Origin of the sequence: Brevundimonas pishanensis (assembly GCF_022750635.1) — a bacterium.
GTDB lineage: Bacteria > Pseudomonadota > Alphaproteobacteria > Caulobacterales > Caulobacteraceae > Brevundimonas > Brevundimonas pishanensis.
On record NZ_JAJKBG010000003.1, the window covers coordinates 1 to 56754 of the forward strand.

Here is a 56754-nt window from a genome sequence, read left to right on the forward strand (position 1 = left end):
CTCGTCAGGCTCATAACCTGAAGGTCGTAGGTTCAAATCCTACTCCCGCACCCAAAAAAGCCCCGCCAAACAGCGGGGCTTTTTGCTGTCATGCCCTCAGGCTGTGACCCTTAACAGCCCGGCAGGACAGAGGCTGCTCCAGCGTCACAATGTGCTAGCCACCAGACGTCGCGCGCGCCGATCTGGTACGCATACACGTTCCAGCTTCCGTTCAGCTTTACCCATATCGCGTCGATGCTGATGTTGTTCGACAGCTTTGAAGGGCTGTCGCGATAGGCGGGTGTCGTGTGAGGCCTTATAGGCGAGCCGTCAGGGTGTTGCGGCTCCAATTGCGCGAAGGCCCACTGGCCGTCTGACCGCAAGTTCCGAACCACGAAGACGGCGTGCGTTCCTAGATCCTGACGGGTTCTGAGCCGGATTACGTCCATCAGCTCGCGGCGTTCGCGACTTCCCGACGGAGGCGTATAGGCACGGGCACCGGATTTTTCGGACTGGCCTCCGCTCGCATAAACAGGAGTGCTCTGCGAGCGATGACCTTCGGCGGCGATAATGGGCGCGCGGGTGGTGCTGGCCATCGCGAGGGGGGGGCTTGGAAAATCCCCACCCTGCGCAGTAGGCGGACCATCACCGCAGGCCACCACGCCAGTTCCAGCAAACGTGCTAACAGCAAGCGCCATCAGAACGTGCCGAGTTTTCCGCAAGCGGCCGTGACCTGCCATGACAATCTCCGATTGAAGTTGGAGAAAGACTAGCGGCTGTTAAGCATGCCGATAACGCCATGGATATGGGGGCTTAGAGGGTTAACTGTCCCCGCTGGACCGCAGCGAAAACGGCTTCACTGCGCGAGTTCACGGCGAGCTTGCGATAGATGGCTTTGACGTGATCGCCGACGGTCAGGGGCGAGATGCCCAACTCGCGCGCGGCAGACTTATAGGAATGTCCCCGTGAGAACAGGGACAGCAACTCCGCCTCTCGCGGCGTCAGGCGCTCGGCAGCCGGGAGTTGTGATTTGGGAGCCTCGCTCGGAGCGGCGGGGACGCGCAGTTGCTGTAGTAAGAAAGTGGCCGCTGCGGCGCTGATGGGCGCACCGCCCGCTACGGTTACGCGAATGCCGTCCAGTATCGCTTCGGTCGTCGCATCCTTGAGCAGATAGCCATCGGCCCCCGCATTAAATGCAGAGAGCACTGTCTCCTTGTCGCCGAATGCGGTGATGACCAGCGAGAAGATACCGGCGGCCTTGATATCTGGAATGGCGTCCAACCCGCTCCCGTCGGGGAGGCCCAGATCGGTGAGCATCAAATCAGGCTTTTGGGCGATAACGGCAGGAAGCTCCGCCAGACAGGTGGCAATGCCACAAAGCTCCATATCCCCGGACTGCCCGACGATATGTTCGAAATGCTCGCGCACGGGCACGCTGTCTTCGAGAAGGCCGATGCGGAGCGTCTGCGGAGCTGACTGGGGGGAGGCGGCGGACATCAGGCGGCGACACTCTCGGATACAGTTAGGGGAATGCTCAGAACGATAGCGGTACCCTGCGTGGCATTGGTCCAGTCGATGGTCCCGCCGATGGTGGTGGCGCGGGTGCGCATATTACCCAGACCATGCCCGCCCTGCGGAGCGCTGGACGTCAGGTTGGCGGGCAAGCCCTTCCCGTTGTCGGCGATGCGGACAGTCAGATCGCCATTGGCATCCGTGCGGACCTGCACCGCTATGGTGTCGGCTCCCGAATGCTTGATGGCATTGGTTACGCCTTCCTGCATGATGCGGAAGATCTGAAGGACTACAGGAGGCGCCAAGTCGACCTCCGAGGCCAACTCGACGTTCCAGTCAAACATCAGGCCCGCGCCCTCGACACGCGGGCGTACGCGGCTCTCGAACACGTCCAGCATGGTTGTGAGTGTGCTGGCGGTCGCGTCGACGGAATCGATCATCAGACGGATTTCATCCATCGCCGTCTGCAGACCTTCGGCCATTCTGTCCTTGTCGATGGCTCCGCGTCGCACTTCGAGCAGCAGGCCGACCAACTGACCGCCCACGCCATCGTGCATGTCCCGCATCAGGCGGCGACGCTCTTCATTGCGCGCCTGCTGGTCGATCAGTTCGCGTTCGCGGATATAGGCCTGAGCCAGCTCGGCCTCGCGGCGCTTCAGATTGGTTTCCAGCATGTTGTTGAGCGTCAGCGCCGACTGGAACAGATGGAAGTTGCGCTGGAGGAAGGCGATGACGAAGGCCAGAATAAGTATGGCGGCGGAATCGACGAAATAACCGCCCGCCAGCAGCCCGAACTTGGCCCCCACTGCGTCCAGCGCGAGGCAGACTGCGCAGATCGCAAGAAGGCCCGCCTCGATATAACGATCCTCGGCCGTGGTCGCGAAATGCCACACCAGCCGCGCCACCGCGATGCATCCGGCGGCCAGAGCGAACCACGACCATGCCTTATCCATCAGGTCGAAGCCCATGGGCATGGGCACCTTATGCAGCGCGTAAACGGTTGCTGCCGTAAAGACGAGCCAACATGCAATCAGCGCGAACTGCAGCTTGATCAGGGGACGGCGTGTCCAGGAGTCGAGGAAGCAGATCAGGCTCACCGACACCAGTGAGGTGAGGGCGAAGAAGGCGACCATCCGGCCCAGCCCGCTCAGCGGAATGTCGAGGACCAATCCGTAGGCACAATAGGCCGTCCACGACCAGCACAGCACCAGCAGCCAAGAGGCGAAAAGCTTGTCCTGCGAGCGAAAGACGGTGATCAGCGCGAACAGGCCCAGCAGGAAGGTCAGGGCACCGCCCAGCATGCGGTAATCAATCACCTGCCAGAAGCGCATCGCCGTGGCTTCGCGCACCTGCTGATACTCGCCCATCATCGGCTCGACGAGGTCTGTATAGGGAAAGCCGTGGCGTACGGTGATGATGTTGATCTGGTTTTCGCCAGCCTTCAGCAGACCTGCTGGGACATGCAGAAGATAGGGGCGCTGGCCATCAAAGGTCTGGCGGGCGAATTCCATCCGGCCCTTTTTGTGAATGACCGAGCCGTTCAGGCGATAAATGAAGTTGTCGACCTGCTGGTAGGCCACCAGCCCCAGACCTTCGGGCGGAACGTCGGTCAGGTTGAACGTCATGCGAAGTGAGAGATAGGCCGGATCGCAGCAGTCGGTGTAGGGCAGGTTGATCTTGCTGTAGGTCGCCGCATCGGCGGCCGCCTCGGTCGGAGCCTTCAACTCTGCCAACTCGGCGCTGGAGAAGGCGATACGGTCGATGTTACGCGGGGAATTACGCGGCCCGATCGGGGCATAGAACAGGCCCCAAAAAACAGCCTGAATGACGACGATGGCCGCGATAATGCGTAAACCGCGCTGCCAGGTGGGCTTCGGATGCAAGGCGTCATTGGACCCGTCGCCCGCGGCGCGGTCGCTTCGTACTCGTAACATGCCCTATCCCCAGATAACGTTACTCACGAGGACAATATGGCAAAACGGCGCCTTGCCGCAACGCCTGTAAATATGGACACCCCCCATATCCGTGGTGCTGCACCGACGTGTTTGTTTTCAATACAACCTTATCAGGCATCCACCGGGCTGGACCGGGCGAGACGCTTGGACAGCGCATACCGCGCCCTGATGAGGACATTGGATATGAAAAAGACCTTCGTGCTGGCGGCTGCCGCCGTTGTTCTTATGGCCGCTCCGGCGATGGCGCAGACCGCACATCGCACCGCCACCTTTGGTGAAGTCAGCCTCAGCGCAGGCTTCACGCCCGATCCCTATCGCGTCAGCATGACCGCAGGCGGCAGCATCAACGGTGCCCGCCTTCCGGGTTCGTGCATGGGCAATATCTCCGACGCTCCGGATTTCGAAGTGACCTATGACGCCGGCGGCCTTCCGCTGGTCTTCCGCACCTTGTCGAGCGCTGACACGACCTTGATCATCAACGGTCCGGATGGCCGCTGGTATTGCGATGATGACAGCTATGGCGACGGCGATGCCATGGTCCGCTTCTCGCGTCCGCAAAGCGGCACCTATGACATCTGGGTCGGTGTGCTGGGCGACTCGACCGCCTCGGCCACGCTCGAAGTCACCGAGACTCCGTAAGCGGACGGACTGTCCAGAACGGGGCGTCCTGCTGTTGGTGGGACGCCCTTTGTTTTCCATGCAGGGGCTAGAAATCCATGTCTAACGACCAGATCAGCGTCACGACCTCGACGTCGTGGTTTTCACGTCTGGGCAGCGCCATCAAGGGCGTTCTGTTCGGCTTTGTGGTCATTCTGGCTGCCATCGTTCTGCTGTTCTGGAACGAGGGGCGGTCCATTGAATCCGTCCGCACCAATAAAGAGGGCGCAGGCGCTGTTATCAGCGTGGACGCCAATCGCGTGGACGCGGCCAATAACGGCAAGCTGGTGCATATTTCCGCGGCGGCCTCTGCCGAGGGGCATCGCCGTGACGATGTGACCGGCGTTGCAGCCGATGGTCTCGTGCTGTCGCGATCGGTGGAATATTTCCAGTGGGTTGAATCCAGCCAGTCCGACACCCGCACCAAGCTGGGCGGCGGGCAGGAAACGGTCACGACCTATTCCTACACAACCGAGTGGACGAACGCTCCGCAGGACAGCGCTCGCTTCAATCAACCGCAAGGGCACCAAAATCCCCCGGCGACGCTGAAAGACGGTACCTTTGCGGCGGATCAAGCCTCGATCGGAGCCTTTAAGGCCACGGCACCTGTGCTGAGCCAGCTGACGGCACAAACCAACTTCACGCCCAGTGCCGAACAGGTTCAGGCAGCGTCCTCGGCGCTGGGGCGTCCGGTTTCGGCGCAAGAGAATGTTCTGTTCGTGGGCCAGAACGCTGCCACGCCGCAGGTCGGTGACATGCGCATCACCTATCACCATCTGCCGCAGAACACAGTCCTGAGCGTCATCGGCGCCCAGACCGGCAATGAGATCACCCCGTTCATCGCCAAGACCGGCAGCCCCATTCTCATGGTCCGCACGGGTACAGCCTCGGCCACCGAGATGTTCCAGGCCGCCAAGGCAGCCAACCAGACGATGAGCTGGCTCCTGCGCGGCGTGGGCTTGGCCGCGATGATCGCCGGCTTTGGCATGCTGCTGGCTCCGCTGGGTGTGCTGGGCGATGTGGTGCCCTTCATCGGCAGCATTGTTCGCATGGGCACCGGCCTGATGGCGGGCGCTGTCGGACTGGCACTCAGCCTTGTCGTGATCGCCCTTGCGTGGCTGGCTTTCCGTCCTGTCGTCGCCATCATTCTGCTGGCGGTCGCGGGGGCTGCAGTGGCGGGCGTGCTGTGGATGCGCAAGCGCAAACCTGTGCCCGCGCCGGCTGTCTAAGCTCCTCCGGCCGACGCGTTTGCACGAAGGGTATCCGTTTTACCGGATACCCTTTTGCCGGTTACCCTTTGAATGTCGGCAGCAGGCCGCATTGCCTTGCATTACCCCGATGTCCTTGCCACTGATAAGGCGTTGATTTCAGGGGAGCGGGATACAATGGCACAGTTGAATGGCGGCGCGTTTGGCCGCCCGGTTTCGGCGTTTGCCGTCGGTATGGCATTGGCTGCGACCGCGCTGTCGAGCCCTGCAGTGGCGGATCAGGTCGCTGCCGTCGCTACCGCCCCGAACGACGCGGGCGCGCGACTGAAGACGCTCTATGAAGCCGACTGGGACTTCAACCAACGCGACAACGGCAGCGAGCCGGACGGCAAAGGCGGCTATAAGCGCGCAACCCGCCTGCCTTCGGTCGACCTGCCCAGCCAGCAGCGCCGCATCGAGCAGGCACAGCGCGTTCTGGCCGAACTGGACACCATCCCCCTGGAGCAGTTGTCGAACGAGGACCGTATCAACGCGGCGGTTCTGCGGACTAATCTGGAACACACACTGATCGACGGTCGCGCGAGTGAATGGGAAATGCCCTTCAACAGCGACAGCAATTTCTGGACCTATCTGGCGCGCGCAGGCGGGCTTCGCACCGTCGAGGACTTTGACCGCCACATTGCCCGCATGCGCGACATCCCGCGCTATTTTGACGAGCACAAGGTCAATATGCGGGCGGGCCTCGCCCGTGGTTTCAGCGTGCCGCGGGTGACCGCTGAGGGACGTGACAGCTCGATCAGCAGCTTCATCACCGATACGGCAGAGGCCAACGCCTTCTTCGATCCGTTCCGCACTATGCCCGCCACCATTCCGGCGGCCGATCAGGAGCGCATCCGCGCCGACGCCCGTGGTGCCATCATCGAGGAAGTCATTCCGGCCTATCGGCAACTTCTGAGCTTCTACAACGACGAATACATTCCCCGCACGCGCACGACCCTTGCGGCTTACGACATGCCGAACGGGCCGGCCTATTACGCAGAGCAAATCCGCAAATACACGACGACGGATCTAACCGCCGACCAGATCCACCAGATCGGCCTGTCCGAAGTGGCCCGCATCACCGCTGAAATGCACGAGGTGATGAAACAGGCGAACTTCAACGGCACCCTGCAGGAGTTCATCACCTTCCTGCGCACCGATCCCCAGTTCGTGGCCAAGACGCCGGATGAACTGCTGATGACCTCGGCATGGGTGGCCAAGCGTGTGGATGCCAAGCTGTCCGAGAATTTCGGCCTTCTGCCGCGCCGTCCCTACACCATCATTCCTGTGCCGGAAGCCTTGGCACCCTTCTATACGGCGGGCCGCGGCGGTCTGGGCTCATGTCAGATGAATACCTACGACCTGCCCAGTCGCCCGCTGTACAACATCCCCGCCCTGACCCTTCACGAATGTGCGCCGGGCCACAGCATGCAGGCTGCATTGTCCGCCGAGCAGCAGGGTATTCCGGCCTTCCGTCGCAGCACCTATTTCTCGGGCTATGGCGAAGGCTGGGGCCTTTATACCGAGTGGCTGGGTGTCGAGATGGGCATCTATCGCACGCCGTACGAGAACTTTGGCCGCCTGTCCTACGAGATGTGGCGCGCGGCGCGTCTGGTGATCGATACGGGCGTCCACGCCAAGGGCTGGACCCGCCAGCAGGCCATCGACTACCTCGCCAGCCATACCGCCCTGTCACAGCATGAAGTGGCGACCGAGGTGGACCGCTACATCTCGTGGCCGGGTCAGGCGCTGGCCTATAAGCTCGGCGAGATCACAATCCGCCGCCTGCGGGCCGAGGCCGAGGCCGCGCTGGGCCAAAAGTTCGACAAGCGCACCTTCCACGACCGCATTCTGGCGATGGGGGCGGTGCCGCTGACCACGCTGGAAGAACAGATGCGGGCCTATATCGCTGAAGAACAGGCCAAATAAGCCAAAGGCCCGATCCGCCGGATCGGGCCTTTTCTTCATCGGGTGCTGACCCGCGCCGTGACCGACAGACCGGGGCGAAGGCGCTGGGCCAGCGGCTGGTCGGGATCAATGCTGATCTTGACCGGCACGCGCTGGGCCACCTTGGTGAAGTTGCCGGTCGCATTGTCGGGACGGATGACCGCAAACTCAGAGCCGGTGGCGGGGGAAATCAGCTCGACATGCCCTTTAAGCGTCGCGCCGCCCAGAGCATCGACCGCCATTTCGACCGGCTGGCCGACGCGGATATCGCGCATCTGGTTTTCCTTGAAATTGGCGACGATCCAGAGACGGTCGGGGACCAGCGCCATCAACTGGCTGCCGGTCTGGACCTGCTGGCCCTGACGCACGGTGATCTCGCCCAGACGCCCTGCGCGGGGGGCGACAATACGGGTGTTGGCCAGATCGATCTCGGCCAGATGCACCTGCGCCAGCGCATTCTCGACAGCGGCTTCCAGCGTGCCACGGCTGACCACGGCAGAGGTCACGCCCGTCTCGGCGATCCCCTCGGCAGCGCGGGCGGCGGCCAGTTGCGCCTCGACAGCCTGCAAGGCGGTGCGTGTTACATCGACCTGAGCCTGCGCCACCCATCCACCCTCGAACAGGCGGCGAGCGCGGTCGTGATCGGCGCGAGCCTTGGCGACATTGGCCTGTGCGCTGGCGATGGAGGCGCGGGTCTGGGCGACGCTGCCCTTGGCAGAATCCTGCGACTGGGCCGAGTTGGCCAGTTGCGCCTGTGCGGCATGCAGGTTGGCCTTGGCCTGTTCCAGCTTCTGCACATAGATGCGGTCATCGATGGTCAGCAGCAGGTCGCCTTCCTTTACGGACTGGAAGTCCTGCGCCAGCACCTGAGTGACGGCACCCGAGACCTGAGGCGCGATGGTCGTCACCTGACCACGCACATAGGCATTGTCCGTGTGCTGGACGCTCGTGTTGAACGGCGGCAGGGCCCATGCCTTCATGATCAGCGCAATACCAACTAGCGCCAGCGCGGCCATGACCACGCCGAACAGGATACGTTTGCGCGGCGGCGGGGCCGCAGACGCAGGCGCAGCGGGGGCGGGCGCAGCGGGCGGCGGTGGAGCCGGTTGGGGCGGTGCGGCCGGTGGTGTTTGCGGGGTCTGACCGTTTTCGGGGGGCGTATCAGTCATGGGGGTCTCGGTTTCGCGATCAGGACTTGGCAGGCGGCGCGGGCGGAGCCTTTGGCCGTGTGCGGATGTGGTGGACGGTCGTCCAGACGCAGCCGATGGCGGCGATGACGGCGACCGTGAAGAAGGCGTCGTTGTAGGCGAGGATGCTGGCCTGCTGGTTGATCTGCTGTTGCAGCAGGGCATAGCCTTCGGAGGCGCGGATGGCGGGATCGCCGATCACCTGCCCATAGGCCGCCGATAACTGTTTCAGGCGCAGGTCGATGTTCGGATTGCCGGCGATCATGGCCTCGGCCAGATGCACCTGATGAAAGCGCATCCGCGCCGCCTGCAGCGTCAGCACAAAGGACTGGCCCGCTAGGCCGGCGATATTATTGGCCAGCGCGAACAGCACGATAAAGCTGATCAGATTGTGGGTGCCCTTCTGGAACACCTGCACAATGCCCGAGATCATGGCCGGCCCCAGAAACATGCCGGACGCAAAGGCCAGCAGGGTCTGGCTGAAATAGAGCTGCGCCGGATAGGACTGGGCCGTCAGCCGGGAGTCCATAAACGCGCCCACGGCCATAAGGCCTAGCGACAGGGCGATGGGCTTGTTCAGCTTGGCAGGGTTGATGGTCAGGGCGCTGAACACCACGCCTGCTGCGGTCGCAGCCAGAATGACAACGAACAACTGGTGCATCGAATCCAGCCCGATGCCCAGTTGCTGCATGGCACCGGTAATGCCGGCCGACTGCTCGGCCATAACGATGCGAACCAGAAGCACCGACAGGAACAGCCGGATCAGCGCCCCGCCACTGAGGAAGTGCAGATTAATCAGCGGACGGGCGCGATTGTATTCGATGGTCAGGGCCGCGGCCAAAAGTACAATCGAGCCGATCAGCGCCCAGCCCACCCACGCCGTATCGAACCACCAGACACTGCGCCCGATGGCCAGAACCGCGCACAACAGCGCAATCCCCGGCGCGAACAGCGCAAAGGTCAGGAAGTCCAGCTTCTCATAGACCTTGAGCCGCTCGGACGGGGGAGTGCGCAGCGAAAACACGGCCACCAGCGACAGGATAGCCAGCCCCAGCTCCATGGTGTGGAAGCCGTGCCATTCGGAAATATCCAGCAGGCGCGAGGTAAAGACACGCGTGAACGGGATACCCAGACTGGTCAGGCCCATGCCCAGAACCAGCCCCTTCAGGCGGTGCTTTTGCGGGAAAGCCTGCACCAGATAAAGGATTCCCAGCGACGACATGGCCGCCGACACCATGCCCGCCACGCCGCGCAGGATCAGCGTGGTCTGGTAATCGGCATAGAAGAGGTTGATCGCGCTGATGGCGACAAAGGCGATCAGGAAGATTTCCGCGAACAGCCGCAAGCCATACTGCATGCGGAACTTCACCAGCAGCAGGTTCATACAGGCGTTGGTCATCACAAACGCGACCGGCAGCCATGAGGCTTCCATCAGCGAGACGCCGAGACCACCAGCCAGCAGCTGGGTGTTGGCCATGACCATGGCCGAGCCGAGGCTGCCGGTGACCGCCACCAGCACCCCGACCACCAGATAGGCGATGCGATAGGGCAGGGTGTGATCGGGCGTCGCCGGCGAGCCGGGCATGACCGGACGCTCGTGCTCTTTCAGCGTCTTGAGGTACTCGTGCCAGGGCAGGTCCCAGGTGTGGCGGCTCATGGTCGCGGCCTCACTGCATCGAACGTCAACTGGCGCGCGCGGTCCGCCAGAAGGTTTCTCTCCTCCGGCGTTGCATTGTGAAGGCCCGCCACCAGCATGGACAACAGGATGCGAACGTCCGTTGCTGTCAGGTCGTTCCGTACAGTGCCTGCCGACTGCGAGCAGTGCAGCGGCAGCGTGGCGGCCCGCACCATAGCGGCCCTGAGCGGTGCGAGCAGTTCCGGCGAGGGCGCGGCCCTCACCACATCACCCAACGCCGAGTTGCGGATCAAAAGGGCCTGAAGCTGGGTCAGGAAATCGAAAAAGGCATCGGGTCCAGAACAATCCGCAAAGGTATCGACCAACTGTTCGATCTCGTCGATCAGAACCGCCAAAGCGATTTCAGTGCGGCCGGGAAAGTTCCGGTAAAGGGTGGCGCGTCCCACGCCGGCACGGATGGCAATGCGGTCCAGCGGCGCATCGATGCCTTCATCTCTGAAGACCTCGCGTGCGGCGACCAGCAGCTGTGCGCGGCGATTTGCGGCATCTTGACGCAGGGGGCGTTCCATGGCGCTTAAGTGGACACGCGTGTCCACTTAGTCAAGGCGCGACGTTTTTGCCCTGTGCAAATCCTGCCAGCCAGATGGCCCCCCAGCCTGCGGCCAACAAACAAAGGATAATCGCCTGCGGGGCAATCTCGACAAGACTGGCCCCCATGGCGTTCATGCGCACAAAGCCTTGGACCGCCGCTGTCGATGGGAAGAGATAGGCCAGTGCCACGAGCAGCTTGGGCATCATGAAGTGCGGCCACGCCGCCCCCCCAAGGAAGAAGAGCAGCGCCGAACTTCCGACCCAAACCTGCACCACACGCTCGCGGCGGTTGAACAAGGTGCCGAAGCACAGGCCGATAGCCGAACTGGCCGCGGCAAACACAGGTGACAGGGCAATCACGCCCCACAGGTCACCCGCGCGGGGATAGTCCTGTATCCAGAACACGAAGCCGAAATAGAACAGGCTGCTGAGCGTGCCGATGGTAATCAGCGCCAGCCACAGCCCCAGCCGCCCCCCAAAGCCAAGAGGCGGTGCCAGCGTTTCGCGGCGCAAAGCCGCGATCACGCCCGCGCCCATCAACAAGGTCTGTTGCAGGATGACCATGACCACGGCGGGCACGGCATAGTCGCCATAGCCTTGCGTCAGGTTGAACAGGGATTCCTGCCGGATGGACGGTGCCAGCTCGGCGACGCGGGCCAGCTCGGGCGTGCCTTCCAGCTGGCTCTCCAGCGTCGCGGCGGCAGCCGCGGCTGCGGCCTTGCCGACCGAGGCCACGCGCACCAGATAGCCGCCGTTCAGCCACACCGCGATGCCGTCCGGCACGCCCTGAACCACACTGCGTCCCAGATGGTCGGGCAGGATGACAACGCCATCGACCACGCCGTCCTTCATCAGCCGCTCGGCCTCCAGCGATGATCCGGTGACGGTGGCGACATCCGCCCCTTCGCTGGCGCGCAGGTGGCTGACCAGATTGCGTACAAGGCGCGAGTCCGAGGTGCTGACAATGGCGACGGGCAGGCCCTTGGCCACCTGTCCCGAATAGGCGGCCGGATAGTAGAAGGCGTACAGCACCACCGCCAGCAGCAGCAGGCTGCTGACAGGGCGGGCCTTGGGCAGGTTGGCAAAGGTGGCAGCAAAGGCACCCCATACCGATTGGCGCGGCAGGGGAAAGCCCACGGCATGGGGCTGTGCGGGGCGGCGCGAGCGAAACTTCATAGCGGCCCAAGCGCCGATCAGCGCTAGTAAGGCAATCCCCCACAACAGACCCAGATCGGGCAGGGCGGACTGTGCGGGCGAACCCGTCACCCATTGTCCCGTCTGAAGGCGCACGTAATGGGTAAAGGGCAGGATCTGGCTCCAGACCTGCGCGAACTTCGGGCCGTGATCCAGTGGCAGGGTGGCGTTGGAAAAGGCAATCGCCGCGCCCGAATAGACCGCCGTGACCGACAGTGACAGATCAAGGTCGGCCAGCGCCGCGACCAACACAGCCGACAGTGCCACTGTCACCGCAACCATCCCTGCCAAACCTAGCACCAGCACCGGCATCGATCCGGCGACCTCCCAGCCGCGATAGCCCGCCAGCCAGACAATCCACGCCAGTCCCCACAGCGTAAAGATCACCCAGTGCGGCAACAGTCGCGCCATAAGCGCTGCCGACAACTGCCCGCCACTGCTGCGGCCCGTCAGATAGAAACTGCGACGGAACAACAGCCGCCCGACCGCCATCAGCGACGAACAGGCCGCCAGAAGATGCAGCATCCCCATGCCCAGAAGCGCCCCGAGGAACAGCTCGAAACTGAGTTGCGGATTGCCGATGATAGACACCTGCACGGCGGGCGGCGATAGCTGGGTCGCGGGCAGGCCCATCTGCCGTGCGCGTTCTTCCACCAAGGGTGCCGCTGCCATGCCGACCGCCGCGGACTGCTGCATCGCGCCCATCGATCCGATGGTTTGGAAGGCCCCGTTGAAATAGACGGTGACGGTGCGCGGATCGTGCAGCAGTCCGCGCGTCAGGCCGGGTGGAAAATGGGTGACGGCATAGATTTTTCCTTGCCGCATCAATCCCATGGTCTCGTCCAGCGTGGCGGGCTGATAGGCCAGATCGAGCGCGGGGCTGGCGACCATTTCGCGCACGGCGGCGCGGCTAAAAGTCGACTGATCCTGATCGACCACGGCCACGGGGATATCTCTCGCCACCCCGGGTCCCAGCATGGCGGCCAGCGCCACCAGAACAATCAGCGGCAGGGCAAAGGCGACCGCCGCATCCCATCGGCGGGTCAGCAGGCGGCGCACCTCGGCCCGCAGGTGGGTGCCGAAAACCTGCGCCCAGCCTGCCCGACGCGGCGTCACCGCGCCGACCAGTTGAACAGGACGCTCATCCCCGGACGCAGTCGCTCGATGGGGCGTGCGGGCTTGGCCTTCACCTCGAAGCTGCGCACGTCATAACCGCGCGACTGACGGGTCGAACGGGCCGTGGCATAGGCCCCCTGCGGGCTGATGGCCGTGACGTTGAAGGCCACGTTTTCCATACCCAGCGCCGGAATATCGCCGTGGATGATCGAGCCGATCTTCAGGTCGGAATACTGGTCCTCACGCACCGTCAATGTGACCCACGGATTGGCCGTGTCGACGATGGTGAAGACCGGAACACCCGTCAGCACCAATTCGCCGACATTGGCGAACCGCTCGGCGATCTCACCTGCATGCGGGGCGACCAGTCGCGTTTCCGCCTGAAGGCTCTCAGTTTCGGCAATGGCGGCCTGCGCGCCCGCCACCTGAGCATCGGCGACGGCCTTTTCCTGCGGACGAGTTCCGGCGCGGGCCTTCAGATATTGCTGACGCGAGGCCTCGGCGTGAGCTGCAGTGGCGCGGCGGGCGGCGACCGCCTCGTCGCGGCGCTGGGCGCTGATGACGCCCTCGGCATAGAGGTTCTCGGCACGGCGGGCGGTCTGGTCGGCCAGTTGTGCGGCGGATACCGCAGCCTGCCAGATGGAATAGACGGTGTTGACGTCCTCGCCGCGTGCGCCCTCGACGCTGAGCGACTGGATAGCCTCGGCCGATTTCAGCAGGGCTCTCGCCTGCATGTCTTTGGCCTCGACCTCGGGGCTGGACATAACAGCCAGCTCGGTTCCGGCGCTGACCTGCTGGCCTTCTTCGGCGAGGAACTGCTCGACGCGGCTCGGCACCTTGGTGGAGACGACAAAGGTCTCGGCCTCGACCATGCCCTGTATCTGCACCGGCGCGGGCTTGGCCGCGAGGAACAGGCCGACGATGATGAAGCCCACGACGAGCAGAGCCAAAAGCGCAATCAGCAGCGCCTTGACCGGCGGTTTCTTCTTCGGACGCGCCTTGGGGGCCGGAGCAGTTTCGGGCGGCATGATCTCGGTCATTGAGCGTCGATCCGGTCAGGGCGTTGGAGATAGTCGGCAAAGGTGCCGGTCTGGCCGCTGGTCGCCAGCAGGGCCGCCAGACTGAGCTGGTATTCATAGGCGGTCAGCGCGCGCTGAAGCTGGGCGGTCGCCAGCATATTGCGGGCATCGATGACCATGGCGGCGGTGGTCTCGCCCTCACGGAAGCCGATTTCCTGAACCCGAAGGTTCTCGGTCGCGGCGCGCAGGCTGGAGTCCATCGACAGGAACTGGCGGCGGGCCAGTTCGGTTTGGTTATAGGCGCGGGTGACCAGAAGGCGGCTGTCTTCGCGGGCCTGACGCTCGATCACGGCCGCGGCGGAGGCTTGTGCGCGGGCGGCCCCGACCATTTCGCGCCGGTTGATCGACGACAACAGGGTGTAGCGCATGCCGATGCCAAAGGCCCAATCCGGCTCGGTCGCCAGCGCGTCGTCGGGGTTCATATTGTAGGTGCCAAAGGCATAGACCTTGGGCTTGAACTGCGAGGCGGCCAGATCGGCACCCGCCTCGGCCAGATTACGGCCTGCGCTGGCTTGCGCGATGCGGGCGTTGGAGGCGCGCGCCGGATCGGTGAACAGATGAAGCCCGCCCACGCTCTCGCGGTTGACGAACAGGGGCGTGGCCGGATCGACCCTGCCGCTGGCCTCCATCAACCGGTCGAGGGCAGCGATGGCGTTTTGGTATTCCACCTCGGCGCGGTTGACCTGACGCTGCGCCGTGTCGCGGGCGACCTCGACCTGAAGCACTTGCGCGCGGGCCAGCACACCTTCGCGCTCCATGCGCTGTGCGTTCTCAAGATGGAGGTTGAAGCCGTCGCGCGTCTCGATGGCGACCTCCAGCGCCTCCGCAGCCAGCACCTGTCCGAAATAGACACGCACCAGATTGACGCTTTCCAGCTCCGCCGCCTCGGTACGGCGCGCCTCGGCCAGATCGAGATTGGCCGCTGCCGCGCGTTGCAGGGCAGGGACCGCTCCGCCCGTATAGATGGGCTGGATCGCCGTTACCGTGGGGCGGAACGACGTCTCGTCCAGTTGCAGGCGAATGTCCTGCGGCAGGGCGGTGAAGATTTCCGGCAGGACCTGTTGCAGCCTCTGCTCAATCAGACCGGCCAGATCCGGCGCGACCCCGATGGTGTCCACCAGTCCGGGGATGGCTGCGCCCAGATCCTGTTGTGCGCGGTCCAGACCATCGGCCAGCGGGATATCGAATGTCTTGCGATAGCGGATCAGCATGGCATCCAGCGACACGGTCGGGCGCATCAGGCCGTTGGCGACATTGGCATGCGCCTGCGCCGCCTGCTGGTTGTGGTCGGCGGCGCGGGACAGGTTCGACGTCTCGCGCAGTCGCGCCTCGGCCTGTTCGAACGTCAGGGCGCGGGCGGTGGAGGCCTTCGGCGTTACGCTCTCGATGGTTTGCGCCATAGCAACGGGCGCTGTCAGCACCGTTGCTGCCAGCAAGCCCGCACCAAAAGCCTTTAGTCGTCCAGCCATCGCCTGTCCCCGCTTACTGCCCGGATCAACGACCTTCAGGCTATCAACGTTGCATATAGTAATGTCAATAAGGGCGACTAGGCCGAGCGCCGGATCGGGCGGCTGCGGTCGGGAGACAGACGGTGATACGGCACCCGCACGACCCGCTCGCCGGTAAGGTAGGCAGTCGGTGCCTGTTGGAACAAGCCCCCATAGGCCCGGTCATGCACATTCAGCCCGCCCGTATAGGCTCCGAACGATGGCATGATCAGACGCGAGCCGTCACCGATAAAACAGCGCCGCCGCACCGATCCCGCAGGGCCGCGCACGACGGCGCAGGGGTGAAGGTGGCCGCAAACTTCGCCTATAGCCTCGCCAGTCAGCGGTTCGTGTCGCAGGACAAGTTGACCCAACCGCACCTCGTCGGCGCTGCGCCCGCCGAAGGCCGCGCCGCCGTCGGGGTCGTGGTTGCCACTGATCCACACCAGATCGAAATCGCGGGCCAGACCCATGATCGTCTCACGCTCGGCCACAGGAATACGGCTGATCGCGCCCATGTCGTGCAGGCTGTCACCCAGAAAGACGAGGCATCGCGGCTGGACCGCAACCAGTTCGGCCATCAGCCGGTTCAGCGTTTCGCGCGTGTCATAAGGCGGAAGAAGCTGACCCCTGGCCGCATAGGCCGAGCCCTTTTCAAAGTGCAGGTCCGACACCACCAGCGTTTGGTGCTGCGGCAGCCACAGCGTCCCCGCCGCACGCAGCACGCACGGTTCACCGGCCACGCTAATCTGCATCAGCTCATGGCCTCATCAATCAGGGCGGCGTCTTCCAGCATCATATCGGCAGCAGAGGTTCCGGGGGCGCGCTCCTTGCCGATCTCCATCAGCATGGGAACGGCAAAGGGCGAGACTTTCGGCAGATTATAGACCCTGATCCGGCCTTGAATACGCGACAATAGTTCACCCAGACGCGCCACATCCAACAGACCCCGCGCCGCATCCTCGCGCGCACAGCGCAGCAGCAGATGGTCGGGATCATGACGACGAAGCGTGTCGTAAATCAGGTCCGCCGAGAAGGTGACCTGACGCCCCGTCTTCTCATGGCCGGGCATGCGGCGCTCGATCAGGCCTGCAATCTGGGCGCATTCCTTGAACGACTTCTTCATCATGAAGCTTTCGTCCAGCCAGCTTTCCAGATCGTCGCCCAGCATGTCCTGCTCGAACAGGGCGTCGAAATCGAGGTCCGCCATAGACCGCATCGACCAGATACACAGCGAAAAGTCGTTGGCCACAAAGCCAATCGGCCCCACGCCCGCGCGGTCCAGTCGGCGTGTCAGCAGCATGGCCAGCGTCGTGTGAGCCAGTACGCCCTCGAACGGATAGACGATCATGAAATGCCGTTTGCCGCGCTGGAAGGTCTCGATCAGCAGGTCATCCATCTGCGGAATACCGGAATGCTCGTCCTGAGCGTTCAACCATTCCTGCACATCGACCGGAAGGCGTCGCCACGTATCGCGGTCAGCCATCAGGCGGCGCACGCGGTGAGCTAGGTGCGACGAGATCGGAATGCGCGACCCGCCCCAACTGGGCACCATCGGATCATCGTCGCTGGTGGGCGAGACGATGGCGTTGTTGCCCTCGACCCCTTCGAACCGCCAGACCTCGCCGGCAAAGACAAAGCTGTCGCCAATGGTCATTTGCTCGAAGAGCGTCTCTTCGGCCTCGCCAACCTTTCGGCCCGTACCGCGGCGGCCCTTCATGCGCACGGTCAGCGTTTGAGCCGCGACAATCGCCCCGACATTCATGCGATGGCGGGCGATGATCTCTTTCGTCCGCGCCTTCCACAAGCCGTCGCGCCCACGCACGATGCGGCGGTATTTGTCATAGGATTTCAGCGCATAGCCGCCGGTCGAGACGAAATCGACGACCTGCTCCCAGTCCTCCCACGTCAGGTCGCGGTAGGGGGCGGCGGTTCGCACCTCGTCGTAAAGTTCTTCCAGATCGAACGGCTCGGAACAGGCCACGCCCATGACGTGCTGGGCCAGCACATCCTTGGCCCCGTTGCGGATCGGCTCGCCGTCGTGGGCGGCCTCCATCACAGCTTCCACAGCGGCCTGACATTCCAGCATCTCGAAGCGGCTGGCGGGGACCAGCACCGCGCGCGACGGCTCGTCCAGACGGTGGTTCGCCCGCCCGATCCGCTGCACCAGACGCGATGATCCCTTGGGTGCGGCCAATTGGATCACCAGATCGACGCTTCCCCAGTCGATGCCCAGATCCAGCGTCGAGGTACAGACCACGGCCTTCAAACGCCCTTGCGTCATCATCGCCTCGACCTTGCGGCGTTGCTCGGCAGACAGGCTGCCGTGGTGCAGGGCAATTGGGAGATTGTCGTCGTTCAGCCGCCACAGCTCCTGAAACGCATATTCCGCCTGCCAGCGCGTATTGACGAACACCAGCGCGGTCTGGGCGGTTTTGATGGTGTCATAGACCTCCTGCATGGCGTGTTGAGCCGTATGACCCGCCCACGGCACGCGGTTTTCGCTGAGCAGCACATCCAGTTCCGGCGGTGCGCCCGACTGGCCGAAAACAATGTCGTCGCCCTTGTCTGACAACCAGCCCCTAATGGCAGCCGGATCATTCACCGTCGCCGAAAGGCCGACACTGCGCATCTTCGGCGCAAAGGCCCGCAACCGCGCCAGCCCCAGCGACAACAGGTCCCCGCGCTTTGACCCGTGGATGGCGTGGATCTCGTCGATCACCACACAGCGCAGGTCCTTGAAGTATTCCCGCGACCCCTCCCACGCGCAGAACAGGGCCAACTGCTCGGGCGTGGTCAAAAGGATGTCGGGCGGAGCCAGCCTTTGCCGCGCGCGCTTGGCCTGATTGGTGTCGCCCGTGCGGCTCTCGATGGTGATATTCAGCCCCATCTCGCGCACCGGCGTCAGCAGGTTACGCTCCACATCCACCGCCAGCGCCTTCAGCGGCGAGATATAAAGGGTGTGCACCGACGTCAGATCACCGGCCACTTTGCGCCGCTGCGACAGCTCGATCAGGCTGGGCAAGAACCCCGCCAGCGTTTTGCCCCCACCCGTCGGTGCCACCAGCAAGGCATCCTCACCCGCCAACCCCTTTTCCACCATGGCGGTTTGGTGCGGACGCACAGACCAGCCCCGACGGGCGAACCAGTCGGAGAAAGGGCCGGGCAGTACTATTTCAGATAACTGAGACACGATGCTAATTGACAGGGCGTGAGGGTTTGTATGCACTCATGTATAACGCAGGCTAGGACCAAACGTCGCTTCCAATGACGCCTCAGTCTTTGGCATGGGGTTTTTGAGGTTATACGGGCGAGAACTAGGTTGAGGGCATTAAAGATAGCAATGGCATTCATGGCTGTAGTGGCCATAATTGCGATGTTTGTTACTGGTGATCATGTAGTTGTAATTAACGGCACTATTGTCCCCGTTGGTTGGCTTGTTTCTTTTGTATCCATGTTTCTGGTTTTTGTTTTAGACTTGGCTCGAATCTCATTGGGTCGTCGTTCTGAAAGAGATTGATAGTGTTAACTCGGCTGTTAGCCAGTTAGCGGCTACCCCTCGCTGGTGGCCAACATCCCCTCCAGCACCCCCAATTCATCGGCTTCCCCCGCAGGCTTGTCCCACCGTATGCGGTTGATCCTCGGGAAGCGCATGGCGATGCCGGACTTGTGACGCGTTGACCGCTGCAGACCTTCAAACGCCACCTCGACGACCAAGCCGAAGTCGCGCGTGGCCTTGACCGCACGGACGGGGCCGAAGCGGTCGGTGGTGTTGTCGCGCACGAACTTGTCGAGCTGTTTCAGCTCCTCGTCGGTGAAGCCGAAATAGGCCTTGCCGACCGGGGTGAGGGCGTAGTCGCCCGCCTCGTCCTTGGTCCAGACGCCAAAGGTGAAGTCGGAGTAGAAGCTGGAGCGTTTGCCGTGCCCGCGCTGGGCGTACATCAGGACGGCATCGACCAGCATGGGATCGCGTTTCCACTTGAACCACGGCCCCTTGGGTCGCCCCGCCTCATAGACGCTGTCGCGGCGTTTCAGCATGAAGCCCTCGGCCAGCCGCGCATCGCCCTCGGGCGGATTGGCGCGAAGCTCGGCAAGCTGATCCCAGCTTTCGATATCGACCAGAGGCGAGATGTCGATGCGCGGTGAGGCGATGGCGGCGATGAAGGCTTCCAGCCGTTCGCGTCGCTCGGAAAAGTGCAGGGCGCGGGTGTCTTCATCCCCGTCGGCCAGCAGGTCATAGGCCCGGATACCTGCCGGATAGGCCGCCATGCGTTTGGCATCGACGCTCTTACGGTTCAGCCTCAGCTGCAGGTCCGAGAAACTGCCCATCACGCGATCGCGGATGACGATCAATTCGCCGTCCAGAACACCTTCGAAATCCATCGCCTCGATCACATCGGGAAAGGCGTGGCCGATATCCTCGCCCGTGCGGGAATAGAGGCGCTTGATGCCGCCCTCGCTCACCGCCTGAACGCGGATGCCGTCCCATTTCCATTCGGCCACGAAGTCGGCGGGGTTCAGGCGCGGCATCTCCGTCGCCTCGTCGATCGGATGGGCCAGCATGACGGGGCGGAACCGGCCATGTGCCTCGACTTGCGGCCGCTCCCCCTTGCCGTCCAGCCATGCCAGAAGATCGAGATAGGGCGGCTCCTGTCCGTGCCAGACCTCTTGAATCTCGGCCACGTCCACGCCGCCGTAATCCGCAGCCGCCTGCCACGCCAACCGCGCCGATACGCCAACGCGCAAACTGCCCGTCACCAGTTTCAGCAGCGCCCAGCGCCCCTCAGAGTCCAGCGCATCCAGCCAGTTTTCGAGCAAGCCCGGCACCTCACCGCGCTTGGCGGTATTCAGGGCCTCGATCACCTCGGAGACTTCCGGCTCGCGGTTGGCACCATGCCGCGTGGGCCAGATCAGCGCCACCGTCTCGGCAAGGTCACCGACGTAGTCATAGGACAGACGGAACAGCTCCGCATCGACTCGCTCCTCCACCACCTTGCGGATGGTGTTGGACTTGGCCTCCTTGAACGAAAGGCCGCCCGTCAGCGCCGCCAGTGCCCAGCCGCGATCAGGGTCCGGCACCGCCCGCAGATGGTCCGCGATCAGCCGCAGCTTGGCATTCCTCGACGCCGTCAGTGAGAGCCTATCCAGCAGTTCGGCAAAGGCCCTCATGCGGTGGCCTCTTCTACTGGCTCGTCGTCCTCGTCCTCATAGCCGACGAGGTGCAGCGCCCGCGCCGTCATGCCGTTGATCTCGGCCCACCGCGACAGGGCATCGTCGCGCCCGTGGGTAATCCAGACCTCAGTGGGGGAAAGCTCGGTCAGGGTGTCGGTCAGCTCGTCCCAATCGGCGTGGTCCGACAGGATGATGGGCAACTCCACACCCCTCTGCCGCGCCCGCGCCCGCACGCTCATCCAGCCACTGGCAAAGGCCGCGACCGGATCGGGAAAACGACGGCTCCAGCGGTCGGCGATGGCGGACGGCGGGGCGATGATGATCTTTCCGGCGAAGTCGGCCTTAACCCCCGCCACCGTCTTCCACGGGCCGAGATCGACGCCGAAACTCTCGTAAAGGCGGTTCAGCTTTTCCAGTGCGCCGTGGACGTAGATCGTCTCGTCATAGCCCGCCTCGCGCAGCAGCTTCATCACCCGCTGCGCCTTGCCCAGAGCATAGGCTCCGACCAGATGCGCCCGCTCGGGAAACTGCTGGAGCGAGTGCAGCAGCTTGCCGATCTCGTGGCAGTCGGGCGGATGCCGGAAGACGGGCAGGCCAAAGGTCGCTTCTGTGATGAACACATCGCTCGGGACTGGCTCAAAGCCCGCACAGGTCGGGTCGCGGCGGCGCTTGTAATCGCCCGAGGCGGTTATGGTGATGCCGCCGTGCCGGATGGCCGCCTGCGCCGATCCCAGAACATGGCCCGCCGGATGCAGCGATACCTCGACCCCGTCCACGCTCACCCGCTCGCCATACTCAAGGCTCTGGGTCGATCCGGCAAAGTCCGCGCCATAGCGCACTGCCATGATCGCCAGCGTCTCGGGGGTAGCCAGAACATGGCCGTGGCCCCATCGCGCATGGTCGGCATGACCGTGGGTGATGACGGCGCGGTCCACTGGACGCGGCGGATCGATAAAGAACTGCCCTTCGGGGCACCACAGCCCCTGCGGTGTGGGATGCAGCACAGCGGCGAACCGTTTGGCGTCAGGGCTGATCGAGGTCATGCAAAGCCTAACGCCGCGCTTGCCCGCGCGGTTGCCGAAACGAAAAAGGGCGGCCCCGTGAGAGAGCCGCCCTTGATTGTCAGCACCCTATAAGGATGCCGCGCGGTACCGTGTGGCAATGATCGACCCACCACACATCGGTTGCACCGATGCTGTGGTGCAGGACCTGCCAGCGGCCATTCACCTTGCGATAAATGGCCTCGGTGTGCAGGCCATCGAACGGCCAGTCCGGCTCCTCGCGGTACAGAGGGGTGTTTGCAGGGTTGATCCTGCGACCCCCCGGCCACTGAGGCTCGACCTCGGCAAAGGCCCATTGCCCGTTGGAGCGCAGGGTCTTGACCACAAACTCCGCCCGACCGCCCAGTTCGCCCTCCACCTGCCCGCGCAAGGCGTCCATCAGCGCGGTCCGCTCGGGCGAGCCCGAGGGCGGAGTATAGATGCCGTCTTGACCCTCAGACTTGACGGGGGTGGCTGCCATGTCGACCGATGCCGAAGCCGTGGCGGAAACGGCTTCGGGCGAGGGGGATTGACCGGTGTCGATGGCAGCCTCGACCGAAAGGGCGCTAGGCCCCGCCGGTGCGTCCTGCGACGGGCGCGTCCGATCACAGGCCGACAGCGCCAGCACGCAACCCACAATCACAACGCGCCGCATCATCTTAGCCCGCCGCCTGTTCGGCTGCGTAGTGCTTGGCCAGTTGGATGCACTGACCGACGCCCTCGATCTCTTCCGCCGTCGGTTGGCTGTTGGCGTTGAACTTGGGACCGGCGTCCATGATAGCGCGGGCCTGATCGATCCTCAGCGTGTTCAGCGGCTCTGACGTCAACAGCTTGGTGCGGCTGAAATCTTCCACGCTGGCCAGTTCGGCCGCCATTTCAGGGCTCCAGATTTTCGGCCAGGCCTTGGCGGTGCGCAGCGGCTCGACGCAGCTAAGACGCGCCTGACCCAGTTCCATGGGCGAGAGTGCGGCGATGAAAGCGGCCCCATCCGGCGACAGTTGGAAGTCCCCTGCTTCCGCAGCCGCAGACGTAGCCGCGGGGGCTTCGGCGGTAGCTACCGGTGCATCGGTCTCGGTCGTAGCCCGAGCCGGAGCCTCTTCGGCCTTGGAACAGGCGCAGGCGAGCAGCGCCGCGCTCAGGATGGCGAAGGTGCGGGCGGTCTTCATGCCTGTTTGCCCTTGGTCGGGGCTTCGGCGGTAACCAGCGCCAGGCACTCGCGGGTCTGTTCGACGTATTCCGGCGGGGTCAGTTCACCGCTGCTCGGCAGCGGCAGGCCCGAATGCTGGGCGGTGTTGATGGTGCTCGAGTCCGCGCCGGTTTCACGGGCGTCACGGATCAGGGTGAAGAAGTCGAGCTTGGGCGCATCCTTGACCTTGGCGGTCAGTTCCGCATCGAACGCGGCGTCATGCGCGCGCTTGGCGGTGCTGATGGCCTGATCGCATTTCAGCAAACGCAGCGCATAGTCTTGCGGCGACAGCGAAGCCTTGATGCGTTCGGCGACCTGCGCAGGAGTTTCTTCTGCCGGTTGCGCCGGTGCTGCGGCACCGGTTTCGGCGGAGTTGCAGGCGGCCAGAGAAACGGCGGCGGCGATGGCCAAAAGGCCCGTTTTGAGTTGCATGGGGTCAGCCCTCCCAAAATGACAAAAGAGCCGAGCGCGGCCCGTCGTCATCCTCGGATAATCAACGCCCCGAGCCTAGCGCCATAGATATGGGGGAGGCGGCTACAGCAGGCGCTTGCCTGCATCCGGCGACAAGCGGAAGAACACCGGAAGGCACAGGGCCGCCCCTACCGCGAGGGCAAAATAGCCCGACAGACCCACACAGGCTTCGGGCGCGCCGGCGACGGTCGTAACCGCCATGGCCCCGGCAGCCAGAGCGACGCCCAGCGCATGGGAAAGCTGTTGGGCGATGCTGCTCAACACGCTGGCCGATCCGGCGGACTGCGGGGGCAGATCGGCATAGCAGAGCGTGCCAAAGGTAGTGATCTGGAGCGAGCGCACGAAGCTGCCTGCGACCAGCACGGCAGCAATCAATGCCAAAGGCCACCGCCAGTCGGCAAAGGCAGGTACAACGAACAGCACCACCGAAGCCGCGCCCGCCCATAGCAGCGTGCCGCGATAACCGCCTCTGGAAATCAGGCGCGCGGTAAAGGGCTTCACCAGCAGGGCTCCGGCCCCTGATGCGGTAATCAGAAGGCCCGCCTGCCACGCGCCCAGTTCCAGTCCCGACTGGAAATGATAGGCCAGCACAAAGGGGGTTCCGCCCACCAGCAGACGGAACAGCATGCCGCCGCTGAAACAGCGACGGAAGGTAGGGTCTTTGAGGACGCGGAAGTCGATAAGCGGCCTTGGCGAACCCAGATTCTTGCGCACAAAGCCGATGCCCAGGCCAATCGCGGCGAGGATAAATAGTACCGGTACCAGTAGTGGCGGGCCGTCATCGCGCAATGTCCCAAGACCTGCGACCGCACAAGCCATGGCCAGCACACCCATAATCATGGCGACCCAGTCCAACCGGCCACAGTCCTCGCGGCGCGCATCGGGCGCGATAACGGCAACAATGCCCAGACTGGCGATGGCAAAGGGCACGCCGACGAGGAAGATCATGCGCCAGCCGTCATAGGCCGCCAGCAAACCGCCCACTGCCGGTCCAAGTGTCTGGCCTGCCATAGCGGGAGCCGTCAGGGCGGTGATAATCCCCAGCAGAGCTTGCGGCGGTGCCGTTCGTACAGCCAGCATCCGCGCCACCGGCATCAAGGTGGCCGCTGCCGCCCCCTGCAAAAACCGCGAGACCGTCAGCCAGATCAGATCGGGTGCCATGGCACTGGCGAGCCCCGCCAGAACGAACACTCCGATAGCGATCAGTAGCACTTTACGAGCACCGAACCGGTCGGCAGCCCAGCCAATGACCGGCAGGCTAGCCCCGCAGCCGATGAAATAGGCCGCAAGCAGGATGTGGGGAGCCAGTTCCGGTGCCTGAAACGTCTCGGCAATGCGTGGCAGGGCCGGAACGATTGCGGTCGAATCCAGCCCTTGCATGAACAGGGCACCGCCAAGGGCGAACTGAAGCCGTCGCTGCTGGGGAGAGACCAAAGGGGTTGCCGGATCACCGCGAAAAACAGATACAAGCTGTAAGTCGGTTCGATGGGCGCTGTCGTCGTTGCCGGAAATCTATCTGACAGGCGATAGCTTACGTAAGCTGCACTTGTCGGGCATTCGCGTCCTACGCGACCAGTATCCTAGCGTGTTGCACAGTATCAATCTCGACCCGCTCGGCGTGTCTGCGTGGCAGATTGCCGACACTCGGACGAGCGAAACGAGGAGTAGCGGGATTGGCACCGCGACTATCCATGGCGACGATCGACGGGGTTCCTGTCACGGATACGGCTGCCCCCGGCACATCGGGACTGCTCCTGAAACGCAGACTGCGGCGCAAGCCTGCGTTGCTGGCTCCGGGTGCCTTTGACGCGCTTTCGGCATTGATGATCGAGCAGGCCGGTTTCGAGGCCATGTTCATTTCCGGCAGCGGTATCAGCTATACGCAGCTTGCCCGCCCCGACATCGGCCTGATCTCGCTGGACCAGTTGTGCCAGGTCACGCGCCGCGTTCGCGACCGACTGGAAACGCCGCTGATCGTGGATGCCGACAACGGTTTCGGCGACGCCATCAATGTCGAACACACCGTGCGCGCCTTGGAAAGGGCAGGGGCCTCGGCGGTGCTGATCGACGATCAGGCGTTTCCCAAACGCGCAGGGGCGCTGACGGGTAAGACCTTTGTCACGCCAGCCACCATGGCCGAAAAAGTCCGCGCTGCCGTCAACGCACGACGCGAGGCCAATACTTTGGTGATCGCGCGAACCGACGCCCTTCCGCACGAAGGGATCGAAGCTTCTCTGGCGCGTGCGCATCTGTATGTCGAGGCCGGTGCCGACGCCCTGTTTATCGACCAGCCGCAATCGCTTGAGGACTATCAACGGATTGCCGCCGAGTTTCCCGACACACCTCTGGTCGCCAATATGATCGAGGGGGGATCGTCTCCGGCCCTGAGTGCCAGCGAACTGACGGAACTGGGGTTTGGTCTGGTGATCGCCTCGGGATCATTGGTGCGCGGGTTTGCGGCCATGGCCGAGCGGTTGCTGGCCGTGCTGAAGCGTGATGGCTCGACGGCGGCACTGTCGGACCAGTTGCTGACCTTCGGTGCGCTGAACGAGCGGCTGGGGCTGTCGCAGATTGCCGATCAGGGGCGACGGTTCGATCCGGCGTTCCGGTTGGAGACGCTGATGAGCACTCACGACGACAAGGAGGGCGGCCAATGATCGCGCCCGCCCATATCCAGAGCTTGGAGACTCGGCTCCAGTCCAGAGTGTCCGCGCCTAACACCATGATCTCCGCGGCGGGCGTGTTCGATCACTTCGGGGCTCGCATGGCTCTTGAGGCGGGATACGACGCGCTGCTGGTTGGCGGCGCGGCTCTGGCGCTGTCGCGCTATGGCCGCCCTGTGGCGCAGTTGCTGTCGCCCGAGGCGATAACCGAAGCCCTTTATGTGGTGCGCGATGCGGGTGACATGCCACTCATCGCCGATGCTGCGGACGGGTTCGGCAATGCCCTGCACGTCGCCGCAACGGTTCGGGCCTTCGAGTTCGCCGGAGCATCGGTGGTGCAGATATCGGACCGGCCGCTGCGCCGCCGCGACCGCTCCGAAGGTCCGCGTTTTGCGGTGGCCGAAATGATCGGCAAGCTGAAGGCGGCGCTCGATGCGCGCCGTTACTGCCTGATCGCTGCGGTTGTAGAAATCGAGCCGGATGACAGCCGCGCATCGGTGGTCGACCGAACGGCTGCCTACATCGAGGCTGGTGCCGATCTGATCATCATGAGGTCCGAGGACAAGCCGTTGAACTTGTCTGCAATGGGAGACAGCTCGTTTTTGCCGGCCCCTATCGGATTTGAGTGGGGACAAAGGTTGAAGCCGTCGCCAGAGGCCGATCTTCTGGCCAAATGGTACAACCTGTCTCTGTATCCCTTCTTATTTCCTCAGCTTTTGCACGGCGCGCGCGATGACCTTCGCGCCTCGCGCACGATGTATTGATCGCAAAACAACCTCTGTCCGCTGAACTACACTATCCATCTGTCGGATAGGTGTCATATTTGCGCCTTGGTTGATCGAACAAAGACCGGTCAACCTCGTTCTGCGAAGTTTTGTTCGTGTAGTTTTGTCGGAGGTAGTGTGATGGAAAAGGGCGTTCCGATCCGCTCGGTAAGCCGCAGTCTGGCTGTGCTGCGAGCCATCAACCGTCAGGGTTCGATGTCTATGGCCGAGATCGCGCGTATCGCGGCGGTTCCCTATCCGACAGCCTGCCGACTTGTTCAGACCTTGATGCACGAGGAACTGATCGAGCGCGAACCGGCCCGTAAACGCTACCGCCCGACCGCCTTCGTTCGCGCCCTCTCGGCTGGCTTCCAGGAGCACAGCGAACTGGTGGCTCTGGCGCGGCCGCAGCTGGAACAGCTGACGGCTGTCACGCGCTGGCCTGTACTGTTGTCCACCCGTTTCGGCGCAGAGATGATGGTGCGCGACTGCACCGATGCCATGACCTCGCAGGTTCTGGATCGCCATTACCCCGGCCATACCTTCTCCTTGCTGGAGACCGCCGGTGGCCGCGCCTATCTGGCCTTCGCCGAAGAGCGCGAACGGGCCGAGATCTTCGAAGCCATCGAAATGGCGGGCGAGGCACCGATCGACCCGCACACCTACCTGCTGATCCAATCGGACGTGATGCTGGAGGAAATCCGCGAACAGGGCGTGGCCCAGCGCGGACGCAACCGCTTCAGCCTGACGCCCGGCAAGACCTCATCCATCGGCGCACCGGTCTTTGCCAACGGTCGCGTGGTGGGGGCTATCGACCTCGTCTACTTCTCGGTCGCCTATAAGTCCGAAGACGCCCTGCGCCGTTATGGCGATGAGGTGAAACGCTGCGCTGCCGAGATTAGCCGCAGCCTGTCGATCACCGCAGCAGGCGACTTCACGCCGGCCCGTCTTTCCAGCGTCGGCTGAGTTCCCTCCAAGTCCCAGCCACCAAAAACCCCGCATCGCTTCGGCGATGCGGGGTTTTCTATGCTCAAGGAGCGGTAGCGGTGGCCGTTAGGCCACCTTCACCGCGCGGGTCACCCACGGATAGCCGTTCGGGCCCAGCGCATAGGCTTCGGCTTCGAAGCCCAGCTTGTTCAGTTCGCCTTCCCACGAGGCGAGGCAGGTTTCGCGGAAGTAGGGCTCTTCGCGGTGGTCGTTGTCCCATTCCAGCAGGACAGCGGTAAAGATATCTACGCCGCGGAAGGGTGCCGGATCGGAGATAACGAACTCGCCGCCCATCTTCAGCACGCGATGCACTTCCTTGAACATCTCGATGTTCACCGGCACCGGTGCCTCGTGGTGAACCGCATAGCTGAACACAGCATCGACGCTCTCGTCTTCCAGACCCGTGGCGCGGGCGTCTGCCTGCTTCAGGTGGAACTGCATGCCGATGCGCTCGGCCATGCGGTGGGCTTCCTTCAGGCCGCGACCATTCAGATCGCAACCGATCAGTTCGGCTTCGGGGAAGACCTTGCGGAGCGCCATCAGGGTGCCAATACCACCGCAGCCGATCTCGAGGATGCGCTTGTGGTCGCGACGACGGAACTGCTCGACCACGTCGATGCGCTGGCGGGCGATGTTCGAGCCGGGAGGTACGGCGGCGAAACCGCCGTATTTGAACACGCGGCCGATGCCGGCACCCTTGCCGCCCAGATCGAAGTCGTCGATGCCGTGCGGAGCAAGGTGGTAGTGGACGCCGTCGTAATAGTCCGGAATCTCGATGTCCGGGTTCAGCTCCAGCGTACCGCCAGCGCCATTCACCGGCAGGGCCGCGTCACGCAGGTAATCCTCGCGCTTCTCTTCGACCGAGATGAGGTTACGGGCCATCATTTCTTCGGCCACATAGCGCTGAACAAAGCGCTCCATGCGGTAGATATTGCTGCTGAAGGCCAGTTCCTTGGCCTCGTCCACGCGGGCGGCGATTTCCTCGGGCGTGCCCGGGGTCTCGTGGGCGGCCTTCAGGGCCTGGCCCTTGGGCGAGGCTTCAAACTCTTCGCGGGCTGTGTCGCGCAGGTCGACAGCGGCGTATTTCAGCATGGCGCCCAGAATGTCCAGGCTGGCGCGGCTGCGCTGGGTCATACCCACGGCGGTCTGGAACATGGCGGCGGGTTTTACGGTATCGGCTTCAGGCATAGTCGCGCTCCATCGATGCTAGCTCGACGGTACTATGAAATCGCGTAAGGGCGAATGTCCGGAACGCCGTTCTCGATAGTCGCCATGCGGATAAAGGACCGATGCGCCTTTTCCCGCTGCGAAGGAGTGGTGACTTGTGCAGGTCCAACGGAAAGACCTGTCCCAATGTCGAATGACACCACGCGCCAGCCGCTGACGCTGCTGGCACTTTTTATGACCGTCGCTATCGGGGCCATTGGCTTCGGCATGGCGATCCCTCTGCTGCCGTCCTATGCGCGCGCGTTCCAGATCGATGCATGGCAGGTCGGGCTGATCTTCGCCGTGTTTTCGATTGGTCAGGCAATTGGCGAGGCTGTCTGGGGGCGTCTTTCCGACAAGCTGGGGCGTAAGCCCGTTCTGTTGATGACGCTGGGTCTGGGCGTGGTCGGCTATATCGGCATGGCCTATGCCCCCACCTATGAGCTTTGCCTGATTGCGCGCCTGATGTGCGGCGTGGCGGCGGGCAGCACCGGTGTCGTGCAGGCCCTGATCATCGACATGACACCGCGCGAAAAGCTGACGGGTCGTCTGGCCATCATTAGCGCCTGCGCCAGCATTGGCTTCGTTGTGGGGCCAGCCGTGGGCGGTCTTCTGGCCTCGCCAGAGGACGGTCTGGCAGGCTTCCGTCTGTGCTTCCTGCTGTCGGCGGCCTTCAGCCTCGCCAGCTTCCTTATCATCGCAATGGCTGTGCCGTTTGTACGCAAGGCCGTGGCCGACAAGCAGTCGGCGGTGGACGCGCCCTTCCGTCTTAGCCGCGCGGCGCTGTGCCTGATCCTGGTGGGCGTGGGCGTCATGGCAGCCTTCGCGGGTGTAGAGTCCGTGTTTGGTTTATGGACCGAGCGCCTGTTTGCATGGTCGCCGCGTGAACTGGGTCTGGCCTTCGCTCTGGCCGGTTGCGCAGGTGCAGGGGTGCAGATGCTGGTCACCGCCCGCGCAGTGCGCCGGTTTGGGGACCGCAAGGTTCTGGTCTTTGGCCTGTCGATGACGGCACTGGCCCTTTTGGGTCAGGCGGCTCCGCTTAGCGGTGGCATGATGACGGGGCTGATCGCGCTGGCTTCGCTGGGCTTGGCCCTGTCCATGCCCACGGCAGCGTCCCTGCTTTCCAAGGAGGCGGCCCCCGGTCAAGCGGGCCGTCTGATGGGAGCCAATATGGCCGCTGCCGCCGCCTCGCGCATCCTTGGTCCGATCATTGCCGGTGCGATGTATGCGTTCGTCGCGCCGCAGGTTCCGTTCCTGATGGGCGCGGCCATGGTGGGCATTTCGGTCTTCCTTGCGCTCGGCATCGACCGCATCCGCACCGCGGACGAGGCTCCTGCACAAACCTGACTATCCGCCTGTCGGAAAGACCAATTGGCCGCGTCCAATAGGGCGCGGCCATTTCTGTTCGTGCACCCCGCAAATCTATCCATCACGCGAGAAATGCCGATTGAACGGATGCGGACAGCCTGACGCGGCCCCCCAATGCCCCTCGCAAGGAAGAGGGGTTTTCCATCATGTCTAACAAGACTACGCGTTCGAAATTCTTATTGGCGGCCACAGCGCTCGGCACGGTCATGCTGTCCAGCGGACAGGTTCACGCCCAGTCCGCCGAGGGCCAATCCGTCACTTCGGTTGACGACATCGTGGTTACGGCACGTCTGCGCAAGGAAACCCTTCAAGAAGTTCCCGCAGCCATCAGTGCCTTCAGCGCCGAGAACATGGCCAAGGCCGGTATCCAAAATCTGGAAACTCTGGCTGCCGCGACGCCGGGTCTGTCGTTCCAGTCCATCGGCGGCACCTATCAGGCACCGGTCATCCGTGGTCTGGCCCAGATCGACCAGACCGCACCGATCGGCAACGTCGGCGTGTTCGTGGACGGCATCTACCTGAACAACCGTTCGGGGATGGAGTTCGGCTATCTGGATCTGGCCCGCGTCGAAGTCGTCAAGGGCCCGCAGAGCGCCCTTTATGGCCGTAACACCTTCTCGGGTGCCATCAACTACGTCTCCAAGGAGCCGACCCTCGGCTACTACTCCGGCTCGGCACAGGCCGAGATCGGCGACTATGGCCGCAAATCGCTGCAAGGCAGCCTGTCGATCCCGATCGGCGAAGTCGCAGCCCTGCGCGTTTGGGGTGGTGAAGGCGAGTTCGACGGCACCATCGACAACCGCCGCGACGGTGGTCACCTCGGCGGCTACGACCTGCGCCGTAACCTCGGTGCCTCGCTGCTGTTCCAGCCGAACGACCGATTCTCGGCGCGCTTCTTCCACATGCGCACCGACACCTTTGAGGATCAGGCGCCGTACGCCTTCGTCGAGACGACCGAGAACAACTGCGGCTCGCAGACCACCGGCCCTCGCGGTGACCGCATGACGCTTTATTGCGGCGCATTGCCTTATCCGACCAGCGTGGACCTCGACACCGAGGCGGCGACTGGCCTCACCGGCTACAGCACCCTGAGCTATGCGACCGCCAGCTATGACATGGATTTCGCGACGGTCACCGCCACCCTTGGCCACACCTATGCGAAGTTCGGCCAGAACAACGACGGCACCGGCAAGGCCGACGCCATCTCGACCCCGCTTGCTCCGGGCAGCCACCTGTCACAACAGAGCTATGCCCAGACCGTGGGCGATGCCTCGGATGAACTGTCGTTCGACCTGAAGCTGACCTCGTCCGCCGACCAGCGCCTGCGCTGGATCGTGGGCTTGTATGCCTTCGATGGTAGCATCAGCGACGGCCTGTACAGCTACTATGCACACCTCAATGACCCGTCGCAGCTGACGCTCAACTTCGCCCGGGGCGGCAAGATGGATCTGAGCGGCAAGGCGATCTACGCTTCGGTCGATTACGATTTCAGCGACCGTCTGACCCTGTCGGTCGAGGGTCGCTACAGCAGCGACACGCAAACCTATGAAGGCGCGGCAGCAACCGGCGGTGCCAAGGGCGAGCAAGACTACAACTACTTCACGCCTAAGGCCTCGCTGAAGTTCCAGTACTCGCCTTCGACCATGTTCTATGCCTCGGCGGCGCACGGCTACAAGATCGGTGGCTTCAACTCGCAGGCCGGTGGCAAGCCGGAGTTCACCTTCGATCCGGAAACCAACTGGTCGTACGAAGCGGGCATGAAGAGCACCATGTTCGACCGCAAGCTGCAGTTTGCGACCTCGGTCTTCTACATCGACTGGTCGGACATTCAGGTGCAGGGCGCAATCCCGGGCGCATCGCTGGCGGTGACCCAGAACAACGAGGGCGCGACCTCCTACGGTATCGAGTGGGATTCGACCTACTACTTCACCCCGAACCTGTCGCTGCGCACCAGCTTCGCCCTGATGGACCCGACCTATAAGGACGGTACCGAGGACGCCGAAGTCGCTGCACCGTGCGGTCGCATGATCGGCACCGCGATCACTGTACCGGGTTGCTCCATCGACGTTGGCGGCAAGCAACTGTCGCGTACCACCAAGGCGCAATACTCCATCGGTGGCGAGTGGACCCTCCCGCAACTGATCGGCGACTTCGACGGCTACGTCCGCGCCGACTACTCGTGGCAGGAGGCCAAGCCTTCGACCAGCCTGAACTGGGACACGCAGGGTGATCTGGCCCTGACCAACCTGCAGATCGGTCTGCAGAGCAGCAACATCACCATCGCGGCATGGGTGCGTAACCTGTTCGACGAGGAATACCTCGCACGCGCCACCTTCACGCCTTCGACGCTCGACGGAGCACCGGTCACCGGTGTCGTTCAAACCCGCGTCTATCCGGGCGAAAAGCGGACCATGGGTCTGCGCGTCAGCTACGCCTTCTGATCGATAGGGAAATAGAGAACCATGAACACCATGACCCGTCTGACGATGGCTGCAGTTGCAGCCATCACCCTGACCGCCGGAGCACCCGCTATGGCCCAGACCGCCGAGGAAATCGAAGCCGCCAAGAACGAGATCTGGGCGATGGAATTGTCCATCTACTCGGGCCGCGAACAAGGCAACATGGACAACTACCGCAACAATGTTGCGGAGGGTTACATGGCTTGGCCTCCGGTCACCGCGACCCCGATGCGCTCCAACAATCTGGGCCGTCCGGGTGATCGCACCAACAACCGCGAACTGATTGCCCTGACTTTCCAGGACTTCTCGATGAACGGTGATGCGGCGGTCATCTATTACAAGTCGCACCGCACGCGCCGCGCTGACGGCACGCCGTCGGACGACCGCTTCGACGTCACCCACACGTGGCTGAAGCGCGACGGTCGCTGGGTCGTCTTCGCGGGTATGGCCCGCGCGACTCCGGAAAACTGATCGGCTTCGGCCAAAAGGGCGGGGCGCTTCGGCGTCCCGCTTATTTTCGATTCTAGCGAGGACAGCGTTTGACCGCTCTTGCAATAAATCCCCAGCGTAAAGTGGCTGCGGGTCCGGTGACGGACAAACAGATCGCTGCCTATTCGGTGGCGGCCTTTGCGATCATGTTCCTGTCGCAGCCGGTCACGGCCTTCGTGCCGCAGCTGTACGCAAAAGAGTTCGGCTTTAGCCTTGGCGCACTGGGTATGGTGCTGCTGGTCGGCCGTTTCATCGAGGCCTTCAACGACCAGTTGTTCGGCTTCCTGTCGGACCGCCTTCGCTCCAAACGCTTTGGTCGCAAGCCGTGGATCGCCGCGGGCGCGACCTTGATGGTCCTGGCCGCCTTCTTCCTGTTGAAGCCCCCTCCGGGCATCGGCCTGCTGTATTTCTTCGTCTGGCGCGTCGTTTACGACATGTCGGCGACCATGCAGAACATCAACTACAGCGCATGGGGTGCCGAGCTTTCGGACGATTATCACACCCGTTCGCGGGTCACGGCCTTCCGCGGCTTTTCCTCGCAACTGGGCAGCGTGCTGAATGACCTGCTGCCGATCCTTGTTGCATGGGTCGGTCTGACGGCTTCGTCGAATTATTCGATGGAGATGATGGGCTACTTCTTCATTGTCGCCCTGATCACCATCCCGCTGATGACGGCGATCTCGCTGATCGGCGCGCCCAAGGGCGTGGCTCCGGTGTCGACCGAGCGCCCGAATGTTCTGGGCCTGTATAAGGCGGTGAAGACCAACCGTCCGTTCTGGGTCTATCTGGGTTGCTTCATCATGACCGGCTTCGGGCTGGGTGCGCTGCAGCTGATGTTCACCTTCTACGATGGATATCTGAAGGTGGGTCAGTGGTACCCGTATATGATGACGGCCTTCTCCATCGTAACGGTGGTGGCCATTCCGTTCTGGACGTGGCTGTCGAAAAAGATCGGCAAACACCGCGCCTATAGCTCGTCGATGATCATCGCCTCGCTGGCCATGAACCTGTTCTGGTTCGTGAACCCCAGCACGCTTCCGGTGGAAACCGTGGCCCTGTTCGCGACGGGGGTTGTCGTTGTCATGGGTATCGGCGTGGCGGCCAGTATGGTCCTGCCAGCAGCCATCCTTGCCGACGTCATCGACTATGGCACCTGGAAGACGGGCGTCGTGCGTACCGGCAGCTATTTCGCCTTCTATCTGCTGACCACCAAGATCGCCTCGGCCATCGGTGCAGCAGCAGGCTTCATGGCGCTGGAAGCGTTCGGCTATGACGCCAAGGCCGGTGCTGTAAACGACAGCTTTGCCACCTTCGGCATCATGGTCGTGGTGGTTCTGATTCCAACCATTCTGAAGATCACTGGCTCGCTGATGCTGTGGAACTTCCCGCTGGACGAGCGCCGCCACGGCATCCTCGCCAAGCGCCTGCGCCAGCGTGTCGACCGCTCCCTGCGTGATGAACAAGGACCGATCGTTGGCTGATACGCTGAACACATCGGCGCATTCGAAACAGGCTGTCCGGGCTCGCTGCCCGGGCAGCCTCGTTTTTGACCGCCGTAAACTTCTTGTGGCTGCACTGGGGGCAGGGATGGCTGGCACCGCCAAGGCAGACGCCCGTCTGATTACAATCGAGGGCATAGGCACGGCACGGCTGCATACGGCACCGGCGGCGCGTGCCGTTCTGGCCATGGTGCCGGGGTTCGGCTGTGCCGCGCGCCGCTATGATTGGCTGTCTGGGCTGAATGCCCGTGGGGTGACAGTCGTCATTCCCGAACTGGCCGATATCGACGGACTGAAAGGAATGCAGTCCCTGTTCGGGCACCTGCGTTCCTACGGCCTGCCGATCTATCTGGCCGGACATTCCGCGGGCGGATCACTGTCGCTGGATGCGCTGGAAACCGACCCCGCGCGTAACAACAGGCTCACCCGTCCCGAAGGCTATAGGCCGCCGCAGGACATCGAAGGCGTAATCGTCATGGGGGCTTCGCTGCAACCGCAGCTGCTGACCATGGTGCTGCCTTACCGACAGGAGGACACACCCCTGAGCCGCCCCGAACGGACCCGGGTCATGTTCATCAGCGGCACCCACGACACCATCGCCACGCCGGATCGGGTGGATAAGACCATCGCCCGTTACACCGTCCCGTCCGAGCACGTCGTGCTGCAAGGTGCCAACCACTATGGCTTTGTCGAGGGCCACGAACCTACCGACAACGCCGCGTCCGGCCTTGAGGGAGCCATTGACGGACACCTGCAAAGACGGGCCACGCTCAACCACCTGACCCGCTTTCTCGGCGCATAAAAAAAGACCCCTGAGAAGGGGTCTTTTCAGTTTCATGCGGGGGACGTCGGTAACGATCAGTCGTCGGCCAAACCGGCGCGTTTCAGGATTTGATCGACGTGGTGTTCGCGGGCCGCAATCGGGGCTCCAACGACTGCCGAGACCATGCGGTCGCGTACTTTTTCTAGTTCGGCTTCCTGCTCGGGCGTGAAGGCGAAGTCGTCGATAGCGTTAGCTTCGATCACACCCTTCTTGTCCAACATGGTCTCCAGCACCGCCATACGGTCGCGCAGGATCCACACCTCCGAGAGCAGCGCCGTGACCATGCGGCCTAGATCATCGACGTTGTCTTGGTTCAGATAGATGTTGGCCATGAGGTCCTCCGGTTGGTGCCCTGTCGGGCGCATGGGTTCGTCGTGAATGTGAGGCTATGCCAAGCGGCGCGGCTGCATAGGTCGCCCGCGTGGCTTATCCGTTCTGCGATTAGTCAAAGTGTGGTGGCGTCGATCTTCGCCAGAAGATCGCTGTCCAGCGTCCACCCGGCCGAGGCCGCATTGGCCCGCACCTGATCTCCGCGCGAGGCACCGGCGATGATGCTGGATGTCTCGGGTCGCGACGCCAGCCACCCGAACGCCATCTCGACCAAGGTACGCCCGCGCTCTTCGGCGAGGGCCTTCAGCGCCTCGGCCTTTTGCACATTGGTGTCGTTCAGCACCTTGGACGGCAGGCCGCCCATCGTCAGGCGCGTGCCCGGTGCAGGCGGCGCGTCCTTGGTGACCTTGCCGGTCAACAGGCCACTCGCCAGCGGGAAGTAGGGCAGAAGGCCCACGCCCGCGCGTTGCATGGCGGGCAGGGTGGTCGTTTCGATCCCGCGCGCCAGCAGATTGTATTCGTTCTGCGAAGAGATGAAGCGCGAGATCTTATTGGTCTCGGCGATCCACATGGCGTCCACCAGCTGCCATCCGGCATAGTTGGACGCACCGATATAGCGGATCTTGCCCTGACGGATCAGGTCGTCCAGCGCGCGCAAAGTCTCGTCCAGCGGCGTCAGCGGGTCCGGCGCGTGGATTTGGTACAGGTCGATGTAATCGGTCTTGAGGCGCTTGAGACTGGCCTCGACCGCCTGCACCAGATAGCGGCGCGAGGCCCCCATGGCGCGGAAGCTGCCGTCGGTCGCGAAGCCGCCCTTGGTGGCGAGGATGATCTGGTCGCGGTGGCCCTGCGACAGCTCGCCCATGATGGCTTCGGACACCCCGCCCGGACCGCCGTACATATCGGCCAGATCGAAGAAGTTGATGCCGCAATCGCGGGCCGCGCCATAGACATCGCGCGCCTTCTCCAGATCGTTGAAACCGTTACAGCCCAGCCCGACCAGCGATACTCTCAGGCCCGAGCGGCCCAGTGATCTGTGTTCCATTTCCACCTCCACCATTTGGCGACACGCTAATGGATGAGCGGGCGGTGTTGGCGACCGGCTGTGGTTCCTCCACCTGTCGAACAGTTGGCGGGACGGGATGTGGCGGGTGGCTCTCCATAGGGCGAACACTTCGCCAAAGCGGCAAGCGCGGCGGCCCGCGCCAGACGTAGGCTGTTGCAAAGATTACAGAGGCTTGGCTGCCCGCCGCCTCTTTGAACAGTGGCCGGAGCCTGCGATTCCATGACCATCCTGCGTGACGTACCCGAATTTGACTTTGTGATCCCCGTTCTGGTGGTCGGCGCAGGGGCCTGTGGGCTGACGGCGGCCATGGCTGCGGCAGATGGTGGAGCCGAGGTGCTGGTGCTTGAGCGCGATCCCACGCCGCTGGGCTCGACCAGCATGTCCACCGGCATGATCCCCGCGCCCGGCTCGCCCGAACAAGCCGAGCGCGGCATCGACGACAACCCCGAACTGTTTGTCCAGGACATGATCAAGAAGACCGAAGGCCGCGTCGATGTGGACCTCGCGCGCCTTCTGGCCAATGAAGGCGTCGAGACGATCCAGTGGCTGCGCGACAAGCACGGCGTGCCGTTCATCCTGATCGACGACTACATCTATCCGGGCCACAGCCGGATGCGCATGTTCGCCACGCCTAAACGCTCGGGCGCGGAACTTCAGGCCGCGCTGGAAGCCGGCGCGTCGAATGCAGGTGTCAGCATCCTGACCGAAGCCACTGTCCGTCACCTGTATGTCGGAGAGGGCGAGAATGTTGTCGGCGTGCGTATCGAACGCCCCGACGGTTCGTTCGAGGATATCGGCTGCGAGACGCTGATCCTTGCGTGCTGTGGTTTCGGTGCCAACGCGGACATGGTGCGCCGCTACATCCCCGAACTGGCCGACATCGTCTATCACGGACACTCGGGCAATCAGGGCGAAGCCATCCTGTGGGGCGAGGAGCTGGGTGCCGCGATGGCCGACATGGACGGCTATCAGGGGCACGGCGGTTTGGCCGCAGGCTATGGCGTGCCGATCCTGTGGCCACTGATCATGGAAGGTGGCTATCAGGTCAATGCCGAGGGCAAGCGTTTCTCGGACGAAAGCCAGGGCTATTCGGAGCAGGCCGCTAAGGTGAATGCCCAGCCGGGCGGTTATGCATGGTCGATCCTCGACGAGCGTCTCCACACCTTGATGATGAAGTTCGAGGACTATCGCGATGCGCTGGAAGCGGGCGCGGTCCAGACAGCGAACTCTATCGAGGAACTGGCCGCTATCACCTCTACGCCCGTCGACACCCTGCGCGAGACGGTTGAAGCCGTCGCAGCGGCCACGCGCGGCGAGATCGAGGACGCGTTCGGCCGCGACTTTACCGGCAAGCCGCCGTTGGTCGCGCCCTATCGCACGGCCAAGGTCGTGGGGGCGCTGTTCCACACCCAAGGCGGTCTGGATATCGATGCCGAAGCCCGCGTGAAGAAGAAGGACGGCAGCGTCTTCCCGAACCTGTTCGCAGGCGGTGGTGCAGCGCGGGGCGTCTCGGGCTCGGGTCCGGCGGGATATCTGGCAGGTCATGGTCTTCTGACCGCGACCACGCTGGGCAAGCTGGCCGGACGGGCCGCCGCCAAACAGGTTGCGGGCTAGATCACAGAATGACAGGACAGGCCCCGATTGGGGCTTGTCTTATTTCAAAGACCAATTGATATATAAATAGATCATTTAGTGAGTTGCGGAGGGGCAAGTGCACGCAGATCCCAACCTTTACGACTACTGGCCCTATCATGAGCGGCCCAAGGTCGTGTGGCCCGACGGCAAGAAGCTTGCCTTTTGGATTGCGCCGAACATCGAATATTACGAGTTCGACCCGCCCAAGAACGACAAGCGTGCGGGCTGGCCCAAGCCGTCGCCGGACGTGGTCGGCTATTCGCAGCGCGACTGGGGCAACCGCGTCGGCCACTGGCGTCTGATGGAAATGCTGGATCGCCACAACATGCGCGGCTCCATCTCGCTGTCGACCGCCCTGATCGACCACCACCCCGAGATCATCGAAGCCTGCGTCGAGCGGAACTGGGAGTTCTTCTCGCACGGCATCTATAACACCCGTTACTCCTACGACATGGACGAGGCGCAGGAACGCGCCATGATCCAGGACTCCATCGACACCATCCAGAAGGCGACGGGCCAGCGTATCCGTGGCTATCTGGCACCTGCCCTGACACACACCGAGCGCACGCTGGATCTGATCGCGGACATGGACTTCTGGTACACCTGCGACCTGTTCCAGGACGACCAACCCCAGCCGGTAAAGACCAAGTCCGGCAAGCTGATGTCGATGCCGTATTCGCTCGAAGTGAACGACGTCATCACCTATGGCGCGCAGTCGATGGACCCGTGGCGCTATGCCGACATCCTGAAGCGCCACTTCGACCAGCTGCTGGAAGAGGGCGAGGAAAGCGGCACGGTTATGTGCATTCCGCTGCACGCCTATCTGGTCAGCCAAAGCCACCGTGTTCGCCCGTTCGAAGAGGCGCTGAAACACATCACCAGCCATTCGGACGATGTGTGGATCACAACCGCCGCCGAGATCGCGGGCTATTACCGCGAGACCTATTGGGACCAGACCAAGGCCGATATCGAGCGTCGCGGTCTTGCCACCGGCGGCACGGGCTTTAGCGGGGAGGGTGCGTAAGATGAGCCTGCCTGAATCCTATCTGACCTATCCGCATCGATCCTACGGCATGGACCAGTCGCTTTACGGCTGGCGCCAGCAGGCCGAGCGCCCAAAGGTTAACTGGCCAGCCGGTCAGGCCGTGGCGGCCATGGTCGTTGTGCCGATCGAGCACCACACCCTGACCCCGTCGGGTAAGCCGTTCAAACACCCCGGCGCGATGGTCACGCCCTATCCGGACCTGCGCCACTATACGACGCGCGACTATGGCAACCGCGTGGGTGTGTTCCGCATCCTTAAAAGCCTGAAGGCGGCGGGCGTTAAGGCGACCTTCCCCGTCAACGCCAATCAGCTGGAACGTCTGAGGCCGCTGATCGACGCCATCCTCTCCGATGGTCACGAGATCGCCGCCTATGGCCTGTCAACCGACCACATCCACTTCGGTGCGTTGGACCGCGAGACCGAAGAAGCATGGGTGTCCGAGGTCCGCGCACGCTTTGATGCGGCGGGTCTCAAACCGCGTGTGTGGATGAGCCCTGCGCGTCAGCAGTCGTTCAACACGCTGGAAATTATCCGCGCCAACGGCTTCGACATCTGCCTCGACTGGGAACAGGACGATGTGCCGGTCGAGATGACGACGCCCTCAGGCGTGGTTCAGGCCGTGCCGCTGTCGAACGAGATCGATGACCGCAACCTTCTGATCGACAAGCGCCAGTCCGAAGACCTTTGGGCCAATCAGGTGCTGGAAGCCGTCGACTATCTGAAGTCCGAAAAAGACCGCTTCGGTGGTCGCGCCATCGGCTTCACGCTGACGCCCTATGTCTCGGGCCTGCCGTTCCGCGCCCACGCAGTGCGCCGCATCCTGAACGCCATCGGCGGTGACGCCGAGGTGTGGTCGGCTACGGCTTCGGAGATCGCCGACGCCGCGAAATAGGGCTCTCCCTGATCGCCTTGATCCTCCCAACCGAGGCGAAAGAAAAACCCTGATCGGATCGCTCCGGTCGGGGTTTTTTGATGGGGTAGGGGCTGTTTAGCCCTGACGGGCTGTCAGCCAGTCCACCACTTCCTGCGCATCGACCACATCGGCGTATTTCAGCAGCAGGTCGGTCAGGTTGGCGTAATGATAGCTTTCGTGCTTGTCGGCCACGCACTGCTCGGGAACGATGGTGCGGAAACCGTAGGACAGGGCATCCACGGCCGTCGCGCGTACGCAGCCCGAGGTCGAGCCGCCCGTCACGATCACCGTGTCTACACCATGCCATTGCAGGTAGGAGCGCAGCGGGGTCTCGAAGAACATGCTAGGCATGCGCTTGGTGTACACAAGGTCGATGTCTTCCTTGATATCGCAGCGCGGATCAAAGGCGTGGCGCTCCGAGCCGTATTTGATGTTCTGCAGGCTGTCGGGCGTATTGGTGCGGGTGCCCCAGACGCCAGCGTCACCGCCGTCGGCCTTATAGGCCACGTGCGACCACGCCACCGGCATGTTGGCGCTGCGGGCCAGTTCCGAGATGCGGTTCACCCATTTGATCTGGTCCGGATCGGTCACATAGGCCGAGACGGGGAACAGGTCGGGGCGGGTATAGGCCTGCTGGAAGTCGATGTTCAGCACCGCCAGCTTATTGCCAAAGCCGAAACGGGCGCGGGTCGGGTTGGCCTTGATGCCTTCATAGATTTCGCGCGCGGTGCGGTTTTCCCGAACCATGGTCGGTTCGAAATGCAGGTCTGCAGACATCAAAGCCCTCCTCTAACAATCCGGCCACGTCTCCCCTCAGAGACGGGCTCAAGATCAAAATGATCTATTCATATATCATTTGTCTTGTGGCAGGATTGCAAGGACGAACTGCGGTCGCTGGCAAAGTTTTCTGCCGATAGACCGTCAGCTTCAGTCGTCGGCAAGGGGCCGACGTTCGCGGGTGGTAACGTGGTACTGGAAACGGTCGGAGCGATAGTGCGAATGGATCAGCTGGACGACCCGTCCGCTGGCGTCGCGCATCACACGCGCCACCTTCAGCAGGGGCGATCCGACATCCACATCCAAAGCCGCAGCGACAGCCGGTTCGGCGGCCACAGCCATTATCCACTGGTCGGCATCGACGGGTTTGAAACCTGCCCGTTCCAGCAACACCAGCATGGACGTGCTGGCAAGGTCCTTGCGGGTCCAGTGGGCGGCGATGTCGGCGGGGATGTGGTTCACGAGGTAGGAGAAGGGTTCGCCCTGCAGCTTGCGGCGACGGATGGAACGCTGAACAGGCGATCCGGCCTCGATTTCCAACTGGTCGGCGATGGCTCCCTCCGCAGCAAGCGTGTCGGCCTCCAGCAGTTCGATCTGCGTCTCCAGCCCCATCAGGGTCAGGCTCTCGACCAGATTATCGAACGCGCCTTTGACCACGGGCGAGGGGACGGCGCTGGTGACCACGGTGCCGCGCCCGCGCTGGCGGTCCAGCAGGCCGTCATCGGCCAGTTCGCTCAGCGCCCGCTTTACCGTGATGCGCGAGACGTTGAAGATTCTCGCCAGATGCAGCTCCCCCGGCAGCATGGCTCCGGGCGGGATGTCACCGCTGCGGATCTGTGCGCGGATGGCCAGATACATCTGGTGGTAGAGCGGCGTCGGCAACGCCGGATCGAGATGCAACGGCACGGGAAAAGGCCACGTCGCGTCTTCGCTCAAAACTCTTCTCCCCGACCAAATCAAGGTGCCGCTCGGCACCCATCCTTATTGCTTCAAGGACGTCGTGTATGACAACGCCTAATCCGAGCCCTTCGACCCTGTTCGACAAGCTGTGGGCCCAGCATCTGGTGCACAGCAATGACGCGGGCGTCGGCCTGATCGCCATCGACCGCGTGTTTCTGCATGAACGCACGGGCGGCATTGCGCTCAAGAGCCTGCGGGCCGCTGGCCGTCAGGTGGCCGATCCGGCACGCGTGTTCGGCACGATGGACCACATCGTCGACACCCATGTGGGACGTAACGATGACACCCGCATGCCCGGTGGCCGCGAGTTCATCGTGCAGACCCGCGAGGCTGCCAAGGCCGAGGGCGTGACCATCTTCGACATCGGCGACAAGCGTCAGGGCATCGTCCACGTCGTCTCGCCCGAACAGGGCATTGTCTTGCCGGGCCTGACGGTGGTCTGCCCCGACAGCCACACCTGCACCCAAGGCGCGATGGGTGCGCTGGCGTGGGGCATCGGCTCGACCGAGGCCGAGCATGCTCTGGCCACCCGCACCCTGCGTATCAACCGCCCCAAGACCATGCGGATCATCGTGAATGGCGTGCTGGGTACGGGCGTTACCGCCAAGGACTTGGCCCTGACGCTTCTGGCCCGTCACGGCTCGCGGGGCGGTCAGGGCCATATCGTCGAGTTCGCAGGCACGGCCATCGAGGCGCTGGAAATCGAAGCGCGTCTGACGCTGTGCAATATGGGCGCGGAACTGGGCTGTTTCAGCACCATCATCGCGCCTGATGAAAAGACCTTCGCCTATCTGGAAGGGCGTCCCTATGCCCCGAAGGGAGAGGTCTGGGACCAAGCCGTCGCCTTCTGGCGCACGCTAAAAACCGACGACGGCGCGACCTTTGACAAGGAGATCGTGCTGGACGCTTCGGAAGTCGGTCCGATGATCACCTGGGGCACCAGCCCGCAACAGGCCATCAGCATTGACGGCATCGTTCCGTATGCGGATGAAGCCAGCGCGGAAATCCACCAACGCGCCATCACCTATATGGACGTCACCGCCGGACAGCCGGTCGAAGGCCTGAAGATCGGTTCGGCCTTCATTGGCTCGTGTACCAACAGCCGTCTGTCGGACCTGCGCCGCGCCGCCGCCATCCTCAAGGGCCGCAAGGTCGCCGACGGCGTGCGCGCCATCTGCGTTCCGGGATCGGGTCTGGTGAAGGAAGCCGCCGAGGCTGAAGGGCTGGACAAGGTCTTTATCGAAGCGGGCTTTGAATGGCGCGAGCCGGGCTGCTCCATGTGCTTCTTCGCCGGTGGTGAAAGCTTTGGCGCGAAAGAGCGCGTCGTCTCCTCGACCAACCGCAATTTTGAAAGCCGTCAGGGGCCGGAAACCCGCACCCATATCGCCAGCCCCGAAGTGGTCGCCGCGTCCGCCATTGCGGGCTGCCTCGCCGATCCGCGCAAGCTGGCCGCATAAGGATAAAGATCATGGAAGCTTTCGTTCGCATGACCGCCGTGGCCGCCCCTCTGGTGCGGGCCAATATCGACACCGACATCATCATCCCCTCGCGCGAGATGAAGTCCGTCTCCAAGACGGGCCTGAAAGACGGCCTGTTCGCGGGCTGGCGCTACACCGCCGTGGGCGGGCGCGATCCCAAGCCCGACTTCGTGCTGAACCAGCCGGAATATGCGGGCGTCGGCATCCTGCTGGCGGGTGAGAATGTCGGCTGCGGCTCCAGCCGTGAACACGCCGTCTGGGCGCTGCACGAATACGGCTTCCGCGCCGTCATCGCCCCCAGCTTCAACCCGATCTTCTACAACAACTGCGTCCGCAACGGCCTGTGTCCTGTCATCCTGCCCGCCGATGTGGTCGCCGCCATCGCCGCACAGGTCGAAGCCGACCCCGCCAACGCCAAGGTCACCGTCGATCTGGAAGCCCAAAAAGTCACCGCACCCGACGGCAGCGAATACGGCTTCACCCTCAACAACGAAGAAGACCGCATTGCCCTGCTCAACGGCTACGACGCCGTGGACCTGACCCTGCTCCACAAGGACGCCATCGACGCCTTCATCGCAAGCGATCAGGGGCAGAGGCCGTGGGTTTATTTGTAGGATATAAAAAAGGGGGCCGAACTGGCCCCCTTTGACGTTTTAGAACCCGCGCCAGCCCTTGGGTGGGCCGGCCTCGGACAGGAAGCCGTAGAACTCTTCGTCGGGCAGCATGGCGGCGACTTCTTTGCGCAGTTCGATCATCTTTTCGATGTCGACCCCTGTGTCATAGCCCATGGCTTCCAGCATGAAGACGAGGTCTTCGGTGACGATGTTGCCGCTGGCCCCCGGTGCGAAGGGGCAGCCGCCGACGCCGCCCAGCGACGAGTCAAGCGTGGTGATCCCCAGTTCCAGACCAGCCATGGCATTGGCGAGGCCGAGACCGCGCGTGTTGTGCAGGTGCAGGCCCGTCAGGTTCTCGTCGCCCACGGCGGCGCGGACAGCCTTGATCAGCTGCTTCACCTGAACCGGATGGGCATAGCCGGAGGTGTCAGACAGGCCCACCTCGTCACAGCCCGCCTTCATCAGACGCTCGGCCAGTTCGACCACCTTGCCTTCCGGCACCTCGCCCTCGATGGTGCAGCCGAAGGCGGTCGATAGTGCGCCCTCGAAATGCGGGCGGTTGCCTTCGGGTTGGGCCTTGATCAGTTCTGCAATGGTGGTGGCCGCCTCGATCATCTGTTCGTGGGTGCGGCGCACATTCTTCAGGCTGTGCGTCTCGCTGCACGACAGGGGCAGGGAGATTTTGTGCGCGCCCGCGGCGATGGCGGCCTCGGCCCCCTTCACATTAGGCACCAGAACCGCGACCGTCAGTCCCTCGATCTGGCGGGCGTATTCCACGATCTCTGCGGTGTCGGCCAGTTGCGGCAGGATGTGCGCGGGCACAAACGAGCCGACCTCGATTTCACGGAAGCCAGCGGCGACCTGAAGATCGATCCAGCGCTTTTTCTGCTCGGTCGGCAGGATGGATTTGATGCTTTGCAGACCGTCGCGCGGGCCGACTTCGCTGACTAGAATTGGGGTCCCCACCACATACTCCCTCAAATGATCTATTATTATATCATTAGATCGTTTATCGCTGTCGGTCTAGGACAGTTATGGCCCATCGGGCCGATGCTTTGGAGGGGTAAGCGTCATGACAGAAGCCGTTCGCCAAGGTCCGCTCGCAGGACTGAAGGTCATCGAGTTCACCCACATGGTCATGGGTCCGGCCGCGGGCGTGATCCTCGCCGATCTGGGTGCCGACGTCATCAAGGTCGAGCCTGCCAACGGCGATGCCACGCGCGACCTGAAGGGGTCGGGCGCGGGCTATTTCGTCATGTACAACCGCAACAAACGCTCCATCCGTCTGGACATGAAGTCCGAGGACGGGCTGGCCACGGCCAAGGCCCTGTGCGCGGGCGCGGACGTCATTATCGAGAACTTCCGTGCGGGGGCTCTGGATCGTTTGGGCCTGTCGTATGAGGAACTGTCCAAGATCAATCCGGGCCTGATCTACTGCTCCGAAAAGGGCTTCCTGCCGGGGCCGTATGAACAGCGTACCGCGCTGGACGAAGTGGCCCAGATGATGGGCGGGCTTGCCTATATGACCGGTCCGGCGGGGCGTCCGCTTCGCGCCGGTGCCTCGGTCATCGACGTGACGGGCGGCATGTTCGGCGTCATCGGTATTCTGGCCGCACTGGAAGAGCGCCGCCGCACGGGCCGTGGCCAACTGGTCAAGAGCGCCCTTTATGAAACGACCGCCTTCCTCGTCGGCCAGCACATGGCGCAGAAGGCCGTCACCGGAACCGCCGCACGTCCGATGCCGGAGCGTATCTCGGCATGGTCCATCTATGACGTCTTCCAGACCAAGGACGGCGAGGGCGTGTTCATCGGCGTGGTGACCGACAAGCTGTGGCTGGTGTTCTGCGACCTGTTCGGCCTCAGCGATCTGAAGGCCAACGAGGCCTATGCTCTGAACAATGCCCGCGTGGCGGCGCGTGACCAGATCCTGCCGGTCGTGCGCGAGGTGGTGGGCCAATACACCCGCGAAGAACTGATCGACATGCTGTCGCCCAGCGGCCTGCCGTTTGCCCCCATCGCCCGCCCCGAAGACCTGTTCGACGATCCGCACCTGAACACGGGTGGTCTGATCGACGTGACCATGCCGAACGACGAGGTGGTGCGCTTGCCGTCCCTGCCCATCGAGATGGACGGTCGCCGCTTCAACGAACCTGCCGCCGCGCCCAAGTCCGGCGAGCATCAGGAACAGGTTCTGGCCGAACTGGCCAAGGGCTGAGTTCCAGTCGCGGCAACGCTTGAAGTTTTCAGGTGTACGGGCGTTTATCGACCTCTGTTCTTGAACGAGGTTGTCGATGAAACGTTTCACCTATCTTCTGATGGGCAGCGCAATGGTGCTGGCCGCCTGTGAAAGGGCGGCCGCACCTTCGGCCCCTGCGTCGGAGGCAGCGCCCGTGGCGGCAACGCCGATGGCCAAGCCAGAAACTCCCGCTGCCGTCCAAGCCGTTGATGTGAATGATGTACAGACCCGCGCGGCCGCCTTCCGCGCGGCATGGGGTGCCGCTCCGCCTGTCGTTTACCGGCCCAAGGGAACCGAGGCCGCCGAGGTCCAGACCTACAACAAGGCCAAGCTCGTTCCCGTCGCGCCCGCCCTCTATGCGTTGATCACCGAGGGGCAGGGTGGCGAGGGGCACGTCAACGCAGGCTCGCTGGCCATCCACTATCTGAAGCCCACCGCCAACGGGTTTGAACGCGTCGGCGCATGGCCCGCGTTCCTGATTACGGGGACTTTCGGAAACCCGCCGCAATGGTCGATCCGGCAGGACCTGACACCGTCGCCAACTCTGGTAGCCGAGGCAGGCGGGACTTGGCAGGGCTATAGCTGTTCATGGGCCCACGTCATCGAACTGACGCCCGAGCGGCCCGTGACCCGCATCGATCAGGTCTCGACCGGATACAGCGACGGCGGTGCCCGCTTGGACGGCGAAGAGGTCACAGGATTCGAGGGGCAAATCCTTGCTGGCGAAAAGGGCCGCACCATCCGCGTCCGCTACACCGGCGACCGCAAAGCCGTTGTGACCTACGCCAAGGTGGGAGCCAGCTATGATCCGGTCGACCCACCCGAACTGCCGGGCTGCTGAGAAGGGCTGTCAGGCCGTTGTCAGCTTGATGATGCCTCTTAAACCTCTGCGTGCCTAAAGCAGGTCACCATGTGATCGTTGACCATGCCGACGGCCTGCATAAATGCGTACACGATCACTGGCCCGACGAATTTGAAGCCGCGCTTCTTCAGCGCCTTCGACATGGCCACGCTCTCGGCGCTCTGGGTGGGGTAGGGCTCGCCCTCGACTAGGGCGTTCTCGATCGGTTTGCCCCCGACGAAGGCCCACAGGTATTCGGCAAAGTCCTCACCATTGTCGTGCATCTGCACGAACAGTCGGGCGCTCTCGATGGTGGCGATGATCTTGGCGCGCGAACGGATGATGCGGGCGTCGTTCATCAAACGCTCGATGTCGGCATCATCAAAGGCCGCCACCTTGTCCGGATCGAAATTGGCGAAGGCATCGCGGATACCCTCGCGCTTTCTCAGGATGGTGATCCACGCCAGCCCCGCCTGCATCCCGTCCAGCACCAGCTTCTCCCACAGGGCGCGGCTGTCGTGTTCGGGCACGCCCCATTCGGTGTCGTGATAGGCGACGTACAGCGGGTCGGTGCCGCACCATTTACAGCGGGAGAGGGTCGCGTCGGTCATTGAACAATGTTGCCTAAATGTTCACGTTTGGCAAGCTTGGGCTTAAAGATTGACGAGGCGCGTCAAAAGGCGTTCGCTCTGCCAATGAGAGTCTCGCGAAAGTCCTGACATGGTGCGCCTTGATCGCCCGTCGCAGGTTTTGGCTGTGTGCTTTGCCGTGGTCGCAGGGTTCGTCGACGCGGTCGGCTTCCTGATCACCGGCGGGTTCTTTGTCTCCTTCATGACCGGCAATACGACGCGACTGGCCATCGGCCTGTCGGAGATCAGCCATGACGCGCTTGTGGCCGGTGGCCTGCTGCTGGCCTTTGTGCTGGGTGTCGTGACGGGAGCCAGCGTCGGGCGGCTGGCAGGGCGTTACAAGCGACCGGCTATTATGGGTTGGGTGCTGTTGGCGCTGCTTGCGGCGCTGGTAGCCTATGTGAAGGTGGGCGTTGTGTGGTCGGTCGTGCCGCTGGCGCTGGCCATGGGGGCTCAGAACACAGTCTTTGCCGACGACGGCGAGGTGATGGTCGGCACCACCTATATGACCGGCAATCTGGTCAAGATGGGCGAGCGGATCACCGTCGCCCTGTTTGGCGGAGACCGTTGGAGCTGGGTGCCATTCTTCCTGCTTTGGGCGGGGTTGGCAGGCGGAGCAGTGCTTGGTGCGCTCAGCTATCAGAACTTTGGCGTCTGGGCGCTGGCCCTCGCGGCGACGGCCATGCTGTCACTGGCGCTCTACAGCCTGTTCAGGCTCCGCGCCTAGGCTTCGAACGCCGGAACCCAGTCGGGGCGGATGACGGAAATGGCACGGCCATCCACACTCAGAGTTCCCTCCATCCGGTCCAGTCGCATCATCGCCATGCCGCGTCCGTTGGCGGCGCTGGTCACTTCGCCCGCCCGCAGTTCGCCGTTCAGCACCTCGGCCCCCGCTGCAGGGGCCTCGCCCTCATAGCTAAAGGGCAGGATGCGGTTCTTGATGGTGCCCCTGCGCTTCATGCGCGAGGTGGTTTCCTGACCAACAAAACATCCCTTGTGGAAGTCGATGCCATTCATCAGGTCAAAGTTCGCTTCGATGGGATAGGTCTTGTCCTTGGGCGCATCGAAGGCGGCCTCGACCACGCCCAGAGTGGCGCGGTGTGCGTGCCAGTCGTCCTCGCTGGCGGTGGTCTCGCCCGAGAAGCCTATCGCGCGGTGGCCCAGCCCTTCCAGACGCGGATCGGCGATGAAGCCTTCGGGTGCTTCTTCCCACGCCGCGAACACTCCAGCGTCGGACGCCGTGATCTCCACATCGGCGCGCAACTTGTACATCGCCAGCCGCTGCACCAGACCGTCCCGCGCGTCTGCCGGAACATCCAGCCACAAGCCGTCTTCCTTGCCCCAGATGAACAGGTCCAACATCAGCCGCCCCTGCGGCGTCAGCAGTGCCCCGAACCGCAAGGCTCCGGCCTCCAGCGTCTCCACATTCTGCGTCAGCAGATTGTTGAGGAAGTGGCGGGCGTCGGGGCCGGTCACGGTGATGACGGCGCGGCTGTTCAAACGGGCAATAGGCATGGCCATCAGATAGGCCGACGCGCCCGCGAAAAGAAGGGGTCAGGCGACGGCGTAACGCGCCGTGACGCCATCGGGCTGGAAGTCCGACGCCGCCAGACTGTCCAGCGCCGCGAACAGATGGCCGACAAAGGCCTCCATATCGCCATCCTCGATGGACGGGCGCAGATAATTGGTCACCACCGCACGCACGGGATAGGTGCCCTCCGGCCCCGGCACCGACAGGGCGATCTGGATACCCTCGGCGATCCAGTGGGCGACGGTAGCAAAGAAGTCCTCGGTCGCCAGAAACTCGGATGGCCGCATGACGTAAAGGGTGATGATCCCTTCCTGCACACCATCGGGGCGCACGATCACGCCGCTGCGGTCCGGACGCCAGTCATCCGAAAGCTCCACCGCCCGCCATAGACAGAACCACACGCGGCAGGTCTGCGGACGAATGGCATGCACCGAACAGCCCGAACCATCGACGCAATAGTGGCACAGCTGCCCCGTCGGCTTGGCCAGTTCAGGCAGGTCCAGCGGGATGTAACGGCAGCATTCAACGCAGCCACCGCAATCGCGGTCAGGAAGTAGGGGCAGGGACATTGGGGCTGTTTAGGGACAACACAGCCATAGGCATAGTTCCTACTTTGGGTTGCCGAAAGAACGGTGTTGATGCCATCCATTGCGCAGGCATTTCTGCGGGAGGGCGGCCGTGACTGCGATTTCAATTTACGATCATAATGGTGCGCAGCTAAACGCCCGCATCGATGTCGAGGACGATCATATCGTCCTGCATAGTCACAGCGGCAATAAGGTAACCGGCAGTAATCCTGATTATCGACTAGCCTTACCGCTGATAATCGAGCGGCTGCGGAATAACTCAATCGATTTCGTATCTTATCTTGATAGCGAAGCGGCGAGACGTGCCCGTCCGGATATGCTTGATCGAGTACTTCTCACGAGCGTGGAACTCGATCCCGACAATGACAAAGCTGCGATGCAGATCATTCGGAAAAGCAATGAAGGCAGTAAAAGCCATGGCGCATGGCGCAGGCTCTTGTTTCAGGCTGAGGGATTTCCCGAACACGCCTTGATAGATGCTGTGACAGGTTGCGGTAAAATATTACCACCTATCAGTACGGGTGATTACGCAAAAGTCCAAAGAGCGCATATCAAAGCTGCGATTGAGGAAATACGGCAAGGGAGAGAGCGCGCTAATCGGTTTGCGGAAGGCCGTGATTATTGCTTGATCGTTGGTGATGGCGGCGAGCCGCTGCCGCCGAAAAAGGTTTTCGGCCTGGCACTAGCTAATGCTCTTAATCGCCCCATAAGTCCGGAGCATTTTTCTTCCGGTGATAGGATATTCAAAATCCTACGTGATCGCGGTTTTGAAGTCGTCGAACGCGTAAAGACGTCGCATCTGGAGGAAGAGCCGGCACAATTTGAGCGAGATGATATCGAGCCGTTACTGCCATCTGATGAAGAGTTGGTAGCTTTGGAGGGCAGTAAGAAGCTTCGTCTGCACTTCAAAACTGAGCGATCTGGCGCGTTGCCGAAGCGCTACAAGCAGAAGTTTAAAGACCAAAATGGGAAGTTGATCTGCTTCCGCTGCGCTAAGGATTACATTGCTGAATACGGGGCTGAGATGGCCGATGCGTGCTTCGATGTGCACCACATCGAGATGGTTTCAGAGCGAGAGGAGTCCTCCATCACGGGTATGGATGATCTCCAACTGCTATGTTCGAACTGCCATCGAGTCACTCATCGTGAGATGAGAGCGGGGCCCACCCCTACGAAGACATTACCGCGATAATGCCGGAGAAAGCCAGCACGGGGCGGCCTTCCTGTTCCATCGTGCCCTGGACAAAGATCATGCGCTTGCCGGCCTTGGTCACCTTGCCGCGGGCGGTGAGGCGTTTGTGGGGAACGGCAGGAGACAGAAACTCGCTGTTGAGCGAGACGGTGACACCGTCCTGATCGCCCATAACATCTGCCGAGATCACGAACAGCGAATAGTCCGCGAACGTCAGCAGCGAGCCGCCATGCACGATGCCGCCGTGGCGGCAGTTGCGCTCGATCGGCATGAAGCCCGCCTGCAGGTCGCCGTCCTCGTGGCGGCGGATATAGAAGGGTCCGGCGTGCTGTTCGAACGGCACGTGCATTGTCCAGCGTCCCCAACCGGCCCACTCCCCCTCGGTGACGATGGTGACGTGGTTTTGGAAGGCATCGGCAGACATTGGGGTACTCGTACTCAAAACAGGGTCGAAAGCCCTGGCCCCATAGCCGGAATGCCTTGCCATGTGGACTTAAAAACGCTGCATCGCGGTATTAAAACGCTGCTCGACGACGGCCACCAAGGCACAACCGTCGCCTGTTATGACGATAACGTACAATTCACCGCCTAAACGCTGAAACGCCGAGAGAATCCCGTTAGGCTGAGAATATGAGCGGGCGTTTTCCCATCCTTTATATTGCCGAAGCCGATCCTGAAGAGGCCATCCTCTCGTCGGGCGCGCTGGCACATCTGGTAGAGATGATCCCGCACGCCGACTTTACCGTGGTTGGTTCGGCCGCGTCGGCACCGCTGTTTGCGGACCTGCCGCGCCTGCGTCGTCTGATCGTTCTGGACAAGGACGGCCGCTGGGACTGGATATCTCTGTGGAACCAGGTGCGCGACACCAACTGGGGTCTGGTGGTGGACCTGCGCGGTTCGTCCCTGTCGGGCAAGCTGCGACGCCAGCGCCGCGCCGTAAAGGAAGGCAGCATCCCCGGCGTCCACGCTGTGGAAGAGGCCGCCCGTCTGCTGCAACTGGATGAAATCCCCGCGCCGAAACTGTTCATCAGCGAGGCCACCCAAGCCATCGCCGACAGCTTCATCCCGCGCGGTGATGAACCCATTCTGGCGATCGGTCCGGGCGTGGACTGGATCGGCAAACGCTGGCCCGCCGAACGCTATGCCAAGGTGGCGGCACCGCTGCTGTCCGAGGGTGGACCTCTGGCCGGTGGCAAGCTGATGATCGTCGGCGAGGAAGCCGACCGTGACGCCGCTCACACCATCCGCTTTGCCGTGCGCCGCGACCGCGTGATCGAGCTTCAGGGCAAGCTGACCCGCCTGCAAACGGCGGCGGCACTGACCCACGCCAATCTGTTCATCGGGGGAGACAGCGTCTGGACCCAGTTGGCCGTTGCCGCAGGTGTTCCTGCTGTGGGCGTGTTCGGCCCGTCCGACGACAAGAAGCGCCGCCCATGGACCGGCATCGCCGTTCGCGGCCCGCGCACCCTGGAAGAATACAAAGAACTAGACCCCCGCCTGAACCAGCACATCCAGCACATGATGGACCTCCCCGCCGACCGCGTCCTGAAAAAGACGCTCAAGATGCTGGCGGAAATGGCGGAGTAGGGGTGTCGGCTGGGCCTCAAGGTATTACAGCGGCGCGCAGGTGAACTGTTCGCGCGGCGTGCCCGATACGGTCGAAAGTCGCTCGGCAGGCAGTTTGATGACGAGGCCGGAGTATTCCAGCCGATAGTCATAAATCGCGCCCAGCAGACCCGCCATCGGACATCCCCGAACCTCTGCCCCTAGCGCGTCGAAGCCGACGGCCAGTCCCTCGCCCATGCTTCCGGTCCAGCGGCCGACGAGGACTTTGACAGGGCCTGCGTGGTGTTTATCCGCGCGGGGTAGAACCTGTTCGATCCATTGACGCGGGATGGAGGTGCGGCGTTCCTCGGCCACGTATCGGTGCATCTGGTAAGGGCGGGCCTCGGTGACGAACCATCCCATAAGGGCACGGGCGATAACCGTATTGCCGCCGCTAGGCGTGTCGCGCAGGTCAAGGATGACGGCTTCGCCTTGCCTCGCGTGGGCCATCGCTTCGTCAAAGGCCGTGATCGTCGCTTGATCGCCAAGGGAGTCGTTGATGCGGATGGTCAGCCCGTCAGGACTGCGTGATACGGAAAGCGCATCGCGGGAGGGGCGGTTTCCGGTATAGAGCGACGCCAGCGTTACCGTGCGCGGATGGTCGTGACCAGTGGCAAGGGTCAGGGTTCTGGCGCTGTCCCGACGGCCCGCCGCCAGTACGCGCGCCGTATAGCCAAGGCCGTCCGGCGGAACGTCCACCCCCAAATCGTTCCAGAAATCCTTGACCGCGAGGGCTGTGGACCGGCCACCGATTTCGAGTACGGCGTCACCGACCACGATACCTGCCTTTGAGGCGGGGCTGTCACGCACGGCGGTGACGATGTAGCGGTCGCCATCATGTTCGATCCATAGATCCGAATAGCTGGGCACCAGCGCCCAGCTGTTGCTGAAGGAACTGCCGGTGATGGTGTGATGGTCCGCCAGCGCGGCCAGTCGCCGCTCCGAATACCGCAGAAGGGAGGCGCTGTCCGTGACCGCCAAGGCTTCGGCCTCCAGCTTTTCGCTAGTTGGCGTTGTTCCTTGCGGGAAGCGGTCGGAATAGGCGTAGTTCTCCACGATCAGACGCTCGATCGATACGGCGTCCGTGCGGAATTGTTCCGGTGTCTGCGCGCGGGCACCGAAGGCTGAGAGCATCACGGAGGTGGCGAGGAGGGACGGCATGATGAATCGGTTCATGCGAAATTGTCCCGCCTTCGCCTCCGGCGCACAACTGAAACTTTATTCATCTGGCCGAGGTTAAGCGGGGCGCTTCGCCTTCCCCTGACTGCCCCCAAGGCGTAGAAGACCGTCCGACTGTAATCCTTCCCGTCGGAGCGCCTCCCATGACCCAGACTTATGACCTGATCGTTCGCGGGGGTGAGGTGGCGAACCATGCGGGGCGCGGCAAGGCGGACGTCGGTGTGATCGACGGCAAGATCGCCTTTATCGGTGACCTAACCGGCGCCTCGGCGGGTGAGGTGTTCGATGCCACGGGGCTGACGGTTCTGCCGGGTGTGATCGACACCCAGGTCCACTTCCGCGAGCCGGGTCTGGAATGGAAGGAAGACCTCGAAACCGGCAGCCGCGCGGCGGCTCTGGGCGGTGTGGTGGCCGTGTTCGAAATGCCGAACACCAACCCCAACACCATCAGCCAGCCGACGCTGGAAGACAAACTGGCCCGCGCCAACAATCGCATGTGGACCGACCACGCCTTTTACGTCGGCGGCACGCACGAGAATGCGGACTATCTGGGCGAGCTGGAGCGCCTGCCGGGCGTGTGCGGCATCAAGGTGTTCATGGGCGCATCGACCGGCGACCTGCTGATCGCCGATGACGAGGGCGTGCGTAAAGTCCTGACCAACACCAAGCGCCGCGCGACCTTCCACTCCGAGGACGAATACCGTCTGGTCGAGCGCCGCGAGCTGGCCCGCACCGGCGACTGGACCAGCCACCCCGAAGTGCGCGACGCCGAGAGCGCTATTCGCTCGACCCGCCGTCTGGTGAGCCTTGCCAAGGAAACGGGCGCTCGCATCCACGTGCTGCACGTGACCACCAAGGACGAGATGGAATACCTGCGCTTCCACAAGGATGTCGCCACGGTCGAAATCACCCCGCAGCACCTGACGCTGGTTGGCCCCGAGGCCTATGAGCGCCTTGGTGCCTATGCGCAGATGAACCCGCCGATCCGCTCGCAGGAGCACGTCGATGCCCTGTGGCTGTGGGGTATCCAACAGGGTGTGGCCGACGTTCTGGGTTCGGACCACGCGCCGCACACCAAGGAAGAAAAGTCCAAGCCCTATCCGGCCTCGCCGTCGGGTATGCCGGGCGTGCAGACGCTGGTGCCGCTGATGCTGGACCACGTGAACAAGGGCCGCCTGTCGTTGGAACGCTTCATCGACCTGACCAGTGGCGGGGCGCAGCGCGTGTTTGGCACCGCCAACAAGGGCCGCATGGCTGTCAGCTATGACGCCGACCTGACCATCGTGGACATGAAGGCCAAGAAGACCATCACCCACGACCAGCAGGCCACCCGTTGCGGCTGGACCCCGTTTGACGGCCACGCAGTTTCGGCATGGCCGGTCGCCACCATCGTGCGCGGGCGCGTGGTGATGAAGGATGGCGAACTGATCGGCACCGCCCACGGCCAGCCGGTCCGCTTCCAGGAAACCCTGTGAGCGCAAAGCCCCGTCTAGGTCTGATCGGCTATGGCGCGTTCGGGAAACTGACCGCGCAGCATCTGGCCGCGCATTTCGATGTGCGGGCGTTTGATCCGGCTATGGATGGGGATGATGCCTATGCTGCCAAGGTAGACTTGGCCGAGGCGGCGGGCTGTCCGGTGGTGATCCTCGCCGTTCCGGTTGGTGTGCTGGAACAGACGCTTCAGGAGATCGCGCGTCTGTTGGCTGACGGCGCTCTGGTGATCGACGTCGGCTCGGTAAAGGTCAAACCTGCTGAAGCGATGCAGCGTCTGCTGCCCGATCACGTCCGCATCGTCGGCACACACCCGCTGTTCGGCCCGCAATCGGCCAAGAATGGTCTGGAAGGTCTGCGCATCGCTGTGTGCGAGGTGAAGGGAGGCAAAGACGCCCGCCGCACCGCCGCATGGTGCCGCAAGGTGCTGAAGCTCAAGGTCTTTAACGTCAGCCCCGAAGATCACGACCGCGAGGCCGCGACCGTTCAGGGCCTGACCCACCTGATCGCCCGCGTTCTCTTGAACATGGAGCCGCTACCCACCCGCATGACCACCGCAAGCTTCGAGCGTGTCATGCAGGGCGTCGACATGGTCCGTCACGACAGCCCCGCCGTCTATCAGGCCATCGAGCGCGACAACCCCTTCGCCGCCGAGGTCCGCGAGCGCTTCTTCAGCCTATTCGACAAGGCCCGAGGCGAACTGGACGGCTAACCCCTAGCGCGGCGTCAGGATGAAGTCGGCGACGTCTTCGACAACCTGCGGTGCGATCTTGGCGTTTACGTTGGTGTAGGTCGCGATATTGGCCGCGCGGTCAGCGGGCGCTTCGGTCAGGGTGTGGTTGATACCTTCCCAAATATTCAGTTCGGATCGCGGTTGGGCGCTGTGCAGCGCTTGCGCGTCCACGACCGTGGTGTGCAGATCGGTGGTGCC

General features: G+C 63.0%; 52 protein-coding genes (1 of these 52 only partly in view). 23 read left to right on the top strand and 29 right to left on the bottom strand.

Going from position 1 to position 56754, the window contains the following annotated elements:
* Positions 1–110: 110 nt before the first annotated feature.
* From LOX95_RS06305 to LOX95_RS06315, 3 genes are all read right to left on the bottom strand, one after another.
* A complete protein-coding gene (locus LOX95_RS06305) occupies positions 111–575 on the bottom strand; it encodes a hypothetical protein (protein ID WP_242913623.1) in 465 nt (154 codons plus the stop codon).
* Positions 576–792: 217 nt separating this feature from the next.
* Positions 793–1476 (bottom strand): response regulator, encoded by a 684-nt coding sequence (locus LOX95_RS06310; protein WP_242913624.1) that lies wholly within the window; start codon positions 1474–1476, stop codon positions 793–795.
* Entirely contained in the window at positions 1476–3425 is a 1950-nt protein-coding gene (locus tag LOX95_RS06315) for a sensor histidine kinase (RefSeq protein WP_242913625.1), read from the bottom strand. The genes LOX95_RS06310 and LOX95_RS06315 overlap by 1 nt, the downstream gene beginning before the upstream one ends.
* Positions 3426–3629: 204 nt before the next feature.
* Between LOX95_RS06315 and LOX95_RS06320 the strand changes: the two genes are divergently transcribed.
* From LOX95_RS06320 to LOX95_RS06330, 3 genes are all read left to right on the top strand, one after another.
* Positions 3630–4085 (top strand): peptidase S1, encoded by a 456-nt coding sequence (locus LOX95_RS06320; RefSeq protein WP_242913626.1) that lies wholly within the window; start codon positions 3630–3632, stop codon positions 4083–4085.
* A 77-nt stretch (positions 4086–4162) separates the two neighbouring features.
* Positions 4163–5332: a TMEM43 family protein gene (locus LOX95_RS06325; RefSeq protein WP_242913627.1), complete on the top strand. Its 1170-nt coding sequence runs from the start codon at positions 4163–4165 to the stop codon at positions 5330–5332.
* 156 nt (positions 5333–5488) lie between these two features.
* On the top strand, positions 5489–7279 hold the full coding sequence (locus LOX95_RS06330; protein WP_242913628.1) for a DUF885 domain-containing protein: 1791 nt from the start codon (positions 5489–5491) through the stop codon (positions 7277–7279).
* Between the two features lie 35 nt (positions 7280–7314).
* Here LOX95_RS06330 and LOX95_RS06335 read toward each other — a convergent pair whose 3' ends face one another.
* From LOX95_RS06335 to LOX95_RS06400, 14 genes are all read right to left on the bottom strand, one after another.
* The gene (locus LOX95_RS06335; RefSeq protein WP_242913629.1) at positions 7315–8466 is read right to left on the bottom strand and encodes an HlyD family secretion protein; all 1152 of its coding nucleotides are present in this window, start codon (positions 8464–8466) and stop codon (positions 7315–7317) included.
* A gap of 19 nt (positions 8467–8485) precedes the next feature.
* The gene (locus LOX95_RS06340) at positions 8486–10141 is read right to left on the bottom strand and encodes an MFS transporter (protein ID WP_242913630.1); all 1656 of its coding nucleotides are present in this window, start codon (positions 10139–10141) and stop codon (positions 8486–8488) included.
* On the bottom strand, positions 10138–10689 hold the full coding sequence (locus LOX95_RS06345) for a TetR/AcrR family transcriptional regulator (RefSeq protein ID WP_242913631.1): 552 nt from the start codon (positions 10687–10689) through the stop codon (positions 10138–10140). Before LOX95_RS06345 ends, LOX95_RS06340 begins: the two co-directional genes overlap by 4 nt.
* 31 nt (positions 10690–10720) lie before the next feature.
* Positions 10721–13021 (bottom strand): ABC transporter permease, encoded by a 2301-nt coding sequence (locus LOX95_RS06350; protein ID WP_242913632.1) that lies wholly within the window; start codon positions 13019–13021, stop codon positions 10721–10723.
* On the bottom strand, positions 13018–14061 hold the full coding sequence (locus tag LOX95_RS06355) for an HlyD family secretion protein (protein WP_242913633.1): 1044 nt from the start codon (positions 14059–14061) through the stop codon (positions 13018–13020). Before LOX95_RS06355 ends, LOX95_RS06350 begins: the two co-directional genes overlap by 4 nt.
* Positions 14058–15569 carry a TolC family protein gene (locus LOX95_RS06360; RefSeq protein WP_242913634.1) on the bottom strand — a complete coding sequence of 504 codons (1512 nt, stop codon included), beginning with the start codon at positions 15567–15569 and terminating at the stop codon, positions 14058–14060. Before LOX95_RS06360 ends, LOX95_RS06355 begins: the two co-directional genes overlap by 4 nt.
* Before the next feature lie 77 nt (positions 15570–15646).
* Positions 15647–16342 (bottom strand): ligase-associated DNA damage response endonuclease PdeM, encoded by a 696-nt coding sequence (gene pdeM / locus LOX95_RS06365; protein WP_242913635.1) that lies wholly within the window; start codon positions 16340–16342, stop codon positions 15647–15649.
* Complete coding sequence (locus LOX95_RS06370) at positions 16342–18780, bottom strand: ligase-associated DNA damage response DEXH box helicase (protein WP_242913636.1); 2439 nt, start codon at positions 18778–18780, stop codon at positions 16342–16344. Before LOX95_RS06370 ends, pdeM begins: the two co-directional genes overlap by 1 nt.
* A 359-nt stretch (positions 18781–19139) precedes the next feature.
* A complete protein-coding gene (locus LOX95_RS06375; RefSeq protein WP_242913637.1) occupies positions 19140–20756 on the bottom strand; it encodes a cisplatin damage response ATP-dependent DNA ligase in 1617 nt (538 codons plus the stop codon).
* The gene (locus tag LOX95_RS06380) at positions 20753–21802 is read right to left on the bottom strand and encodes a ligase-associated DNA damage response exonuclease (RefSeq protein ID WP_242913638.1); all 1050 of its coding nucleotides are present in this window, start codon (positions 21800–21802) and stop codon (positions 20753–20755) included. The genes LOX95_RS06375 and LOX95_RS06380 overlap by 4 nt, the downstream gene beginning before the upstream one ends.
* Positions 21803–21881: 79 nt before the next feature.
* Positions 21882–22457: a hypothetical protein gene (locus LOX95_RS06385; protein WP_242913639.1), complete on the bottom strand. Its 576-nt coding sequence runs from the start codon at positions 22455–22457 to the stop codon at positions 21882–21884.
* A 1-nt stretch (position 22458) separates the two neighbouring features.
* The gene (locus LOX95_RS06390) at positions 22459–22965 is read right to left on the bottom strand and encodes a hypothetical protein (RefSeq protein ID WP_242913640.1); all 507 of its coding nucleotides are present in this window, start codon (positions 22963–22965) and stop codon (positions 22459–22461) included.
* Positions 22962–23417 (bottom strand): hypothetical protein, encoded by a 456-nt coding sequence (locus LOX95_RS06395; protein ID WP_242913641.1) that lies wholly within the window; start codon positions 23415–23417, stop codon positions 22962–22964. Before LOX95_RS06395 ends, LOX95_RS06390 begins: the two co-directional genes overlap by 4 nt.
* Positions 23418–23519: 102 nt before the next feature.
* Positions 23520–24890, bottom strand: a complete 1371-nt coding sequence (locus LOX95_RS06400) for an MFS transporter (protein ID WP_242913642.1) — start codon at positions 24888–24890, stop codon at positions 23520–23522.
* A gap of 239 nt (positions 24891–25129) precedes the next feature.
* Here LOX95_RS06400 and LOX95_RS06405 point away from each other — a divergent pair, with 239 nt between their 5' ends.
* The 3 genes from LOX95_RS06405 to LOX95_RS06415 all read left to right on the top strand — a co-directional run bounded on the left by LOX95_RS06405 (position 25130) and on the right by LOX95_RS06415 (position 27849).
* Entirely contained in the window at positions 25130–26113 is a 984-nt protein-coding gene (locus LOX95_RS06405; RefSeq protein ID WP_242913643.1) for an isocitrate lyase/PEP mutase family protein, read from the top strand.
* The gene (locus LOX95_RS06410; protein WP_242913644.1) at positions 26110–26883 is read left to right on the top strand and encodes an isocitrate lyase/phosphoenolpyruvate mutase family protein; all 774 of its coding nucleotides are present in this window, start codon (positions 26110–26112) and stop codon (positions 26881–26883) included. Before LOX95_RS06405 ends, LOX95_RS06410 begins: the two co-directional genes overlap by 4 nt.
* Before the next feature lie 141 nt (positions 26884–27024).
* A complete protein-coding gene (locus LOX95_RS06415) occupies positions 27025–27849 on the top strand; it encodes an IclR family transcriptional regulator (RefSeq protein WP_242913645.1) in 825 nt (274 codons plus the stop codon).
* A gap of 87 nt (positions 27850–27936) precedes the next feature.
* Here LOX95_RS06415 and LOX95_RS06420 read toward each other — a convergent pair whose 3' ends face one another.
* Entirely contained in the window at positions 27937–29058 is a 1122-nt protein-coding gene (locus LOX95_RS06420) for a class I SAM-dependent methyltransferase (RefSeq protein WP_242913646.1), read from the bottom strand.
* 165 nt (positions 29059–29223) lie between these two features.
* Here LOX95_RS06420 and LOX95_RS06425 point away from each other — a divergent pair, with 165 nt between their 5' ends.
* The 5 genes from LOX95_RS06425 (at position 29224) to LOX95_RS06445 (ending at position 35693) form a co-directional block, all read left to right on the top strand.
* Positions 29224–30423: an MFS transporter gene (locus tag LOX95_RS06425; RefSeq protein WP_242913647.1), complete on the top strand. Its 1200-nt coding sequence runs from the start codon at positions 29224–29226 to the stop codon at positions 30421–30423.
* Between the two features lie 167 nt (positions 30424–30590).
* Entirely contained in the window at positions 30591–32885 is a 2295-nt protein-coding gene (locus LOX95_RS06430; RefSeq protein WP_242913648.1) for a TonB-dependent receptor, read from the top strand.
* Between the two features lie 21 nt (positions 32886–32906).
* Positions 32907–33374 (top strand): nuclear transport factor 2 family protein, encoded by a 468-nt coding sequence (locus LOX95_RS06435; RefSeq protein ID WP_242913649.1) that lies wholly within the window; start codon positions 32907–32909, stop codon positions 33372–33374.
* Positions 33375–33442: 68 nt separating this feature from the next.
* Positions 33443–34873 carry an MFS transporter gene (locus tag LOX95_RS06440; protein WP_242913650.1) on the top strand — a complete coding sequence of 477 codons (1431 nt, stop codon included), beginning with the start codon at positions 33443–33445 and terminating at the stop codon, positions 34871–34873.
* Positions 34874–34979: 106 nt separating this feature from the next.
* Complete coding sequence (locus LOX95_RS06445; protein ID WP_242913651.1) at positions 34980–35693, top strand: alpha/beta hydrolase; 714 nt, start codon at positions 34980–34982, stop codon at positions 35691–35693.
* A 56-nt stretch (positions 35694–35749) separates the two neighbouring features.
* Here LOX95_RS06445 and LOX95_RS06450 read toward each other — a convergent pair whose 3' ends face one another.
* Together LOX95_RS06450 and LOX95_RS06455 are read right to left on the bottom strand one after the other, a co-directional pair.
* Positions 35750–36046, bottom strand: a complete 297-nt coding sequence (locus LOX95_RS06450) for a hypothetical protein (RefSeq protein WP_242913652.1) — start codon at positions 36044–36046, stop codon at positions 35750–35752.
* 113 nt (positions 36047–36159) lie between these two features.
* Positions 36160–37089 (bottom strand): aldo/keto reductase, encoded by a 930-nt coding sequence (locus LOX95_RS06455; RefSeq protein WP_242913653.1) that lies wholly within the window; start codon positions 37087–37089, stop codon positions 36160–36162.
* A 240-nt stretch (positions 37090–37329) separates the two neighbouring features.
* Here LOX95_RS06455 and LOX95_RS06460 point away from each other — a divergent pair, with 240 nt between their 5' ends.
* The 3 genes from LOX95_RS06460 to LOX95_RS06470 all read left to right on the top strand — a co-directional run bounded on the left by LOX95_RS06460 (position 37330) and on the right by LOX95_RS06470 (position 40682).
* Entirely contained in the window at positions 37330–38724 is a 1395-nt protein-coding gene (locus LOX95_RS06460) for an FAD-dependent oxidoreductase (protein ID WP_242913654.1), read from the top strand.
* Between the two features lie 97 nt (positions 38725–38821).
* Entirely contained in the window at positions 38822–39769 is a 948-nt protein-coding gene (locus LOX95_RS06465; RefSeq protein WP_242913655.1) for a polysaccharide deacetylase family protein, read from the top strand.
* A gap of 1 nt (position 39770) precedes the next feature.
* On the top strand, positions 39771–40682 hold the full coding sequence (locus LOX95_RS06470) for a polysaccharide deacetylase family protein (protein ID WP_242913656.1): 912 nt from the start codon (positions 39771–39773) through the stop codon (positions 40680–40682).
* A gap of 96 nt (positions 40683–40778) precedes the next feature.
* On the opposite strand, the gene LOX95_RS06475 is transcribed toward LOX95_RS06470, so the two are convergent.
* Positions 40779–41480 carry an isochorismatase family protein gene (locus LOX95_RS06475; protein ID WP_242913657.1) on the bottom strand — a complete coding sequence of 234 codons (702 nt, stop codon included), beginning with the start codon at positions 41478–41480 and terminating at the stop codon, positions 40779–40781.
* A 150-nt stretch (positions 41481–41630) separates the two neighbouring features.
* Positions 41631–42416, bottom strand: coding sequence for a GntR family transcriptional regulator (locus tag LOX95_RS06480; protein ID WP_242913658.1), 786 nt, complete (start codon positions 42414–42416; stop codon positions 41631–41633).
* 68 nt (positions 42417–42484) lie between these two features.
* On the opposite strand from LOX95_RS06480, the gene leuC reads away from it, so the two are divergent.
* Both leuC and leuD read left to right on the top strand, forming a co-directional pair.
* A complete protein-coding gene (leuC, locus tag LOX95_RS06485) occupies positions 42485–43897 on the top strand; it encodes a 3-isopropylmalate dehydratase large subunit (protein WP_242913659.1) in 1413 nt (470 codons plus the stop codon).
* An 11-nt stretch (positions 43898–43908) separates the two neighbouring features.
* Positions 43909–44532 carry a 3-isopropylmalate dehydratase small subunit gene (gene leuD, locus LOX95_RS06490; protein ID WP_242913660.1) on the top strand — a complete coding sequence of 208 codons (624 nt, stop codon included), beginning with the start codon at positions 43909–43911 and terminating at the stop codon, positions 44530–44532.
* Between the two features lie 39 nt (positions 44533–44571).
* Here the strand turns inward: leuD and LOX95_RS06495 are convergent, their stop codons facing one another.
* Positions 44572–45498, bottom strand: coding sequence for a hydroxymethylglutaryl-CoA lyase (locus LOX95_RS06495; protein WP_242913661.1), 927 nt, complete (start codon positions 45496–45498; stop codon positions 44572–44574).
* Positions 45499–45604: 106 nt separating this feature from the next.
* Between LOX95_RS06495 and LOX95_RS06500 the strand changes: the two genes are divergently transcribed.
* Together LOX95_RS06500 and LOX95_RS06505 are read left to right on the top strand one after the other, a co-directional pair.
* Positions 45605–46747 carry a CaiB/BaiF CoA transferase family protein gene (locus LOX95_RS06500; RefSeq protein ID WP_242913662.1) on the top strand — a complete coding sequence of 381 codons (1143 nt, stop codon included), beginning with the start codon at positions 45605–45607 and terminating at the stop codon, positions 46745–46747.
* A gap of 76 nt (positions 46748–46823) precedes the next feature.
* On the top strand, positions 46824–47609 hold the full coding sequence (locus tag LOX95_RS06505) for a hypothetical protein (protein ID WP_242913663.1): 786 nt from the start codon (positions 46824–46826) through the stop codon (positions 47607–47609).
* Between the two features lie 38 nt (positions 47610–47647).
* Here the strand turns inward: LOX95_RS06505 and LOX95_RS06510 are convergent, their stop codons facing one another.
* Complete coding sequence (locus LOX95_RS06510; RefSeq protein ID WP_242913664.1) at positions 47648–48220, bottom strand: DNA-3-methyladenine glycosylase I; 573 nt, start codon at positions 48218–48220, stop codon at positions 47648–47650.
* Positions 48221–48329: 109 nt separating this feature from the next.
* On the opposite strand from LOX95_RS06510, the gene LOX95_RS06515 reads away from it, so the two are divergent.
* Positions 48330–48965: a YoaK family protein gene (locus LOX95_RS06515; protein ID WP_242913665.1), complete on the top strand. Its 636-nt coding sequence runs from the start codon at positions 48330–48332 to the stop codon at positions 48963–48965.
* Here LOX95_RS06515 and ygfZ read toward each other — a convergent pair.
* Positions 48962–49753 carry a CAF17-like 4Fe-4S cluster assembly/insertion protein YgfZ gene (gene ygfZ, locus LOX95_RS06520; RefSeq protein ID WP_242913666.1) on the bottom strand — a complete coding sequence of 264 codons (792 nt, stop codon included), beginning with the start codon at positions 49751–49753 and terminating at the stop codon, positions 48962–48964. The two genes, LOX95_RS06515 and ygfZ, sit on opposite strands and share 4 nt — an antisense overlap.
* 39 nt (positions 49754–49792) lie before the next feature.
* Complete coding sequence (locus tag LOX95_RS06525; protein WP_242913667.1) at positions 49793–50338, bottom strand: hypothetical protein; 546 nt, start codon at positions 50336–50338, stop codon at positions 49793–49795.
* Between the two features lie 109 nt (positions 50339–50447).
* On the opposite strand from LOX95_RS06525, the gene LOX95_RS06530 reads away from it, so the two are divergent.
* Positions 50448–51548, top strand: a complete 1101-nt coding sequence (locus LOX95_RS06530) for a ScoMcrA-related endonuclease (RefSeq protein WP_242913668.1) — start codon at positions 50448–50450, stop codon at positions 51546–51548.
* Here the strand turns inward: LOX95_RS06530 and LOX95_RS06535 are convergent.
* On the bottom strand, positions 51526–51972 hold the full coding sequence (locus tag LOX95_RS06535; RefSeq protein ID WP_242913669.1) for a PaaI family thioesterase: 447 nt from the start codon (positions 51970–51972) through the stop codon (positions 51526–51528). The genes LOX95_RS06530 and LOX95_RS06535 overlap by 23 nt on opposite strands.
* Positions 51973–52178: 206 nt before the next feature.
* Between LOX95_RS06535 and LOX95_RS06540 the strand changes: the two genes are divergently transcribed.
* Positions 52179–53135, top strand: a complete 957-nt coding sequence (locus LOX95_RS06540; RefSeq protein WP_242913670.1) for a glycosyltransferase family 9 protein — start codon at positions 52179–52181, stop codon at positions 53133–53135.
* Between the two features lie 24 nt (positions 53136–53159).
* Here LOX95_RS06540 and LOX95_RS06545 read toward each other — a convergent pair whose 3' ends face one another.
* A complete protein-coding gene (locus tag LOX95_RS06545; protein ID WP_242913671.1) occupies positions 53160–54329 on the bottom strand; it encodes a S41 family peptidase in 1170 nt (389 codons plus the stop codon).
* Between the two features lie 146 nt (positions 54330–54475).
* Here LOX95_RS06545 and LOX95_RS06550 point away from each other — a divergent pair, with 146 nt between their 5' ends.
* Both LOX95_RS06550 and LOX95_RS06555 read left to right on the top strand, forming a co-directional pair.
* The gene (locus tag LOX95_RS06550) at positions 54476–55807 is read left to right on the top strand and encodes a dihydroorotase (RefSeq protein ID WP_242913672.1); all 1332 of its coding nucleotides are present in this window, start codon (positions 54476–54478) and stop codon (positions 55805–55807) included.
* Positions 55804–56535: a prephenate dehydrogenase/arogenate dehydrogenase family protein gene (locus LOX95_RS06555; protein ID WP_242913673.1), complete on the top strand. Its 732-nt coding sequence runs from the start codon at positions 55804–55806 to the stop codon at positions 56533–56535. The genes LOX95_RS06550 and LOX95_RS06555 overlap by 4 nt, the downstream gene beginning before the upstream one ends.
* A gap of 3 nt (positions 56536–56538) precedes the next feature.
* Here the strand turns inward: LOX95_RS06555 and LOX95_RS06560 are convergent, their stop codons facing one another.
* On the bottom strand, positions 56539–56754 hold the final stretch of the coding sequence (locus tag LOX95_RS06560; protein WP_242913674.1) for an alpha/beta hydrolase. The gene runs 717 nt beyond the window's last position; the window shows 216 of its 933 coding nt (coding positions 718–933); its start codon lies off the right edge, out of view; its stop codon occupies positions 56539–56541.

Bases quoted from the DNA above. Each gene is read 5' to 3' on its own strand.
- LOX95_RS06535 (WP_242913669.1), bottom strand. From the start codon at position 51,972: ATGTCTGCCGATGCCTTCCAAAACCACGTCACCATCGTCACCGAGGGG.
- LOX95_RS06470 (WP_242913656.1), top strand. From the start codon at position 39,771: ATGAGCCTGCCTGAATCCTATCTGACCTATCCGCATCGATCCTACGGC.
- LOX95_RS06460 (WP_242913654.1), top strand. From the start codon at position 37,330: ATGACCATCCTGCGTGACGTACCCGAATTTGACTTTGTGATCCCCGTT.
- LOX95_RS06320 (WP_242913626.1), top strand. From the start codon at position 3,630: ATGAAAAAGACCTTCGTGCTGGCGGCTGCCGCCGTTGTTCTTATGGCC.
- LOX95_RS06450 (WP_242913652.1), bottom strand. From the start codon at position 36,046: ATGGCCAACATCTATCTGAACCAAGACAACGTCGATGATCTAGGCCGC.
- LOX95_RS06375 (WP_242913637.1), bottom strand. From the start codon at position 20,756: ATGAGGGCCTTTGCCGAACTGCTGGATAGGCTCTCACTGACGGCGTCG.
- LOX95_RS06305 (WP_242913623.1), bottom strand. From the start codon at position 575: ATGGCCAGCACCACCCGCGCGCCCATTATCGCCGCCGAAGGTCATCGC.
- LOX95_RS06330 (WP_242913628.1), top strand. From the start codon at position 5,489: ATGGCACAGTTGAATGGCGGCGCGTTTGGCCGCCCGGTTTCGGCGTTT.
- LOX95_RS06335 (WP_242913629.1), bottom strand. From the start codon at position 8,466: ATGACTGATACGCCCCCCGAAAACGGTCAGACCCCGCAAACACCACCG.
- LOX95_RS06540 (WP_242913670.1), top strand. From the start codon at position 52,179: ATGAGCGGGCGTTTTCCCATCCTTTATATTGCCGAAGCCGATCCTGAA.
- LOX95_RS06325 (WP_242913627.1), top strand. From the start codon at position 4,163: ATGTCTAACGACCAGATCAGCGTCACGACCTCGACGTCGTGGTTTTCA.
- LOX95_RS06425 (WP_242913647.1), top strand. From the start codon at position 29,224: ATGTCGAATGACACCACGCGCCAGCCGCTGACGCTGCTGGCACTTTTT.
- LOX95_RS06445 (WP_242913651.1), top strand. From the start codon at position 34,980: ATGGCTGGCACCGCCAAGGCAGACGCCCGTCTGATTACAATCGAGGGC.
- leuD (WP_242913660.1), top strand. From the start codon at position 43,909: ATGGAAGCTTTCGTTCGCATGACCGCCGTGGCCGCCCCTCTGGTGCGG.
- LOX95_RS06435 (WP_242913649.1), top strand. From the start codon at position 32,907: ATGAACACCATGACCCGTCTGACGATGGCTGCAGTTGCAGCCATCACC.
- LOX95_RS06415 (WP_242913645.1), top strand. From the start codon at position 27,025: ATGGAAAAGGGCGTTCCGATCCGCTCGGTAAGCCGCAGTCTGGCTGTG.
- LOX95_RS06475 (WP_242913657.1), bottom strand. From the start codon at position 41,480: ATGTCTGCAGACCTGCATTTCGAACCGACCATGGTTCGGGAAAACCGC.
- LOX95_RS06395 (WP_242913641.1), bottom strand. From the start codon at position 23,417: ATGCAACTCAAAACGGGCCTTTTGGCCATCGCCGCCGCCGTTTCTCTG.
- LOX95_RS06355 (WP_242913633.1), bottom strand. From the start codon at position 14,061: ATGACCGAGATCATGCCGCCCGAAACTGCTCCGGCCCCCAAGGCGCGT.
- LOX95_RS06390 (WP_242913640.1), bottom strand. From the start codon at position 22,965: ATGAAGACCGCCCGCACCTTCGCCATCCTGAGCGCGGCGCTGCTCGCC.
- LOX95_RS06420 (WP_242913646.1), bottom strand. From the start codon at position 29,058: ATGCCTGAAGCCGATACCGTAAAACCCGCCGCCATGTTCCAGACCGCC.
- LOX95_RS06360 (WP_242913634.1), bottom strand. From the start codon at position 15,569: ATGGCTGGACGACTAAAGGCTTTTGGTGCGGGCTTGCTGGCAGCAACG.
- LOX95_RS06430 (WP_242913648.1), top strand. From the start codon at position 30,591: ATGTCTAACAAGACTACGCGTTCGAAATTCTTATTGGCGGCCACAGCG.
- ygfZ (WP_242913666.1), bottom strand. From the start codon at position 49,753: ATGCCTATTGCCCGTTTGAACAGCCGCGCCGTCATCACCGTGACCGGC.
- LOX95_RS06545 (WP_242913671.1), bottom strand. From the start codon at position 54,329: ATGAACCGATTCATCATGCCGTCCCTCCTCGCCACCTCCGTGATGCTC.
- LOX95_RS06315 (WP_242913625.1), bottom strand. From the start codon at position 3,425: ATGTTACGAGTACGAAGCGACCGCGCCGCGGGCGACGGGTCCAATGAC.
- leuC (WP_242913659.1), top strand. From the start codon at position 42,485: ATGACAACGCCTAATCCGAGCCCTTCGACCCTGTTCGACAAGCTGTGG.
- LOX95_RS06525 (WP_242913667.1), bottom strand. From the start codon at position 50,338: ATGTCCCTGCCCCTACTTCCTGACCGCGATTGCGGTGGCTGCGTTGAA.
- LOX95_RS06310 (WP_242913624.1), bottom strand. From the start codon at position 1,476: ATGTCCGCCGCCTCCCCCCAGTCAGCTCCGCAGACGCTCCGCATCGGC.
- LOX95_RS06550 (WP_242913672.1), top strand. From the start codon at position 54,476: ATGACCCAGACTTATGACCTGATCGTTCGCGGGGGTGAGGTGGCGAAC.
- LOX95_RS06380 (WP_242913638.1), bottom strand. From the start codon at position 21,802: ATGACCTCGATCAGCCCTGACGCCAAACGGTTCGCCGCTGTGCTGCAT.
- LOX95_RS06340 (WP_242913630.1), bottom strand. From the start codon at position 10,141: ATGAGCCGCCACACCTGGGACCTGCCCTGGCACGAGTACCTCAAGACG.
- LOX95_RS06410 (WP_242913644.1), top strand. From the start codon at position 26,110: ATGATCGCGCCCGCCCATATCCAGAGCTTGGAGACTCGGCTCCAGTCC.
- LOX95_RS06385 (WP_242913639.1), bottom strand. From the start codon at position 22,457: ATGATGCGGCGCGTTGTGATTGTGGGTTGCGTGCTGGCGCTGTCGGCC.
- LOX95_RS06455 (WP_242913653.1), bottom strand. From the start codon at position 37,089: ATGGAACACAGATCACTGGGCCGCTCGGGCCTGAGAGTATCGCTGGTC.
- LOX95_RS06505 (WP_242913663.1), top strand. From the start codon at position 46,824: ATGAAACGTTTCACCTATCTTCTGATGGGCAGCGCAATGGTGCTGGCC.
- pdeM (WP_242913635.1), bottom strand. From the start codon at position 16,342: ATGCAGATTAGCGTGGCCGGTGAACCGTGCGTGCTGCGTGCGGCGGGG.
- LOX95_RS06510 (WP_242913664.1), bottom strand. From the start codon at position 48,220: ATGACCGACGCGACCCTCTCCCGCTGTAAATGGTGCGGCACCGACCCG.
- LOX95_RS06345 (WP_242913631.1), bottom strand. From the start codon at position 10,689: ATGGAACGCCCCCTGCGTCAAGATGCCGCAAATCGCCGCGCACAGCTG.
- LOX95_RS06500 (WP_242913662.1), top strand. From the start codon at position 45,605: ATGACAGAAGCCGTTCGCCAAGGTCCGCTCGCAGGACTGAAGGTCATC.
- LOX95_RS06515 (WP_242913665.1), top strand. From the start codon at position 48,330: ATGGTGCGCCTTGATCGCCCGTCGCAGGTTTTGGCTGTGTGCTTTGCC.